This window comes from Roseomonas sp. OT10 (genome assembly GCF_020991085.1).
In the GTDB taxonomy this organism is placed as follows: Bacteria; Pseudomonadota; Alphaproteobacteria; order Acetobacterales; family Acetobacteraceae; genus Roseomonas; species Roseomonas cutis.
The window spans coordinates 4,570,724-4,626,646 of record NZ_CP087719.1 but is presented as its reverse complement, the minus strand read 5'-3'; the positions used below and the strand labels follow the sequence as shown (position 1 = coordinate 4,626,646).

Below are 55,923 nucleotides of genomic sequence, written 5' to 3'. Positions count from 1 at the left end.
CGCCGAGGAGGCGCAGCGCATCGCCGGCTGCCCCGTCTGCGTCCTGATGCCGCTCTCGGGCGAGGATCTGCCGGGCCTCGGCCTGCCGCGCGGGCGCCGGCCGGACGACGCCGACCTCCTCCCCCGCGCCAGCGCCCCGGCCGGCGCGGAGCCGGACGACGCCGCCATGGCCGCGGCGCGCTGGGCCTACGCGAAGGGCCGCGTGACCGGCTGGAGCACGGATACGTTGCCCAACATCGCCTGGCAGTTCCAGCCGCTGCTCACGCAGGGCGGTGTCGCGGGCCTCGTCGCCCTGCGCTTTGCCGACCGCGTCGAGCCGCTGGACGCGGAGCGGGAGCGCGCGCTGGACGCGCTGCTGGACCAAGCCGCCGTCGCGCTGGAGCGCGCCGAGCTGATGGAGGAGCGGGCGCGCGGCGCGGCACGGGCGGAGGCGGATACGCTGCGCACGACCCTGCTCACCTCCCTCGGCCACGACCTGCGCACCCCGCTGACCGGCATCCGCGGCTCGCTGGAGACGCTGCGGACGATGGGGGATTCCCTGCCGCCTGAGGCGCGTGCCGACCTCCTGCTGGCCGCCGAGGAGGAGACCGCGCGCCTCGGCCGCTTCGCCACCAACATCCTCGACATGGTGCGCCTCGAGAGCGGGCATGTGGCGCTGCGGCGCGAGCCGCTGGACCTGCCCGCCGCCATCGACGCGGTGGCCGGACGCGCGGCGCAGGCGACCGGCCGGGCGGTGGAACGGCGGCTCGACCCCCACCTCCCCGCGCCCTCCCTGGACCCGGTGCTGTTCGACCAAATCCTCTCCAACCTGCTGGACAACGCGCTGAAGTTCTCCGGCCCGGCCGGGGCCGTCGCTGTGGCGGCGCGGCGCGAGGGCGCCAGCGTCGTCGTCTCGATCGAGGATGACGGGCCGGGCATCCCGCGGGAGGAGCTGGCGCACATCTTCGACCCGTTCTTCCGGGCCTCCCGCACCGACCGCGTCGCGGCGGGCAGCGGCCTGGGCCTCGCCATCGCCCGCGGCCTCGTCCGCGCCATGGGCGGGACGATCGCGGCGGAGAGCCCGATCCGCGACGGACAGGGGACGCGCATCGCCGTGCGCTTCCCCGCGTGAGCGGCGCATCCCCCGGCCCGGGGGTGCCGCGCATCCTCGTGGTCGACGACGAGCCCCAGATCCATCGCTTCCTCGCACCGGCGCTCACCGCCTCCGGCTACGAGCCGGTGCGGGCGGACGACGCCGCGGCGGGCCTGCGCCTCGCGACCACCCATTCCCCGGCCGCCGTGCTGCTCGATCTCGGGCTACCGGACCTCGACGGGCAGGCGGTCATCCCGCGCCTGCGGGCCTTCACCGCCGCACCCATCATCGTGCTTTCGGCGCGAGGCGGGGAGCGGGCCAAGGTGGCGGCGCTGGATGCCGGCGCCGACGACTATGTGGAGAAGCCCTTCGCGCTCTCCGAGCTGCTGGCGCGGCTGCGTGCCGCCCTGCGCCGCGCGGCGGCCGCGGCGGGGCAGGACCCGCCGGCGGTAGCGTTTCAGATCGGTCCGCTCGCCATGGATCTCGCGGCGCGGACGGCGACGCTGGACGGCTCGCCGCTGCGCCTGACGCCGCGCGAATGGGATCTCCTCGTCGCCCTGACGCGGGGAGGGGCAGGGCGCGTCGTTACCCAGCGCCAGCTCCTTGATGCGGTATGGGGGCCGGGACATGCGGAGGACGCCCAGTACCTGCGCGTCTACATCGGTCACCTGCGCCAGAAGCTGGGTTCGTCGGCGGGGCTGATCCGCACCGAGCCAGGCGTCGGCTACCGTCTGTCCCGGGAGTAACGTCGTCGCGCGCGGATGCGGGTGTCATACGCGGCCGCTCCGTTCGACATCGCCCTACCATGACAGCCGCGCCCTCTGCTGAGGCGCGGGGGGACGCAGGCCCGCTCTCACCCGATCCGCCGCCGCGCCGGCCCGGCTGCGAGGACGGCGTTCATCGACCCCGGCACATCCTGGGAACATGGCTCTGGGGAGAGCTTCGACGGCAGCCAGCGCGATGCGCGGCTGACACGACTGGACCGCCCGGCGCTGGTCCAGCTCCTCGATTGGATCGGCCTGACGCCGACGGGCAATCTCGGCGTGTCGCTGGTCAGCGGCGCCCCCGTCTGGGAGGAAATCGGCTACCAGCTTGGGGCGACGCTGATCCTGTCGCTGGGCGCGCTGGGCTTCGCGCTGGTGCTCGGGCCGCTGCTGGGCGCGCTGGCGGGGCTGTGGCCCGGCGGTGTCGCGGACCGCGCAGGCATGGTCGCGGCCGCCGCTCTGCGCGCGGTGCTGAGCTTCGTGCTCGGCCTGCTGCTGATGGTGGCCTTCGCGGCGACACTGAGCTGGCTGCCGGCGGCGGGCTTCGACGACTGGTCCAACCTGCTGCTGCCGGCCGCCTCGCTCGGGTTGGTGCTGGCGGCCGCCTCCGCGCATCGCGCGCGACGGCGTGGTCGCCGCCACCCGCTCCCCCTTCTTCGCCTTCGCGCGCCTGAAGGGCCTGACCCAGGCCCAGGCGACGAGCGGCACGTGCCGCGCAACGCGGCCGTGCCGCTCGTCGCCTATCTCGCGGTGAACTTCGCTCTGCTGGTGGAGGGCGCGGTGGTGATCGAGGAGCTGTTCGCCTGGGCGTGGCGCGCACGCGCTACCAGAAGCTCTACCAGGACCCGGTCGCAACCTTCGCGCCGCGCCGGACGCTGCGCGAGGTTTCCGCCGAGCGCGGCAGCGCCGTGCTGCTCGTCATGCATGGCAGGGCCATGGCCGACAAGGCGGCGGCGCGGCAGGTCGCGCTGGGCGCCGCCTGATACGGGCGGCCGGACCCGTCGACCGATGTCGACCTATTGTGCCAAGCTTTCTCGCGCTGGCCCGGGAGGAAGAGCTGTTCTCTCCCGGAGCGCGCCAACCCGGCTCTGGCGTCGCGTCTACCGCCGGGACGGACGGACGTCCTGCCGCTCGTCGGCCCGCAGGACGGAGACGCCCGCCGCGACATGCGGCAGCGGCGTGCCGTGCGCGGCGCGGTGGGCCGCGTCGAAGGCCGCCCGCTCCAGCGCCTCGCAGCGCTCCAGGTGGCGCAGCAGCCGCCGCTCCGCCCTGGCCGAGGAGGCGAGCCGCTGACGGAACTCCCGCCAGAGCAGCCGCGCGTTCACCGCCCAGGGATCATAGGCGTGGTCCTGCATCCGCTGTCGCACCGCGGGCGGCAAGTCGTCATAGGCGGCCCATTCGTCCCCGACCCAACGGCGCCAGACGGCGTCGCGCGCGGTGGTGTCGTTGCCGCTCACGCCGCCCCCTGGCCCCAGGCGGGGAAGGGGTCCGGCAGGCGAAGCCATGGTTGACGATGACGGCGACGCGCCGGCCCTCACAGTTGGCGAGGATGTGGTTCAGCAGCATCGTCCGTATCAGCGCCTCAGCGCCTCAGCGCCTCAGCGCCGCAGCTGTGCGGGTGGCAACGGACGGACGGCATCGTCCGAGGTCATGACGGGTGCCTCGGCCAGGGTGCGGAAGGCCTCGCCGGTCTCGCAGGCATGGACGCCGAGGTCGAACAGGTCCCGCAGCATGGCAGGCCGGAAGTCGAGGCTGTCCGGCCCGAGGGAATCCGGGATGGCGGCATAGCGGAAGCTTGCGCCGTTGCGTTCAGCGAAGGCGGCGGAGGCGTTCAGATGCGCCCGCGTCGTCGCTTTGCTCATCGTGTCGTAGGAACGCCAGAGGATCGCGAAGAAGGCCCCCTCGGTGGTCGCATAGGTCGGGCCGACCGTGCCGTTGACGATGGCGTAGAGTTCCCCGGGCTGCATGGCCATGCTCGTCGGCCGCCAGAGGATCAGCGCCTCCGGGGCCAGGAAGAAGGGGGCGGTGACGGCGCCGTCCACATGCATCTCCTCCTGCGGCTCCGATGCGGGGCTCGGCGGCGTGATGATGACCGGCGGGAAGACTCCCGGGATGGAGGCGGAGGCGACCAGCACCTGCCGGAACAGCCGCCGGCACTCGTCGCCATAGGATGCTGTCACGGCGGAATGGGCGATGGCGCCCATGTCCCAGATCACCGTCTCCTGCGTGTCGAGGTTGGTCGTGGCGACCATCAGGCGCCGACCCCTGGCATGGGCCTGGGCGACCGCGCGCAGCAGCGGCATGTCCACATGCCTGGCGACGAGCTCGGCAAGCGGCTCGCCGCTGTAGAGGCTGGGCAGCACCAGCGCAGGAAGGTTGGAGGCGAGGAGGCCGGAGACGGTCCCGTCCGTATAGGCCGCCTCCAGCCGCGCGTCCCAGTCGGAGCCGAGGAAGGCGAAGGGCGCGGTCAGCGCCCCGGTGCTGACGCCGGTGACGAGGTCGAAGACGGGACGCTGGCCGGACCGGGTCCAGCCGACCAGCAGGCCGGCGCCGTAGGCCCCGCTGGCGCCTCCGCCGGAAAGGGCGAGGGCGTTGATCTTCCCCAGCCCCAGCCGGGTGCGTGCGTCGGCGGTACGGTCGATGAAGGCGAGGGTGGTGTCGCGGTCATGGGCGTTGAAGCGGAAGGAGGCGAAGCCGTCGGCCTGGCGCGACACGGGGACCCGGCCCGGATCGGGCAGCCGGCTGATCGAGCCGCAGGCCGCCGGCCCCGCCAGCAGCACCGTGCCCGCCCCTCGCAGGAGCGCCCGGCGCGACAGGGGCTCCGCCGGCGCCGCCACCCGCGCGGGGCCGCTCACGGCGCCGTCCGGTGGCCGGTCGCGGCCGCCGGAGCGGGCGAGGTGGCGACGGCCTCGTGCAGGCGGACCAAGTCGGGCAGGTTGCGGACCGCCAGCTTGCGCATCGCGTTGCCGCGATGGACCTTCACCGTGATCTCGCTCAACCCCATGGCATCCGCGATCTGCTTGTTCAGGAGGCCCGCCGCGACATGACCCACCACCTGCCGCTCGCGGGGGGACAGGGTGGCGAAGCGCTCCCGCACCGCATCCAGGGAGCGCCCGCGCGACCGCCGCTCGCCATCGCGCTCCAGGGCGGCACGCACCGCGGCCAGCATGGCGTCGGCGTCGAACGGCTTGGTCAGGAAGTCCACCGCGCCGGCCTTCATGGCCCGCACGGACATGGGGATGTCGCCGCGCCCAGTCATGAAGACGATGGGGATCGCCACCTCCCATGCCGCGAAGCGCCGCTGCACCTCCAGCCCATCCAGGCCGGGCAGGTCGACATCCAGCACCAGGCAGCCGGCGGCCCCCAGCTCCGGGCTGTCCATGAGGCCCGCCGCGGAGGTGAACAGCCGCACCTGCATGTCCAGGGAACGGAAGAGGCTGCCCAGGCCCTCCAGCACGGCGGTGTCGTCGTCGACGACCAGGATCAGCGGCGGCGCGGCCTCTGTCACGCCGCCGCCTCGGCCGCAGGCAGGGTGAAGCGGACCTCCGCCCCGGGGCCGGCGCGGCGCAGCAGCCTGATGCGCCCGCCATGCGCCTCCACCGTGCCGCGGCAGACCGTCAGCCCCATGCCCATCCCCGCCGTCCTCGTGGTGTAGAAGGGGTCGAAGAGGCGCTCCGTGCTCTGCTCCGCCGCGACGCCCAGGCCGTTGTCCTCCACCTGCACGAGGATGTCCGCGCCGTGTCGCCCGGCCCGCAGCAGAAGCCGGCGCGGCCGGTCCTCGACGGCGGCGAGGGACTGGATGCCGTTGACCAGCAGGTTCACGAGGACATGCTCGATCTGCAGCCGGTCGCCGAGGACCGCCGGCAGGCCCGGCTCGATCTCGACCTGCAGCAGCACCCCGTGGCGGCGTATCTCGCCCTCCACCAGGTGCAGCGCCTCCGTGGCCAGGTCCCGCAGGTCCAGGCGGGTCCAGGCGGCGTCCCCCTTGCCCAGGAAGCCCCGGATCCGGGCCACCACCTCCCCGGCCCGCCTGGCGTCGCGGACCACGCGCTGCGCCGCCTGCCGCGCCTCCCCCAGGTCGGGGTCCGGGCGGGAGAGCCACCGCACGCAGGCGGCGCCGTTGGCGGCGATGGCCGCGACCGGCTGGCTCACCTCGTGCGTGATGGCCGCGGTCAGCTCGCCCAGGGTCGCCACGCGCCCGGCATGGGCCAGGTCCTCGCGCGCCTGGCGCAACGCCTCCTCCGTCCGGCGCCGCTCGGTGATGTCCATGATGCTGACCAGCACGCGTCCGTCCTCCTGCAGCGCCGCCGGCAGCGTGACGGACATGAGGATCGTGCGGCGCTCGCCGCGTAGGGTTCGCACGGTGGTCTCTGCCTCGCAGGAGGGATGGCCCTCCGCCAGGCTCGCGAGGATCCGCGCGAAGGAGTCGAGGGTTTCCGGCAGGAAGACCTGCCACAGCGACGCCAGCAGCTCCCCCCGGTCGCGCGCCTGGAACATCCGCACCGCCGTCTCGTTGACGTCCGTGACCCGCACGCGGGACACGGCCTCGCGCAGCGCCTCGGGATGGGTCGCCAGATGCGCGGCGACGTCGCCGATGCCGGCGGCACGCCATTGCGCCAGCATCGGCAGCAGGGCGGAGTAGTCCTCCTCCCAGATGGCCACGCCCGCGCCCTGCACGATCGTGCGGAAGCGGTGCTCGCTGTGCCGCAGGGCGCGGAGGGCCTCGTGCCGCTCCGTGATGTCGTTGTTCGTCTCCATCACCGTGAGCGGCCGGCCGGCATGGTCGCGCCGGACCGCCCAGCGGCTCGCGACGATCACCTGCCGGCCGCCGCGCGTCGTATGCGCCACCTCGCCCTCCCAGTGGCCGACATGCAGGGCTTCGGCGAGGGCCGCCTCCATCCCGCCCTCCACCGCGGGCTGCAGCAGCCCGCCGGCCTGGCGGCCCAGCGCCTCCGCCGCCGACCAGCCGTAGAGCGCCTCGGCGCCCCGGCTCCAGAACAGGATGGTGTCGTCCATGTCGCGGACGAAGATGGCGTCATGCGTCAGGTCGAGCAGCCGGGCCTGGGCGCGCACCGCACGATAGGTCTCCTGCATGCGCAGGGTCAGGACCATCACGCCGGCCAGGGCCATGAGACTGAAGCAGAGCCGCAGGAGGGGGCCGCCGACCAGGGCGCAGCCCTGCGAGGCGAGGTAGCTGACGACCATCAGGCCGGCGCAGCCCAGGCCCACGGCGATGACGCCGCGCCGGTGGACCATGGTGGCGCAGAGCATCAGCACCACGGAATAGAGCCCCGCGACGGCGCTGCCGAGGGGCATCAGCGTGTCCGCCGCGAAGATCGCCACCGTCAGCAGCACCGCGGCGACCGGTCCTGTCGGGCGTTGCGGGCGGGGCAGCCGGCGGCGCTCGCGGGCCGCCGCCATCGCCACCTCTCCGCCGGGCTGCAGCCAGCCCTGGACGACGTTCATGACCATGCGCTCCCAGGCGGCGAGGCCGGCAAGTCCCGCTCCGCCAGGGAGGCAGCATAGCAGCGCGGCCGCCGCGCTGAAGCGCGGCGCCTCCTATCCTTTCGTATAATTCCCTGCCTGTGTCCCCGTGTCCTATCGCTGTGGATACGGCAGCGAGCCTGCACGACGGCCGCCGGCGGAGCGGCACCGGCGGTGCTGGGCGCAGTCGGCCTGCCACCCGGCTGCGGGCGCCCGCCGCATCCGGATGCGGGCCCGCGGAGAACACGAGCCAGATGCCCTTCGTCACCCCCACCGACGGCACGCGCCTTCACTACAGGGATTGGGGCCGCGGCAGGCCCGTCGTCTTCAGCCATGCCTGGCCGCTGAACGCCGACGCCTGGGAGGCGCAGATGATGCACCTCTCCGGCCATGGCTTCCGCTGCGTGGCGCACGACCGTCGCGGGCATGGGCGTTCCGACCAGCCCTGGGACGGCAACGACATGGATACCTATGCCGACGACCTGGCCGCCGTGATGGAGGCGCTGGACCTGAGGGATGCCACGCTGGTCGGCCATTGTTCCGGCGGCGGGGAGGTGGTGCGCTACCTGGGCCGCCATGGCAGCGCGCGCGTCGTCCGGGTGGTCCTGGCCGGCGCCGTGACACCGCTCCTGCTGCGCACCGCCGCCAATCCGGACGGCGTGCCGATGGCGGTCTACGACGGCCGGCGCGCCGGCATCCTGGCCGACCGCGCGCAGTTCCTCCGGGGCTTCGCGACCCTTTTCTTCGGCGCCGGGCGGTGCGGCACGGCGGCGTCGGAGGGGATGCGGGACGCCTTCTGCGCCCGGGGCCTGATGTCGGGCCTGAAGGCGATCCACGACGGCGTCGCGGCCTCCTCCGAGACGGACTTCACCGAGGATCTGAGGCGCCTCGCCGTTCCGACCCTGATCATCCATGGCGACGACGACCAGGTCGTCCCCATCGGAGCCTCGGCCCAGAGATCGGCGGTGCTGATCAGGGGGGCGCTGCTGAAGGTCTATCCCGGCGGGGCCCATGCCCTGGCCGACACGTCCCGCGCGCAGCTCAACGCCGACCTGCTCGCCTTTGCCCGGTCCTGATCGCAGAAGGAGCGAACCACATGCCAGACGCCACGCCCGCGCCCGGTCGGATGCTGCTGAGCCCCGGCGACCATGCGCTCGTCATGATCGACTTCCAGTCGCAGATGTCCTTCGCCACCCGGTCGATCGACGCGGTCATGCTGCGCAACAACGCGGCGCTGGTCGCCGAGGCGGCGGCGGGCTTCGGCGTGCCAACCATCCTGACCACCGTGGCGGAGAAGTCCTTCTCGGGCCCGATGTTCGAGGAGATCGTGCGCGCCTTCCCGGGCCAGGCCCTGCTCGACCGCACCTCCATGAACACCTGGGAGGACGCGGCGGTGATCCGGGAGGTCAACCGCATCGGCAAGCCGCGCATCGTGCTGGCCGGGCTCTGGACCTCGGTCTGCATCGTGGGCCCCGCCCTCTCGGCGATCGACCAGGGCTTCGAGGTCTACGTCATCGCCGACGCCTGCGGCGATGTCTCCGCCGAGGCGCATGAGCGCGCCATGGAGCGTATGGTGCAGGCGGGGGCACGGCCGATGACGTCCCTGCAGTACCTGCTGGAGCTGCAACGCGACTGGGCGCGCACCGCCAGCTACGAGATGACGACCGGCATCGCGAAGCGGCTCGGCGGCGCCTACGGCCTGGGCATCGTCTACGCCAAGTCCATGTTCGGCGCCCACGAGGGCTGAATGCGGCTCTACCTGCTCTCCCTGGGAGCCGGGCTGCTGGTCGGCGTGATCTACGGGCTGCTGCAGATCCGCTCGCCGGCGCCGCCCGTGGTGGCCCTGGTGGGACTGCTCGGCATCCTCCTGGGGGAGCAGGTGGTCCCGCTCGCGCGGCGCCTGCTGGCCGGGGAGGCGCCCTCCCTCTCGATGCTGCGCGAGGAGTGTGCCGGCCATCTGCTCGGGCCCCTGCCCGGGCGGGGCACCCCCCCGGCCGGCAAGCCCACGGAGCCCGCCTGATGACCGGCCCCCGCCGTCGTGACCTCGCCGCGGGCCTCGGTGCCCTCGGCCTTGCCCTCCCGATCAGGAATGCCGCCATGGCCGCCGACGCCGCCCCCGAGATGATCCTGCACAACGGCCGCATCACCACCCTCGACCGCGCCAACCCGTCGCCGGAAGCCGTGGCCATCGCCGGCGGCCGCTTCTCCGCCGTGGGCGAGGCGCGCGACATCCTGCCCACCGCCGGGCCGGGGACGCGGGTGATCGACCTCGGCGGCCGCCGGCTGATCCCCGGGCTGATCGACAACCACCTGCACGTCATCCGCGGCGGGCTGAACCACAACATGGAGCTGCGCTGGGACGGCGTGCGTTCCCTGGCCGATGCCATGGCGATGCTGAAGGCGCAGGTCGCCGCCACCCCGCCGCCGCAATGGGTGCGCGTGGTCGGCGGCTTCACCGAACACCAGTTCGCCGAGAGGCGCCTGCCGACGCTCGACGAGATCAATGCCGCCGCCCCGGAGACGCCGGTCTTCCTGCTGCACCTCTATGACCGGGCGCTGCTCAACGGCGCGGCGCTGCGGGCGGTGGGGTACACGACGGACACGCCCGATCCGCCGGGCGGCGAGATCCAGCGCGCCCCGGACGGCACGCCGACCGGACTGCTGCTGGCGCGGCCCAATGCCGGCATCCTCTATGCCACGCTGGCCAGGGGGCCGAAGCTGCCCTTCGACTACCAGATCAACTCCACCCGGCACTTCCTGCGCGACCTGAACCGGCTGGGCGTCACCGGCGCGATCGACGCGGGCGGCGGCTTCCAGAACTACCCCGAGGACTACGCCGTCATCGAGAAGCTGGCCGCGGATGGCGAGCTGACCGTGCGCATCGCCTACAACCTCTTCACCCAGAAGCCGAAGCAGGAGAGGGACGACTTCCTGCGCTGGACGCAGGCGGCGAAGTACCAGCAGGGCGACGACTACTTCCGCCTCAACGGCGCGGGCGAGATGCTGGTCTTCTCCGCCGCCGACTTCGAGGACTTCCGGGTCGAGCGTCCGGAGATGCCGCCGGAGATGGAGCCGGAGCTGGAGGCGGTGGTGCGCCTCCTGGTGCAGAACCGCTGGCCCTGGCGGCTGCATGCCACCTACGACCAGACCATCTCCCGCGCGCTCGACGTCTTCGAGAAGGTCGATGCGGAGATGCCGATCGGCGACCTGCACTGGCTCTTCGACCATGCGGAGACGGTGAGCGAGCGGTCGCTGGAGCGGATCGCCCGCCTCGGCGGCGGCATCGCCGTGCAGCACCGCATGGCCTACCAGGGCGAATACTTCGTCGAACGCTACGGTGCGAAGGCCGCCGAGGCGACCCCGCCCGTGGCGCGGATGCTGGAGATGGGGATCAAGGTCTCCGCCGGCACGGACGCCACCCGCGTCGCCTCCTACAACCCCTGGGTCGCGCTCTCCTGGCTGACCACGGGCAGGACCGTCGGCGGGCTGCGCATCACGCCGGAGCGCAACACGCTGGATCGCGAGACGGCGCTGCGGATGCTGACCGAGAAGGTCACCTGGTTCTCCAACGAGGAGGGGAAGAAGGGGCAGGTCGTGGTGGGCCAGCTGGCGGACCTCGCCGTGCTGGACCGCGACTACTTCGATATCCCCGGCGAGGAGATCCGGGACGTCACCTCCGTCCTGACCGTGGTCGGCGGCCGCATCGTGCACGGCGCAGGGGGCTACGCGCCCCTGGCTCCCGCCCTGCCGCCGCCCATGCCCGACTGGTCCCCGGTGCGCCGCTTCGGCGGCTACCAGGACCGGCACGCGGCGGCGGGCGCGCCGGGCGCCTTCGCCCGGGCCACGGCGCGCTGCTGCGACGCCGCCTGCGGCCTCCATGGCCACGCGCATGCCCGTGCCTGGGCGGCCGCCTCCCCGGCGGAGAGCGACCGCGGCTTCTGGGGGGCGCTCGGCTGCTCCTGCTGGGCCTTCTGAGATGCGCCGGGCACTGGGGGCGCTGGGCCTGCTCGGCCTCTGTGCCGCCTATATCCAGGGCGGACTGAACAAGCTGTTCGACCTCCCCGGCGCGGTGGCGGAGGCGGAGCATTTCGGCCTGCCGCTGCCGGCCGCCGCCGCGGCGGCCGCGATCGTCCTGGAGCTGGGCGCGAGCGCCATGATCCTCTCCGGCCGTGGCCGCTGGCTGGGCGCCCTGGCCCTCTGCGCCTTCACCCTTGTCGCCACGGCCATCGCCAACCGGTACTGGGCCCTGCCCGCCGGACCGGAGCGCCTCATGACCGCCAATGCCTTCTTCGAGCATCTCGGCCTCGCCGGGGCCTTCCTGCTCCTTGCCCTGCACGACACGGCCCGGCCCGAACGGTCCCGGCCCGAACGGTCCCGGCCATGAGCGGCGCCAGGGAGCCCGCCGTCGCGGATGCCGCGCCGGCGGCCGCGACGGGCCGCGGGGAGGCATCCGCCTTCCTGCCCTTCCACACCCGGGCCTTCGCGGTGCTGTGGGCGGCGACGGTGATCGGCAATGTCGGCGGCTGGGTGCGCGACACCGCCTCGGCCTGGATGATGACGGAGCTGGCGCCGACCCCCGCCATGGTGGCGCTGGTCCAGGCCGCGGGCAGCCTGCCGGTCTTCCTGCTGTCCCTGCCGGCCGGGGCGTTGTCGGACATCCTCGATCGCCGGCGGCTGATGGTGGGCATCCAGGCCGGGCTGGCGCTGGTCAGCCTCGCCCTGGCCACGCTGACGGCGCTGGGCCTGCTGGGCCCCGGGGCGCTGCTGGGGCTGACGCTCCTGGCCGGCATCGGCGCCGCGCTGGCCGGGCCGGTCTGGCAGGCCATCGTGCCGGAGCTGGTGCCGCGTGCCGCCCTGCGTCCGGCGGTGGCGCTGAACAGCCTGGGGATCAACATCAGTCGCGCCATCGGGCCTGCCCTGGCGGCGCTGGTGATCCTCTCGGCCGGGGTGCCCGCCGCCTATCTGCTCGACGTCTCCTCCTACCTGGTGATCATCGCGGCGCTCCTCTGGTGGCAGCGCCGGCAGGAGATCCCGGAGGTTCCGGAACAGTTCGCCGGCGCGGTGCGGGCGGGCTTCCGCTATGCCCTCGCCAGCCTGCCGCTGCGCCGCGTGCTGCTGCGTGCCGTGCTGTTCTTCGTGCCGGCGAGCTGCTGCTGGGCGCTGCTGCCGCTGGTGGCGCGGCAGAGCCTGGGGGGCGGGGCGGGGGATTACGGGCTGATGCTGGCGGCGGTCGGGGCCGGGGCGGTCGGCGGGGCGCTGCTGCTGCCCCGGCTGCGCCGGTCGCTGTCGGGCGAGGGCGTCGCCCTCCTCGCCGGACTGCTGATGGCGGGGGCCACGGCGGCGCTGGCGCTGGTCGGCAGCGTCCCGCTCGCCTGCCTGGTGCTGGCCCTGGTCGGCGCAGCGTGGATCGCGGCGCTCAGCACCCTCAACACCGCCGCGCAGTCCGTCCTGCCAGGCTGGGTGCGCGGGCGCGGGCTGGCGGTGTACCTGACGGTCTTCTCCGGGGCGATGACCGGCGGCAGCCTGCTGTGGGGCGCCCTGGCGGGGCGCAGCTCGATCGGTCTCGCGCTGCTCGTGGCAGGCGGGGCCTGCGCCGCGCTGGCGTTGCTCGCCCGCCTGCTGCCGCTGCCGGCGGGGGAGGAGGACCTGACCCCCTCGCACCACTGGCCAGCCCCCGCCCTGGCCGGAACGGCCGAGCCGGAGAGCGGCCCGGTGATGGTGACCATCGAATACCGCGTCCCGCTTGCGGACCAGCCCGCCTTCAGCGCGGCCGCCGCGCCGCTGGGCGCGATCCGCCGGCGCGACGGCGCCTTCGCCTGGGGGCTGATGGCCGATGCCGCGGAGCCGGAACGGGTGACGGAGTGGTTCCTCGTCGCCTCCTGGAGCGAGCACCTGCGCCAGCACGGCCGCGTCTCCGTCGCCGACAAGGCGGTGCAGGAGCGCGTGCTGGCCTGCCACCAGGGCGAGGCGCCGCCGGTCGTGCGGCACCTCCTCACGCTGGGGGTGTCGGGCGGGGGCGCCTGAGCGGCGCGGCGCTTGCCTCCCCCGGGGGAGAAGGCGCCGCCCTGGGCCTGTCCTAATCCGGGCGTATGTCGTGCTGCCGCACCACGCGCGTCCAGGTGTCGATCTGGTCGTCCAGGAACTGCCCGAAGGCGGCGGGTGTCGAGGCGGCGCTGTCGACGCCCAGGGTCTCCGACAGTCGCGTGGCCACCGGTGGCCTGGCCAGGGTGCGGCCCAGGGCGGCCTGGAAGCGGTCCACGATGCCGGGGGGCGTCCGCGATGGGGCCAGCACCCCCCACCAGCCGCGCGCATCGATGCCGCCGACGCCGGCCTCGCCGAGCGTCGGCAGAGCGGGGAAGAGCGGCGAGCGGCGTGCGCCGGTCTGCGCCAGCGGCCGCAGCGTCTGGCCGACCTGCCCGCCCAGGCCGGCATTGGTCGCGACGACCAGATCGACCTCGCCGCTGGCGGCTGCCGTGCTCAGCGGGCCGCCACCGCGATAGGGCACGTGGACCAGCCGGACCCCCGCACGCTCCTGCAGCAGCGTCATGGCGAGGTGGGCCAGGCTGCCGCTGCCGATGGTGCCGTAGGTCAGCGTGTCCGGCTTCGCCCTGGCGGCGGCCAGCAGCTCGGGCAGCCCCTGCCAGGGCCGGGCCTTCGGCGTGGCCACCAGCATCGGCGCCGAACCCAGCAGCATGACGGGGACGAAGTCGCGCCGCGCGTCGTAGCCGGGATTGGGCATCAGCGCGGGGTTGACGGCATGGCTGTCGAAGACGAGCAGGAAGGTCTGTCCGTCCGGCGCCGCGCGGGCGGCGGCCGCGGTCCCGATCGCGCCCCCCGCGCCACCCCGGTTCTCGATGACGATCGGCACGCCGAGTTCCTCCTGCAGGCCCGGCTGGAGGATGCGGGCCAGGGTGTCGACGCTGCCGCCCGGCGGAAAAGGCACGATCAGGCGGACCGGCCCCTTCGGCCAGTCGGCGGGCTGCGCTCCCGCCATCCTGGACAGGGCCGGCAGCGTGGCGGCGGCGAGCAAAGTGCGACGCCTGGAAATGGGCATGCTGCGCTTCCTGCTCGTGGTTCCCGACGGCGATCCGCGGATGGCGGATCAGCGGCGCGCCCCCGGCCGCCGGCCTTGCCAGGCGTCGTCCAGCAGGTCGCGGATGGCGCGGGACGTGACGGGGCGCGGGTTCGGGACGGGCTTCTCGGTCGCGAGGGCGGCCGCCCGGTCGAGCCCGTCCTCCGGCATGCCGATGTCGCGCAGGGCGCTGGGCACGCCCAGGCGCGCGGCCAGGTCGAACAGACCGCCGGGGGCGTCCGGACTTCCCAGGGCCCGCGCCACCCTGGCCATTGCGCCCCTCGCCTCCCGCGCGTTGAAGGCGGCCACGTGCGGCAGGATGATGGCGTGCGTCGCCGCATGCGGCAGGCCGAAGCTGCCGCCGAGGACATGGCAGAGCCGGTGGTGCAGCCCCATGCTGACCGTCCCCAGGCAGGTGCCGCAGGCCCAGGCGCCGAACAGGGCATCGGACCGCGCCTCCCGGTCGCCCGGGTCGGCGACGATGGGCGGCAGCGCCTGGGCGAGGGCCGCGATGCCCTGCTCGGCCAGGCTGGCCGTGACGGGATTGCCGTCCGGCGCATAGAGCGCCTCCACCGCATGGGCGATGGCATTCAGGCCGGAGGTGGCGGACATCGGCGCTGGCAGGGTGAGGGTCAGGTCGACGTCGTAGAGGATGACCTCCGGGAGGACCTTCCGCGTCCGCTGCGTCGTCTTCCGCTCGCCCTCGGTCTGGCCGAGCACGGGGGTCGCCTCGGAACCGGCATAGGTGGTCGGGATCGCGATCTGCGGCAGGTCCGTGCGCAGGGCGATGGCCTTGCCCAGGCCGATCGCGGACCCGCCGCCGAGCGCCACCAGACCATCGGCGCCCGCCTCTCCCACGGCGGCCAGGGCCCGCTCCGTCACCGCGACGGGCGTGTGCATCGCCGCCTCGGCGAAAAGCCCGGCCCCGGCATCGCCAAGCTGCGCGAGCAGGGCGTTCCCTCGTCCGCGCTGCTCCATGCCGGTGAGGACCATGACCCGGCGGCAGCCCAGCATGCGGACCTCCTCCGCGACACGTCCCAGCGTGCCGCTGCCGAACACCACGCGCGTGGGCAGGGCGTCGTAGACGAAGGGCTGCATCGTGGGTGCTCCCTGGAGTGATGGGGCCCGTGGCCGTTCGCCCTGGCGGCGGGCGGGGAGCTACCCCCCGGAGGCCATGGCGGCCTCGCGGATGACGTCGGCGACGGCCCGGGGCTGCGAGAGCAACGACATGTGGCTGGCCGCCACCTCCGTTGTCCGTGCCTTCAGGCGTGCGGCGAGCTCCCGCTGCAACCCGACGCTGACCGCGCGGTCGTCGCGGGAGACGATGTACCAGCTCGGGCGATTCGACCAGGCGGCCGTGCCGATCCTGTCGCCGAAGGTGCCGGCTCCCAGAGGCGTCTGGACCGCGGCGAGAATGCGTGCCTCCTCCTCCGGCAGGTCGGGCGCGACGTTGGCGATCCAGCTTTCGACGCTCATCTTCAGGTAGCCCTTGCCATGGGGCACGACGCCGCTCAGCCCGGGCGGCGCGGGATGCGCCGCCACCTGATCGCCGGTCGACTGTCCCGCATCGGGGGCGAAGGCCGCAACGAAAACCAGCGCCTTGACCTTCGGCTCGTTCCCGGCCTCGGTAATCACCGTGCCGCCCCAGCTATGCCCGGCCAGGACGACCGGGCCGTCGATGGCGTCGAGCGTGAGCCGCGTGGCCGCGACGTCGTCGGCCAGGGATGTCGTCGGGTTTTGCACGGCGACCACCGGGATGCCCTCGCGCTGGAGGAGGGGGATGACCCTCCGCCAGCTGGAGGCGTCGGCCCAGGCGCCGTGCACCAGGACGACCGTGGCGCCGCGGGGAGGCGAAGCGGTCATGGATGGTTCCCTCCCACGGGATGCCTCGTCACCGTTCCTGTGGCGCGCCGGCGCCCAGGCGCTCAGCCCTTCACGAAGGCGAGGAGGTCCGGGTTGATCACGTCGGCATGGGTGGTGAGCATCCCGTGCGGATAGCCGGGGTAGGCCTTCAAGGTGCCGTTCCGCAGAAGCTTGATCGACTTCAACGCGGCGTCGGCGATCGGGACGATCTGGTCGTCGTCGCCGTGCAGCACCAGCGTCGGCACGGTGATCGCCTTGAGGTCCTCGGTCTGGTCGGTCTCGGAGAAGGCCTTGATGCCGTCGTAATGCGCCTTGGCGCCGCCCATCATGCCCTGGCGCCACCAGTTGTCGATGACGCCCTGGTAGACCGTCGCGCCGGGACGGTTGAAGCCATAGAACGGGCCTGCCGCAACATCGCGGAAGAGCTGCGCGCGGTTCTCGGCGACGCCCTTGCGGAAGCCGTCGAACACCTCGATCGGCAGGCCCTCGGGGTTGCCCGCGGTCTTCAGCATCAGCGGCGGAACGGCGGAAACCAGCACGGCCTTGGCGACGCGGCCGCCCGGCTGGCCATGCTTCGCGACGTAGCGCGCCACCTCGCCGCCGCCGGTCGAATGCCCGATATGCACCGCGTTGCGCAGGTCCAGATGCTCGGCCACCGTGGCGGCGTCGGCGGCGTAATGGTCCATGTCGTGACCCTCGCTCACCTGGGCCGAACGGCCATGGCCTCGCCGGTCATGGGCGATGACGCGGTAGCCGTTCATCACGAAGAACAGCATCTGCGTGTCCCAGTCATCGGACGACAGCGGCCAGCCATGATGGAACATGATCGGCTGGGCGTCCTTCGGACCCCAGTCCTTGTAGAAAATCTCGACGCCGTCTCTGGTTGTCACGCTGGACATGGCAGGAGCTCCTTGGGTAATCGCAGCGCCGGCGATGGCACGGGGCGCGGTGGCGCCCACCAATGCGGTGATGCCAAGCCCCATGACCGTGCGCCGGGAACAGGGATCGGTGAGACTCCCACATGGATGGAGAGGACCAGCCGGCATCACCAGATCCTTGCAGGGCTATCGCAGGAGGGTCTCTATCGAAGGCTTGTGCAGCGACGCAATTATACGAAGGTGTAGGAGCCGCGCCCGCCTTCCCGAAGGTCCTGGTTCCGACTTCGTCCGTTTGCACCGAGGGAAGGCGGCAGAGCGAAAACGGCGGCCTGGGCGTGACGGCACCTCTGCCGCACCCGCAATCATATCGGCAGTGCGATGCCCTGACCCATGGCGGCGCGGGGGGGGGGGCGCCCGTGGCCCGGGGGCAAGGCTCTGCCTCGCCCCCGTACCCCCACTCCGCCAGGACCCTGCGGGCCCTGGACCCGATCAGCGCTGCCGCGGGACAGCCGGACACGGGGTCGAGGCGCCGAGGAGCATGGCTCCTCGGCGGGTACGGCTGCAGCCCTCGCGGACGCCCTCTGAAGCTTCTTCAGAGTCCCGCCTGTCCGCGCTCCGTCAGGGTACAGCCCGCAGGCTGACGCCCACCGCGTAGAGCTAACTCCCAGCGGGGACCGGGGCCCGCTTGTGGCCCCGGCAGGGGAGGGTCTGGGACGGGGATCGACGCACGGCGTCGATGCCGCAGGCCGGCGTCCCCTCCCAGTCCGACGCCCGAACACCACAGCACGACGGACCAGGTCATTCCGCCGTTGGCATTACACCCTGCTGCGTTCCTTTAGGCCACCAACGGGTCCTGGGCCTGGGTGCTGGGATACCTGGCGCAGTGCGGTCAGCTCCGCAGAAACTCCTCAAAATACTCCTCAACCGCAACAGGGCGCTGGATCAGGCCGATTGCCAGGGCTTGGTCGATGAAAACCTGCATCGCGTTGCGGTTCGCCTCGGACAGGCCATGGGCATAAGGCTCGGGGCCGAGCAGCTTCGTCACCGGCTCGAACTCCGCTTCCATCCAGGGAAAGGCATCAGGGAAGCCGCGCTGGGAGGCGTCGAACTCGCGGCTGGCCTGCTGGAAGGCGTCGGTCAGGCTTCGGGCGATCCAGGGCGCGGCCTCCCAGGCGTCGCGGCGCAGCAGGATGACATGCATCGGCGGGAAGATTCCGGTGTGCCGGTAGTATTCCGTCTCGACGGGCCGGAAGTCGGGAAAGAGGCGGGTGAGGGGGCCGTTATCCGCGTGGTAGAGGGTCGGGCGGGGTGGGCTCCACAGCGCGTCGATCTCGCCCTTGGCCAGCATCTCGGCCAGGAAGCGCCCGGGCGGGGCTGCCCGGACGCCGGGGGGCAGGTCAGGCGCGGGCGGGGTTTCGCCGACCCCCTCGATGTCGCCGACCCACCATTCCACCGCATCCAGCGGTACGCCGAGACCGGCCTGGAAGTGCCGGTACCAGACGGAGCCGCTGGCCACCCAGCTGTACAGCCCCACCCGCCGGCCGATCAGCTCGTCGGGGCGGCGCACCGGCCCGTCCTTGCGGACATAGAGGTCGTGCGCCGCGAAGCCGCGCAGCACGAAGACGGGCAGGGCGACGAAGGAACGATCGCCGGCGGCCACGCGCCGCAGGTGCTGCGCCATGGAGCCTTCGCCGCCTGCAAGGGCAGGATCGGCGAGGACCTGCCGCATCAGTGCCGCGCGCATCGGCCAGGAGCCACTGCGGCCGAGCGCGAGGGTGAGGTCGATCCCTTCCGGCGTCACCGCCCCCGTGGCCAGGGGCAGCACGCGTCCGTAATCGGCGCAGGCCAGGGTGAGGGGCAGCGGGGCCATGGTCATGCTCATCTCGCCTCCTGAACCTCGTAGAAGCGCAGCATCCACTGGGCGCGGGCCAGCCTGTAGCCGGTGCGGTTGGACCGCCACGCCACGGTCTGCACCTGGTTGTAGATCGGCATCCAGATCGCCGCGTCCATGATGCGCTTCTGCACGTCCTGGTAGATTGCCGTGCGCTTCCGCTGGTCCACCTCGCCGGCACCGCTGGCCAGGAGCTCGTCCAGCACCGGGTCGGCCGTGCGCGAGAGATTGAAGCGGTAGCGGCCGGGCTGCGGGATGTTGCGGCTGTTGAAGGGGATCTCCAGCAGGCTGGGATCGGCGTTGATCCAGCGCAGCGGCAGCATGTCGTAGGTGTTGGCGGTGGCCAGTTCGATCTGCCGGGCGAAGGTGATGTTCTCCACCTTCAGGTCGATGCCGACCCGCTTCGCCTCCGCCTGCATCTGCACCGCGACGTCCTGGCCCATCGGCGGCGGGACGAAGTAGGTGATGCTCAGCGGCTGGCCGTCCTTGACACGGATGCCGCCCGGTCCGGGCTTCCAGCCCGCCTCCTCCAGCAGCGCCACGGCCCTGGCGCGGTCGAAGCGGTAGTACTCCTCCACGCCTGGCCAGTACCCGGGTGTGGTCTTGGACAGCGGGCCGAAGGCCGGCTCGATCAGGCCGAAGAACATGCCCTGGACCAGCTGCGGCCGGTTGATCGACAGGATCAACGCCTGCCGCACCTTGATGTCGGCCAGCGGCCCGTGGCTGGTGTTGAGGAAGGCGCCGGTGGGCAGGCCGGCGGCGTTGCCCACGCGCGTCTGGAAGGCGCGGTTCTGCGACAGGCGCTGCATGTCGAGCACCGGGACGGCGTCCGCCGCGTCGATCTCGCCACGTTCCAGCGCCGCGACGCGGGTGGCGGCATCGGGGATGAAGCGGTGGACCAGCCGCTGCACCCGGCTCGGCCCCTGGTGCTGCGAGAAGCCGGGCGCCCAGTTGTAGGCGTCGTAGCGCTCCATCACCACCTGCCGCCCCCGCTCCCAGGAGACGAAGCGGAAGGGGCCGGTGCCCACGGGATTGGCAGCGAAGCCGTCATTACCCAGGCGCTGCACGGCGGAAGGGGAGACGGGGGAGAGCTCGTTCTGGCTGAAGCTCGCGATCGCGGCGCCGTAGGGGCGGGTGTAGCGGATGCGCACCGTGTACTCGTCCAGGACGTCTGTGCCGGCATAGGGGCCGAGCAGGTCGATCGCCGCCTGGCTGCCCAGCTTCGGGTCGACGATGCTGTCGAAGTTGAACTTCACCGCCTCGGCGTTGAACTTCGTGCCGTCGTGGAAGGTGACGTCGTCGCGCAGGTGCAGGACGATCGAGAGCCCGTCCGGCGCCATCTCCCAGCTCTTCGCGAGGCCGGGAAAGTAGGCTGCGTTCTCGTCGGATCCGATCAGCGTGTCGAAGACCTGCACGATCAGCTGGCTCTCGTGCCGCGACTGGGTCACGCGCGGGTCGAAGAGGCGCGTCGCGCTGTCGTCCTCGCCCCAGGTGATGGTCAGGCCGGTGCCCTGTGCGAGGGCAGGAAGCGCGGTGCCGACGCACAGCAAAGCGGCAAGGGTGACGGTCAGGCGACGGCGCATGAGGCTCTCCGGCGAGGTGACGCGGGCGATGGCGCAGGCCTGCCCTGGACCCGCCCTAGCACGATACTTGCCAAGGTCCCTGGCCGAGGTCCGGACGGCTGCCGGCGGCGGGGCGCACGACAGGGTCCCGTGCCGCACGGCGGAAGGCGCGGTGCCATGAGGGATGGTCCGCGGGCTTCCGATGCCGGCCGGCGCCGCCAGGAATGCGAGGACGCCGAATGCATGCATTGACCGGGTACTGCGACCGCTGGAGCCTTCGTGCCGGCGAGCGTATCCGCTTCATGGTGGGCAGCCTGGGCGACGCGCCCTACAGCCTGCGCTTCGTCCGCCTTCTCTGCGCCGATCCCAACCCGCGCGGCCCCGGCTATCGCGAGGTCGCCATGCCGACGCCGCTGGATGGCGAGCGGCCGGGGCGGGAGCAGTTGGCCTGGACCGGCTCCTGCGCCGTGGCGCCAGCCCTGGCCCTGCCCCGGGGCGGCTGGCTGCTGGCGGCGACGGTCTTCCCGACCGCGCCGGGCCGCGGCCGCCAGGTGGTGCTGAGCCTTGCGGCCGAGGCCCTGGCCCTGGAGCTGGCCCTGGCCGAGGACGGCTCGGCCGAGGCCCGGTGCAACGGCGTCACGGTCAGCACGGGCAAGCCGCTGGCGGAGCGGCAGTGGTGCGACATGCTGCTGCGGCTGCGGGACGGGCGGCTGGAGATCCGCCAGCACCCGCGCGGCGGTGCCGCGCCCGCCATCGCGGCGACGGACTGCCCCGTGCCGGAGGCCACGGTGGCGCGCGCGGTCATCGCGGCCGTGCCAGGACCAGGTCCGGCCCCCTTCGCGGCACATTTCAACGGCAAGATCGAGCGGCCGACCGTCTGGGGCGCGCTGGAGCCGGAGGCCGCGCTGGTGGCGCAGCGTGCCCCGCTGCCGCCGCCCGGGGATGCCGTGGGGCTGGTGGCGTGCTGGGATCTCGCACAGGGCATCCCGACCCAGCGCGCGGCCGAGATCGGGCCGCAATCGGCCTATGCCACGCTGCGGAACCTGCCGACCCGCGCGGTGACGGGCGCCACCTGGACCGGCGCGGTGCACGACTGGAAGCAGGCGCCGGAGCAGTACGCCGCCATCCACTTCCACGACGACGACCAGGGCGACCTGGGCTGGGCCGAATCCTTCGCGCTGGACGTGCCGGCGGACTGGCCTTCCGGCGTCTACGCCGCGCACCTGCGCAACGCGGAGGGGGAGGACATGATCCCCTTCTACGTCCGCCCCGCCGCGGGGGCGCCGACCGCGAAGGTCGCGCTGCTGGTGCCGACCTTCACCTACCAGGTCTACTCCTGCTACGTGCGCCCGGGCCGCGGTGCCGAGATCCGCGAGCGCGCCGCCGGCTGGGGCGCGCTGCTGGAAACGCCGGACATGAACCCGCAATTCGGGCTGTCCACCTACAACTACCATTCCGACGGATCGGGGGTGGCGATCACCTCCATGCTGCGGCCGCAGCTCGATACCCGGCCCAGGCAGATGAGCCTGATGGACCCCTCCCCGGACGGCTCCGGCACCGGGCGCGTCAACTGCGACAGCTACATCACCGAATGGCTCGACCGGCTGGGGATCGATTGCGACATCGTCACCGACCATGACCTGCACGCCGAGGGCGTCGCTGCGCTCTCGCCCTACAGGGTGGTGATCGCGGCGCAGCACCCGGAATACCATTCCTGGCGGATGCTGGACGGGCTGGACGGCTTTCTCGCCGGCGGTGGGCGGCTGATGTACCTGGGTGGCAACGGCTTCTACTGGCGCGCCGAGCCCAGCGAGGACGCGCCGCACGCGCTGGAGCTGCGGCGCGCCGAGGGCGGCATCCGCGTCTGGCCCACCATGCCGGGCGAGAGCTACCATGCCTTCGGCGGCGGCTATGGCGGGCTGTGGCGGCGCATCGGGCGGCCGGCGCACCGGCTGGTGGGCAACGGCTTCTCCGTCCAGGGGCGGCATCTCGGCTTTCCCTACCGCTTCGCGCCCGACTTCCTGGACCCGCGCGTGGCCTTCCTGCGCGAGGGCATCGAGGCGGGGCCGGGCGATGCGTTCGGCGATCGCGGCTACATGGGCGGCGGGGCGGCGGGGTTCGAGCTGGACAGCTTCGACGTCGGCTACGGCTCTCCCGTGCATGGGCTGATCGTCGCCAAGGGCGTGGTGATCCACGATGACTACGGCCCGGTGAACGAGGACATGCTGATCCACCGCCACCCCCGCGCCCGGGAGGACTGGTCCTGCGCCGACCTGGTCTTCTTCGAGACGCCGGCCGGGGGTGCGGTCTTCTCCGTCGGGTCGATGACCTATGTCGGGTCGCTGCTGGTCGACGGCGGCGACAACACGCTCGCGAAGCTGACGGCCAACGCGCTGCGTCGTTTCCTCGACCCCGCGCCCTTCGCCCTGCCGCCGGAGGTCGCGTGAACGTCCGCTTCCTGCTGCGTCGCCTGCTGGCGGCGATCCCCACCGTGGTCCTGACCTGGGCCGTGGTCTGGGGGGTGATGCAGCTGATCCCGGGCGATCCGGTGACGCTGATGCTCAACGGTGCCCCGGCCTCGGAGGAGGTGATCGCCAACGAACGCGCGCGCCTCGGCCTGGACAAGCCGGCCTGGCAGCAGTTCGGCGACTTCCTGCTGCACGCCGCGACCGGCGACCTCGGCACCAGCTACCGCACGCGGCAGCCGGTCTCGGAGATGATCCTGGAGCAGCTTCCCGCCTCGCTGGAGCTGGCCGCCGGCGGGCTGCTGGTGGGGTTGGGGCTGGGCGTGGTGCTGGGGGTCCTGGCCGGGCTGCGACCGAACGGGATCTTCGACACCGCCTGCATGGCCCTCGCCCTGATGGGTGTCTCGCTGCCCTCCTTCTGGATCGGGATGGTGCTGCTGCACGTCTTCGGCACGGTGCTGGGCTGGGTGCCGATCCTGGGCAGCGGCCTCGACGCGCTGATCCTGCCCTCGATCACGCTCGGCCTGTTCCTGGCCGGCGGCCTCGCGCGGCTGATCCGGGCGAGCGTGGTGGAGGTGATGACCCAGGACTACATCCGCACCGGCCGCGCCAAGGGCCTGCCGCCGCGGGTGCTGGTCCCCGTCCACGTCCTGCGCAATGCGATGATCGCGCCGCTCACCCTGCTCGGCGTGCAGTTCGCCCTGCTGATCGGCGGCGCGGTGGTGACGGAGCGTGTCTTCGCCCGCCCCGGCCTCGGCTCCATGCTGGTGGAATCCGTGCTGACCAAGGACATCCCCGTGGTGCAGGCGCTGATCGCCTATACCACCATGGCCTATATCCTGGTGAACCTGTTGGTCGACCTGCTCTACGGGCTCATCGACCCGCGCGTGCGGCAGGGGTCGGCATGAGCGCGCCCAAGACGGTGCCCGAGACGGTCCTGGTGGGGGAGGATGCCGTCGCCGTCGCGCGCCGGCGGTCCTGGATGGCGCCCTTCGCCGGGCTGGGCCGGCTGCTGGGGGGCTTCGGCGGGATGGTGGGGGCGGTCCTGCTGGGGACGCTGGTGGCCTCTGCCCTGCTGGCCCCCTGGATTGCGCCCTTCGATTGGAACGAGACGGGCGTGGGCATGCGCCTGGCCGCCCCGGACGGGACCCACTGGATGGGCACCGACCTCTATGGCCGCGACCTGTTCAGCCGCATCGTGTATGGCGGCCGCTACTCGCTGAGCATCGGCGTTGCCACGGTGGCGATCTCGCTGGTCTTCGGCGCCAGCTTCGGCGCCATGATGGGCTTCTTCGGCGGGCGGCTGGATTCCATCGGCGGACGAGTGGTGGACGTGCTGCTGGGCTTCCCGCCCCTGGTCCTGGCCATCCTCGTCGTCGCGGTGCTGGGCGTGGGGCTCTGGACGGCCGGGCTGGCCGTGGGCATCGCCGGCATCCCGCGCTTCGCCCGCGTGGTGCGCGGCGCCACGCTGTCCATCACGGCACAGCCCTATATCGACGGCGCCCGCGCCGCCGGCACCAGCGTGCCGATGATCCTGCTGCGCCACGTGCTGCCGAACCTGATGCCGACGCTGATCGTGCTCTCCACCCTGGAGCTTGGCGGGGCGATCCTGGCCACCGCGACACTGAGCTTCCTGGGCCTGGGCGCGCAGCCCCCCACGCCCGAATGGGGGGCGATGCTGAACGCCGGGCGGGAGTACGTGCGCTATGCCCCGGGAACCATGATCTTTCCCGGCCTTGCCCTGTTCCTGACCGTGATGGGCGTGAACCTGATCGGCGACCGCCTGGCGGAGATCCTGGATCCTCGCCTGCGCAGCCGTCACTGATCCCGCGCGGGGCCTCGAACGGCGTGCCGCGCCCGTGGCCCGGGGGCAAGGCTCTGCCTCGCCCCCGATACCCCCACTCCGCCAGGACCCTGCGGGCCCTGGACCCGATCGACGCTGCCGTGGGACAGCCTGCGACGGGGTCACGGCGCCGAGGAGCTTGGCTCCTCGGCGAGCACGGCCGCAGCACTTGCTGAAGCCCTCTGAAGCTTTTTCGGAGTCCCGCCTGTCCGCGCTCCGTCAGGGTGCAGCCCGAAGGCTGACACCCACCGGAAGCACCAGACTCCCAGCGGGGGCCGGGGCCCGCTTGTGGCCCCGGCAGGGGAGGGTCTGGGAGGGGACGGCGTCCCCTCCCGGTCCGCCGCCGCAACACCACAGCCTGACGGGCCAGGTCATCCTGCCGCCGGTATGCAGAAAGGCGTGGCTTCTGTTGCCCTGATCTATGGCCACACCTCCCTCCCTCACCACTGCCGCAGATGCAGGCCCCATGCCGGCTGGGCCGCTTCGCCATGGCGGCCAGATGCCCACAGCCGACATGGACGTCCCGCTGAACCAGCGGCGCGACGACGACGTGGGTCGCCTCTCAGAGAAGGCGGCAACCTGTCATGCGATATCCGGGGGCGCTGCGAGCATCTCGCTTGGAAGCCGGATGGGTGAGGCATCCAGCCTGAACACGGTGCCGGCCTGCAGGGCCGGAAAGCATCGCGTCACCAGGGGATCGTGACCGGGGATGATCAGCGTGGGCCCCGACGCCAGGCGGTGCAAGGTGCGAAACGCCTCATACATATCGCCGAGATGACAGATCAGGGGGAAGGGATTCTCCTCGAGGAGGTTCTGGTAGAGGTGCATCGCATCGGAGGCGAGCACCATCCAGCCCCGCCGCGTCAGCACCCGCACCACCTGCAGCCCCGCGCTGTGGCCGCCGACGCGATGGACCGTCACGTTGGGCGCGATGACGTCCTCGCCGTCGTGGAACGTCACGCGGCCCGCATAGACGGCGCGGACCATGTCGCACGTCACCTCCACCCCGAAGGGATGGGCGACGTGCCGGTGCGCCATGTAGCGACCGGTGGCAAAGGCCATTTCGGCGTCCTGAAGGTGGAAGGTGGCGTTGGGAAACTGCGTGATGCCGCCGGCATGGTCGAAATGCATGTGTGTCACGATCACGTCGCGCACCGTCGCGGCATCGATCCCGGCGGCGGCGAGCGCGTCGCGGGGCTCCAGCAGCACCTCCCGGTTGCGCCGTGCGGCCTCCCGCGTATCGAAGCCGGTATCGACGACGATCACCCGCTCCGCGTTGCGAAGAACCCAGATGAAGAAGTCCAGCGGATAGGGCGCATCGGCATGCAGGTCGACCCGCAGGAGGTTGTCCCGCCGGCGACGGCCCGCGAAGGTGGCATAGCGAAGCGCCAGGACTTCGTAGGTATCCTCGGTCATCGGTCATGCCTCCACGGGCGATCGGCGAGGCCGGCGTGCCGAAGGCCGATCCCCGGCACGGCGGTCATGCCGGCCAGGTGCGGTAGCGGGACAGGGCATCCAGGTCCGGCACCGCGCCGAGGCCGGGGCCGGCCGGCACCGGGACCTGTCCGTCTCGCACCGGCAGCAGCGTGCCGACCACCAGATCCCGGGCGGCGTTCGGATGGCAGTCGAATTCCAGCGTCCCGTCCCCGCCCGCGGCGGCGAGGAGGTGGAGCGCGGCCAGCAGCGCGACACCCCCGCCGAAGACATGCGGGCAGAAGGACTTGCCGCGCGCGACCGCTTCCGTGGCGACCGGCGCGTTGCCGGTGATGCCGCCCCACTTGGTGATGTCGGGCTGGACCACCCGCAGCACATGGCCCTTCGCCGCTGCGAGAAGGTCCGTGCCGCGCAGGTTCTCTCCCCCGGCCAGGCTCACGGGAGACAGCCGGGCGAGCTGCGCCCATTCCTCCGCGGAGCGATCCACCCGCAGCGGCTCCTCCAGCCAGCGCAAGGCGAAGGGCGCAAGCGCTTCGGCCATCCGCAGCGCAGCCGGCAAGTCGAGAGCCTGGTTGGCATCCACCATCAGCTCCGCCTCCGGGCCGAGCGTCTCCCGCAGGGCGTGGACGTTGCGCAGGTCCAACGCCTCGCCGAAGCCGATCTTCAGCTTGAAGGCCCTGTGGCCCTCGGCCTGGCGGGCCAGGGCGAAGCGCTCCGGTTCGTCCGGGTTGATGCCCGTCGCATAGACGGGGACATCCGCCACGGGGGTGTCGCGCAGCAGGCGGTAGAGGGGCACGCCTTGCTTCCGGGCGAACAGGTCCCAGACGGCGATGTCGAGGCCGGCCAGCGCCTGCGCGATCGGGCCCACCTCCGCCGTTTGCAGCACCAGCACGTCCAGCTCCGCCTCCAGCCGGTGGAACACCTCGGCGGGCGTGGCGAAGGCACAGCCTGCGATCCGCTCGCCGATATCGGCGACGAGACGGGCGCGGTGCTCCGCGCCCACGGCGGGCCAGTTGCACCACGCTTCGCCCCAGCCCTGCGCCCCGTCCTCGTCCGTGACGCGCACATAGACGGCCGGCCGGTCGCGGAAGGTGCCGAAGGCGACCTTGATCGGCTGCACGATCGGGACCCGGAAGCTGAAGGCCTCGACCCGGGCGATGCGGATCATGCCGCGGGCTTCCAGAGGGGTTCGGGCAGGCCGGGGACGCCGGGCTCGAAGGCCAGCAGCGCGCCGGCCAGGGGATGTTCGCGCAACTCCGTCTCGCTCATGGCCTGGCTGGTGGTGGTAACGTAGAGGGTCTGGAGCGCCGGCCCGCCGAAGCCGCAGCTCGTCGGCCTGTCGACCGGCGTGGGCACAACGCGGTCGATGCGCCCGTCCGGCGCGTAGCGGACCAGGCGGGCCGAATGGAACTCGGCGTTCCACAGGAAGCCTTCCGCATCCACCGTCGAGCCGTCCGGAAAGCCCGGCGGGCTGGTTCGCGCGATGTCGCGCCCCGGCTGCGGAACCCCCGTCCGCGGATCGAAGGGATGTGCCTCGATGGCACGCCGCAGCGAGTCCGCGAAGTACATGGTGCGTCCGTCCGGGCTCCAGGCCAGGCTGTTCGGAATGCAGATGCCGTCGCGCACGGGAGTGAGCCGCGTGCCGTCGAGGCGGAACAGCGTGCCCTCCGGTGCGCGGGTGTCGTTGTGCATGGTGCCGACCCAGAAGCGGCCCTGCCGGTCGCAGCGCCCGTCGTTGAAGCGGTGACCGGGCGGCCGGTCGGGGAGCACGGCCACCGTCTCCGTGCGGGAGGCGGCCCAGTCGTACAGCGCCACCTCCCCCGCAAAGGCGACGAGCAGGCGCCCCTTTCCCGCCAGCGCCAGGGAGCCCACGAGGTCGGGCATGACGCGGGTTTCGACCTGGCCGTCCCGATCGAGCCGGCGCAGCGCCGGGCGGCGGATATCGACCCAGAAGAGCGACTGGGCCTCCGCATCCCAGACCGGGCTCTCGCCCAGGATGTCCCGCTGCGACCCGATCCGGCGGAAGGTCACACCGTCCGCCCCCCATCCACGGGGAAGTCGACCCCGGTGATGAACTCCGCCTCGTCGGAGGCAAGGTAGAGCGCCGCATTGGCGATGTCGGACGGGCGCGACATGCGGCCGAGGGGGATGGTGCCGATGAACTTTGCCCGGTTCTCCGGCGTGTCCGGCACGCCCATGAAGGTTTCGAGCAGCCCCGTCTCCCCCATCACGGGCGAGATGCAGTTGACCCGGATCCTCCAGGGCGCCAGCTCGACCGCCAGCGACTTGGAGACGAGGTTCACCGCCCCCTTGGTGGCATTGTACCAGGTGAGGCCGGGGCGTGGCCGGATGCCGGCGGTGGAACCCACGTTGAGGATCACGCCACCGCCCGCGTCGCGCAGGATGGGCGCGATCTCGTTCACGAAGAGGAAGATCGACTTCACGTTCACCCGGAACATGCGGTCGAACTCCTCCTCCGTCACCTCCAGGAGCGGCTTGTTGCGATGGGCGATGCCCGCGTTGTTGACGAGGATCCCCGGCGTGCCGAGCCTTTCCCGGGCTTCGGCCACCACCCGCGCCACGTCCTGGGGCGAGCCCACATCCGCCTGGAGCGCGATCGCCGCCCCGCCCAGCGAGGCCGCCACACGCTCCGCGGCCTCCCCGCGCAGATCCACCACGGCGACCCTGGCGCCCTCGGCCACGAAGCGACGGGCGATGCCCTCGCCGAAGCCCCCGCCCGCGCCGGTGACGATCGCGACCTTGTCGGCGAGCCGCGTGCCGCCTCTCTCCACCTCGCTCATGGCCACAGCATCTGCGTCTCGACCGAGATGATCGGGTCGATGCGGGAGGTGAAGTTGGGCAGGTCGGCGAGGAGCGTCCGGCCCTCCGCGCTGGCGAAGGCGGCGTGCAGGTCCTCCTCGGAATCGAACCACAGCTCGGAGAAGCCGTCATAGCCGAAGGCCGCGAAGCGCTCCCGGTCCACCAGGTTCACGGAATAGCGCCGCAGGCCTGGCAGCTTCTTGCACAGGGTCGCGTGCGTCCCCATCCAGTGGGCGACGAACTGCTCATGCGTCATGTCGTCGCGCCGCTTCAGGATGCCAAGGCGCTTGACGTAGGTCCGGCTCATGTCGGGTTCCCTGCGGGGGTGGCGGGCGGCGCGGCGCCCTCGACCACGACGATGTTGGAGCGGGACGCACGCAGCCGGACCTGCTTGGCCGGCGCGTATTCCGCCGAGTTGGCCCAGGCCTCCGCCTGCGCCCGGTCCGGGAACTCCAGGATCACCAGCCGCTTGGGCTGCCAGTCGCCCTCCAGGACGCCGTGCGGGCCGCCGCGCGCGAGGAAGCGGCCGCCGAACTTGGCCACGGTCGCCGGCGAGAGCTTCTTGTACTCCTCCAGCAGTTCGGGGTTGGTGACTTCCATGTCGTTGATGACATAGGCAGGCATGGCATCGTCCTTTGCTATGCGGAATCGGCCAGCGCCGGCTGCGCGTCGATCATGCGCAGGCGGGCATTCTCGAGATGGGCGCGCATCGCGCGGCGGGCTTCCTCCGGCCGCTTCTGCCGGATGGCGACGAGGATGCGGGTGTGGTCGGCTAGCACGCTGCGGCTTCGCTCCAGATGCGCGAAATGCGACAGGAAGCGCGACAGGTTGACCCCGTGCGAGATGTCCTGCTCGACGGAGCAGATCGCGTCGACGAAGCGGCGGTTGTGCGAGGCCGTGGCGACGGCCAGGTGGAAGCGGAAGTCCAGATGCGCCGCGGGGCTGCCCTCGAGGGCGGCACGCGCGTAGCGATCGATCGCCTCCTGGATCGCGGCAAGGTCGGAGTCGAGCCGGCGCTCGGCCGCGAGGGCCGCCGCCTGGGGCTCTATGGCGTGGCGGAACTCCAGGTTCTCCAGCATCTCCTGACGCTTGCGGACCACCTGGGTGGACGACACCTCCTCCGGCAGCGCCTTCTGCACGAAGGACCCGGCCCCGCGTCGCGAGGTGATCACGCCCTGCTCCCGCAGTCGCTGCAGCGCCTCGCGCACGACGGGGCGCGAGATCTCGAACAGGGCGCACAGCTCCTTCTCCGAAGGAAGCGGATCGCCTTCCCGGAACTCGCCAGTGACGATCTTGTGCAGCAGCACGTTGTAGGCGTGGTCGGCCAGCCGGCCGCGCGCCGCCGTCGGGAACTCGCCGCCCTTCACGACGCCCCTCCCGCCCGCGCGCTGCGGAGGTTGTGCACGTGGACGTGCCGCCCCGCCTCCACGGGTGCCGAGGCCAACCCGATGGCCTGCCCGTACTTGACCACCGCCTGCCCCTGCGCGATCGGCAGGAGGCTGATCTTGTGGCACATGGGGATCGCGTCGATGGCCGGGAGGAGCCGCACGTCGGCGCCACAGGCCACGCGGATGGACTCGCCCGCGGCCACGGGCCGCAGCACGGTGGCGACGTTGTCCGCCGCCTCAAGGCGGATGGCATCCGTGTCCATCACAGGGCCTGCCCGAAGCGGCTGAGCACCTCGTCCCCCTCCCGCGTGATCTCCCCCCAGGTCGCCTCGCCCGAGGCGATGTCGAGCAGGCGGCGGCGCAGGGAGAGCGCCGCTTCCGCCAGGCTCTCCCGGCCAATGAAGGCCGGGCTCGCGTCGTAGTCGAGCTGCTCGCCCAGGGCGGCGCAGGTCTCGGGATTGGCGCTGAGCTTGATCGTCGGGGAGAGCGCGCTCGCGTAGGGATTCCCGACCCCCGTGGTGAAGAGCATCACCTGGGCACCGGACAGCACGAAGCCGGTCAGCGACTTCGGTGCGTAGGCGGAGGCGTCCATGGTCCACAGGCCGCGCCGCGGCGGCGCATCGCCATAACCGAGCAGGCCCTCGATCGGGCGCGACCCGCTCTTGGCGACGTTGCCCAGGGACTTCTCCTCGATGGTGGAAAGGCCGGCGGCGATGTTGGTCGGCCCCGGATTGCTGCCGAGCAGGTCGAGGCCCGCCGCCACCGCGATGCGCTCCCGCTCCAGCACGGCGCCGGTGATCGCGGCCGCCGCGTCCGCCGTACGGGCGCGGGCCGCCAGCAACTGCTCCGCACCCAGCCATTCCAGCGTCTCGCCCAGCACCGCCCAGCCGCCCGCATCCACCAGCCAGTCGGCCAGCAGCCCGAGCAGGGGGTTCGCGACCAGGCCGGAGCTCGGGTCGGAGCGCCCGCACTCCAGCCCGATGCCGAGGGCCGCGGCGGGTTCGGCAGTGCGCCGGTCCCGCGAGATCAGCCGGGCGAGCCCCGCCCCCGCCCGCAGCGCGCGGTCGGTCAGCGCCAGCCCGTCATGGCCGCAATCGTCCAGCGTGAGGCCCACATGCGGCCGCCCGCTGGGCGCGATATCGGACAGCGCCTGGCGCATCACCACCGGGTTGTCGCCCACCAGCACGCAGGCGCCCACGTTCGGATGCGTCGCGAGCGCCGCGATGGCCCGGCGGTGCAGGAGGAGGTCCCGCCCGACCAGCCCGGCGCTGTGCGGCAGCACGACGACCACGGCGCCCGCCAGAGCGGCGGCAACGCGTCGCGCCGTCCGGCCCGTCAACCCGCCCGTGGACAGGACCAGCAGGTGGTTGCGGACCCCCACCTGCCCGTCCGCCCGGCGGAAGCCGAGGAAGGTCGCCATGTCGCCGCTGCCGGGCAAGGCTTCAGGCCACCCGCATCAGCTGCGGATCGGCCGGCCGCACCTTGATGCCGAGCTGGTCCTCGCGGATGCGCATCAGCGCCGCGGTGTCGCGGCTGGCGAAGCCCTTCTCCATCGCCTCCTCCAGCGTGCGCTGGCAGGCGGCGCCGACATGCGGCTCGAAGCCCTGGCTGCGCGCAAGCTCGACCGCCTGGCGCACGTCCTTGCAGGCCAGCTTGACCATGAAGCCCGGTGAGTCGTCGCCCTTGAAGGCCTTCTTGGGCATGGCGACGTAGAGCTGGGCGTTGTTCGCCATGGTGGTCTTCATGACCTCCATCATCAGCTCCAGCGTCAGCCCGCACTTGACGCCGATCGCCAGCGCCTCCGTGTTCGCCGCCATGATCGTGGTGGCGAGCAGGTTGTTCACCGTCTTCATCGCATGCCCGGCACCGACGCCGCCGCAGAGGTAGGTCTCGTTGCCCATGCAGTCGAGCACGGGCTTCACCCGCTCGATCACCTCCGGCTTGCCGCCGACCATCAGAGTCAGCGTGCCGGTGGCGGCATGCTCGGAGGTCTTGCCCACCGGGCTGTCCACCATCTCGATGCCAAGCGCCGCCAGCTCGTCGGCGATGGCGCGGGAGGACACCGGGTCGATCGTGCTCATGTCGATCACCACGCCGCCCGGCCGCATGCCCCGCGCCGCACCGTCCGGTCCCAGCAGCGCCTCCCGCACGTGCCGCGGCTCCGGCAGCATCGTGACCACCACCTCGCTCGCCGCGCCGACCTCGCGGGCCGAACTCGCCCCCGTCGCGCCCGCCTCCACCAGCCGCCGCACCGCGTCGCCGTCCAGGTCGAAGACGGTCAGGTCATGGCCGCCCTTCAGCACGTTCGATGCCATGGGCCCGCCCATCACGCCGACCCCGATGAATCCCACCTTCATGTCACGCCCTCCGTTCCTGTCCGATCAGCTCTGCTCGGCCCACTGGTCGATCTCCCAGACCGGCCGCCCGCGCAGGTCGCCGACATCCGTGCGGGTGAACTCGCTCGCCGCCGGCTTGCCGCCGAGCCGGTCGAACGCCTCCTTCACGATCGGGGCGGTGCGCCGGAACGATTCCTTGACCTGGCTCCAGGTCAGCGGCGCCGGGATCATCTTGGAGTCGACGAGATACTTGGATGTCTCCAGAACCGCGCGCGCATCCGCCTCGGTCGGCCAGATCCAGCCGCGCCGCGCGATCACGTCGTCGTTGACCACCTTGGCGCCCTGCGTCGGGTCCAGCTTCCAGAACTCCTTCACCAGCTGCGAGACAGCCCCCGCCTCCATGGCCGTGAGCGCGTTCACCGCATCCTGCTGCGCCATCAGGAAGGCGAGGGCCACCTTGGGATTGCGGTCCAGCAGGGCGTTGTTCACCAGCCAGAAGGAGCGGTGCAGGTAGTAGCCGTCCGGGAAGAAGGGGGAGCGCCGCACCGAAGGCAGCATGATCCCGCCGCCCTCGCCCTCCGGGCCCTTGTAGTAGTCCTCCGTGTAGCCGAAGGAGTTCATGATCCCGGCGGTGCCCGTGCTCTCCGCCGCAAGGAAGGCGGGGTAGACGGTGATGGCCGCATCCATCCCGCTCGGCACCTGGGCCGCCTGGGCAAGGGTCGGCGTGTTGACGACCCGGATGCCGTGGTCCCGCGGATTGGCGCTGCCCAGTTCCCAGCGCATCATCTGCGTCAGGGCGTTGTACGGGTCGCCGCCCAGCAGCGCGCCGACCGTCTTGCCCTTGATGTCCTGGATGGTGCGGATCGGCGAACCCCGGCGCGTCGCCAGCACCAGGCGCAGGTGCCCCTCGCCGACGACCATCAGGCTGATCGGCAGCTTGGCCGAGATCGCGCGGATGATCGGCGTGTTGCCCCACATCCCCATGTCGAGGTTGTTGCCGACGATGGCCTCCACCATCGGCAGCGCCGTCGGATAGTCCCGCCAGTCGACGGTCAGGTCGACGCCCAGCTCCGCCGCCCGCCGCTCGAACAGCTTGTTCTCGATCATGTACTGGGTCATGGGCGAGTTGTAGGCGGCCCAGGGAATGCGCCCGACGGACACCTTCGCCGCCTCCCGCCCGCCCTGCGCCCGGGCCAGCCACGGCATGGCGAGCGCCGCGCCCCCGACTCCTCCGAGCAGAAGCCGCCGCCCGATCGTCAGATCCCTCATGAACGTCTTCCCATCGTCTTTTGTTGTCGTTTCCGGTTCAGGCAATCGCCTCGTAGGCCTCGGTCCGGATCAGGTTCCAGATCTCCTCCGAAAGCTGCCCGAAACGCGGGTTGGCACGCGCATGCTCGCCGCGTGGCCGCGGCAGGTCCACGGGGATGACGGCCCGCACCCGCCCCGGATGACGGCTCATCACCACCACGCGGTCGGCGAGGAACACCGCCTCCTCGATGTCGTGCGTGATGAAGACCGCCGTCCTGCGCTCGCCCCGCGGCGCCGTCTCGCCCCAGATGCGCAGCAGCTCCGCCTGCAGGATCAGGCGCGTCTGCGCGTCCAGCGCGCCCAGGGGCTCGTCCATCAGCAGGACCTCCGGGCCGTTGGCGAGGAGGCGCGCCAGCGCCACGCGCTGCCGCATCCCGCCCGAGAGCTGGTGCGGGAACTTGGCTTCCGATCCCGAGAGGCGCACCAGCTCCACATGCTCGCGGATCCGCGCCTGCACCGCCTCCCGGCTCATGCCGTTGCCCGGCGTGCCGTTGCGCAGGCCGAAGCCGATGTTGTCCTCGACCGTGAGCCAGGGGAAAAGCGCATAGTCCTGGAACATCACGCCACGGTCCGCACCCGGCCCGGTGACGGGGCGGCCATCGATCTCGATGCTGCCGGAACTGGGCATGTCGAGCCCGGCGATCATGTTCATCACCGTGGACTTGCCGCAGCCGGACGGGCCCACGATGCAGATGAACTCGCCTGCCTGGATGTCCAGGTTCACCTCCGCCACGGCCAGGGTGCGCGTGAGGGTTCGGGGAGAGGTGAAGGCCTTGGTGACGTTGCGCAGGCGCAGCTTGGGTCCGGTCATGTCACTGCCTCCAGGGCACGAGGTGACGCTCGGCCACGCGGAACAGCCGGTCGATGGCCAGCGCCACGACGCCGATCACCACCATGCAGACCACGATGCCGTTGAGGTCGATGCTGTAGGCGTAGAAGACGAACATCATCGCGCCGATGCCGCCCGAGCTGCCGCCGCCGGACTTGGACCCCACAGCGAGCTCCGCCGCGATGATGGCCGTCCAGGCGACGCCGAGCGCCAGGCGGGCGCCGAGCAGGATGCCCGGCAAGGCCGCCGGCAGCACCACCTTCAGCAGGATGCGGTGCCGGGGCACCCCCATGGTGCGCGCCGCCTGCAGCAGCTTGCGGTCCACCTGGGCCACGCCGTGCACGGTGTTGAGCAGGAGCGGGAAGAAGGCGGCGTAGCTGACGATCGACAGCGACGCCGGCGTCCCGGTGCCGAACCACATGATGGCGATGGGCAGCATCGCCATCGGCGCCACCGGGCGGAAGCCTTCCACGATCGGCTCCAGGGCCGCGCGGATCGTGCGGTTGCTGCCCATGGCGATGCCGAGCGCGATGCCCAGCACCAGCGCGATGGCGAAGCCGCTGATCACCCGGCCCAAGCTCTGTGACAGCGAGGAAGGCAGGTCGCCGCTGCCGACGAGTTGCAGGAAGGTCGTGGCCACGCGGGCCGGGGACGGCGCCCGCGTCTCCTCCGGCAGGGTCATCGCCCAGGCCTGCCAGCCGGCCAGCAGGAGCAGCGGCAGCGTCGCGCCGCGGATCAGGGGCGTCCAGCGCGAGCCAGGGCGGGGCGTCGCGGCATCGAGGAGGGAGGCGCTCATCAGGCCAGCTCCGTCCCGGTCGCCCAGGGCGTCAGGCGGCGCCGCAGGCCCTGGATCAGGAGGTCACAGGCATAGCCCACGATCGAGACGACGATGATGTAGGCGAAGACGTTGGGGCTCATCAGCAGCTGCCGGTACCATTCGATGGCGAAGCCCAGCCCGCTCGGCGAGCCGATCAGCTCGGCGGCGATGATCGCGGCCCAGGCGCCGGCGAAGGCGATGCGCACGCCGACCATCATGGTGGGCAACGCGCCCGGCAGCACGACCAGGCGGATGATCCGCGCCTGGCTCACCCCCATGGTGCGCGCGGCGGCCACGAGCTTGCGGTCCGTGCCGCGCACCCCCGCCACGGTGTTCAGCAGCATGGGGAAGAAGGCCACGTAGGTCATGATGAAGACGGGAAGCGTGCCGCCGACGCCGAAGATGAACAGGCCGAGCGGGATCCAGGCGATGCCCGAGATCGGGCGGAGCATCTCCACCAGGGGGTCGACGTAGCCGTTCACCCGTTCGCTGAGGCCCATGGCGAAGCCGAGCGGCAGGGCCAGGGCGGAGGCGACCGCCATGCTGAGCAGCAGGCGCAGGAAGCTGACCGAGACGTTCTCGTACACCTCCCCGTCCAGCACCAGCTCGACCAGGGCGGCGAAGACGGCGGCCGGGGTGGGAAGCTGGATCGGGCTGGCGACCCAGGCGGCCACCCCCCACCACAGCAGGACGAAGCAGGCAACGGACAGGATGGAGGTGAGGGCCGGCAGGCGGAGGAGGTCACGCCACGCCGCCGACGGCTCTCCCGGGACCGGGACGGTGCCGACCGGGGCCTCCGGCGCTACGGCCGGCACGTCCTTTCCGGTGCCGGCCATTCGGCCCGGCACTGCTTCCGCGATGCTTTGCATCCTGCAGCTTCCTCCCCAGGAAGTCTGTTTCGATCACTAACCTTGAGGGCCATAAGTTGTCAACATAATTTGCATGTTGTCAGCGTGTCACGGCGAGGAATCCGCCATCGACATAGATCACCTGGCCGTTGATGTAGGCGCCGGCCTCCGAGGCCAGCAGCAGCGCCGCCCCGCACAGATCCTCGGGGCGCCCCCAGCGCCGGGCCGGGGTCCAGTCGCGCACGAAGTCGTGGAATTCCGGGATGTTGGCCTGGCTGAACTCCGTTGCGGTGTAGCCTGGTGCCAGCGCGTTCACCGTGACCCCGGTGCCGGCCAGGTCGGCCGCCATGGCGCGGGTCAGGCCATGGATGGCGTTCTTCGCCGTGACGTAGGGGGCGAGCAGCGGGCGCGACACGTGCCCCATGATGGAGCCGAGGTGGATGATGCGGCCGCTCCCCTGCTCCACCATCACCCGCGCCGCCTGCTGCGCCACGCTGAAGCCGGCGGTCACGTCCACCTCCAGGACGCGCCGCCACTCCTCCAGCGAGAGATCCAGCATGTGCTTGCGCACGATCACGGCGGCGTTGTTCACCACGACGTCGAGGCGGCCGAGATCGCGCCTGGTGCGCGCGATGGCATCGGCCAGCGCCGCCTCGTCCAGGATGTCGAAGACCTGCGCGGTGGCGTCGGCACCGGCGGAGCGGAGCTGCTCCGCCCGTGTCACCACCGCCTCGTTGCGGTCCACCAGCACCAGCCGGGCCCCGGCGGCGGCAAAGCCCTGTGCCAGCCCGGCGGCGATGCCGCCGGCGCCGCCCGTCATGAACACGACGCGGCCTTCGAGGGAGAACAGCGCGCCGGGCGCGAGGTGCTGGAACATGGCAGACGGGCTCCTGAGGGTTCAGGCCAGGCGGTTCGCGACGGCTTCGCCGGCGCGGAGGCGGAGGATGCTGTCCAGCAGGAGGGCTCCCATCCGCAGCCGCGTCTCGATGGTGGAACTGCCCTGATGCGGCTGGAGAAAGACGTTCGGCAGGGCGAGGTAGCCCGGGTGGATGTCCGGCTCGCCGCGGAACACGTCGAGGCCCGCCGCCATCACCCGGCCGCCGGCCAGCGCCGCGATCAGCGCCTCGTCGTCCACGAGGTCGCCGCGCGACACGTTGGCGACGACCGCCCCCGCGGGAAGCAGCCCGATGGCGCGGGCATCCAGCATGCCGCGCGTCTCCGGCGTGACGGGCGCCGCCAGCATCAGGAAGTCGCTGACCGCCAGCAGGTCGTCGAGGCGGGGGTGGAAGGCCGCGCCATCCTCGGCCTCGGGGGAGAGGCGGGAGCGATTGTGATAGTGCACGGCCATCCCGAAGCCGTTCCGGGCCCGGCGCGCGATCGCCCGCCCGATCCGGCCCATGCCGACGATCCCGAGCCGGCCGCCGGACAGGTCCCGTCCGATCAGCTGCGTGGGGGACCATCCGGTCCAGGCGCCGTCGTAGAGCATCTGCATGCCCTCGCGGGCGCGTCGGGCGGCGCCGAGGAGCAGCAGGATCCCCAGATCCGCCACCGCGTCGCTGAGCACGTCGGGGGTGGACAGCACGGCGAGCCCGCGACTCCGCGCCGCCTCCAGGTCGATGTGGTCATGGCCGACGGAGTAGGTCGCGATCACGCGGACCGAAGCGGGCAGGCCCTCGATCAGACCGGCATCGATCCGGTCCATCGCCATCACGACCAGTGCCTCGGCAGCATGGGCATGCGCATGGCGCAGGATCTCGTCCCGGTCCCAGCCGCGGTCCTCGGGATTGGCGGCACAGGTGGCGGCGCGGTGGAACAGGTCCATCACCGGGGCGGGTAAGGCGCGCGTCAGGAGAATGCGGCATGCCTTGCCGTCCGTCATGTCCGACTCCTCCCCCCTCGCGGCGCATGGGCACGCTTTGGGCCGCATCACGGGGACCGACGCCCGTCTTGTCAATATGAATTACATCTGCCGCCGCCGCTTGCGTCCTGACAGCGTGGCGGCGGTCGAGGGACGGCGGCGGAGAGACGGGGCGGCCCGCCTCCCGCCACCGATGGCCTGCGAGCGGCCCTTCCGTCCTTGGTTATTCCGCCGCCACGGCGGCGGCGAACTCCTGCCGGATGGCCAGCGAGTGCTCACCCACCGCCGGCACCGGGCCGAGTTCCGGCTGGCGGCCGTCGCGCAGGGCCGGTGGCGCGACGATCGAGGCAGGCCCCGCCTCCGTCTCCACCGTCACGCGGCGCAGGGCGGGGTGGCGCGAGAGCTCCTCCACCCGGTTCACCATGCCATAGGCGATGCCGGCCTCGCGCAGCCGCGCCGCTGCAGCCTCGCGGGCAAGGCCGGCAAAGGCGGCCGCCACCCGCGCGTCCACCGCGGCGCGGTGGGCCACGCGCGCCGTGTTGCTGCCATACCCTTCCCGCCCCGGCAGATCCGGCTCGCGCAGGAAGACGTCGCAGAAGCGTTGTCACTCCCGCTCGTTCTGGATGGAGACCAGCACCAGGCCGCCATCGGCCGTCGGGAAGGCGCCATAGGGGCAGATGGAGGGATGGGCCAGGCCGACCCGCTCCGGCGACCGGCCGGTGCCCTCGGCGTAGAGCAGCGGCACGTTCATCCAGTCGGCCATGCCGTCGAACAGGCTGACCTCCAGCCGCGCGCCGAGGCCGGTGGTCGCGCGCGCGATCAGCGCCTCCAGCACGGCCGCGTGGGCGGACATGCCGCAGGCGATGTCGCAGACGGAGACGCCGACGCGCCCGGGCCCGGCCGGGTGGCCCGTGATCGAGGCCAGCCCGCTCTCGGCCTGCACCAGCAGGTTTCGGAAAGCGGATAGCGCCGGTTCGGTGACCGTAGGAAACAGTCGCCGTCTCGCGCCAAGCCGTGACGCTTCCCTCGGAGAGCCCGCCTTGACCTCACGACGTTTGCTGCTGGCCACCTGCGCTGCCCTGGCGCTCGGCACCGGCTTTGGCAGCTTGGCCCGGTCGGTCGCCCAGGCGGCCGAGCCGGCCGTGGTCGAAGACCGTGTCACGCTCCTCGCCACTGTGGAGACGATCGACATGGCTACGCGCACCGTATTGCTGCGCTCCCTGACCGGTGGCCTGCTTACCGTGAAAGCGGGCCCCGAAGTCCGGAACTTGGCGCAGGTCCGCCCCGGGGATCGCGTGACGGTCGATTACTACCAAGCCGTGGCGGTGCAGATGGGCGCGCCGGGCTCAGCACCGCCACCCACGGTGGACTCCGGGGAATATCGCGCCGCGCTCGGGGAGCGACCGGCCGCCGGTGCCTATGAGGCGACGAGCGTGCGCGTCACCGTGGTCAGCATCGATCGTGCCACCTACAGGGTCAGCTTCCTGGATCCAGGCAACAATCTGCACACGGTGGCGGTGCGCGCGGAACCGATGCGGAACTTCGTGCGGGCGCTGAGGCCGGGTGATCAGGTGGATATCCACTACGTCGAGGAGCTCGCCGTCAGCATCGAGCCGGCGGCACGCTGAATCCCGCCGAGTTCGCCATGCTCGCTACCGAACGAAAGAACGCCACCGTGCCCACACGGATCTGCCTCGTCGCTGCGTCCTGCGTGGTCGCCCTGCCCCTGCTGATCGGCACGGCGGCCGTTGCCGAGGAGACAGTATCGACGACAGGTACGGCGCCGACGGGCATGGCGCCGCAGAATGGCCTGAGCTTCACCGTGACGCCGTACCTCTGGATCGCCGGGATCAGCGGCACCGTGTCGACGCCGTTCAGCCGCGTACCCGAGCGCAGCGTGGAGGCGAACTTCGGCGACACGCTCTCCAACATCAGCGGCTTCGCCTTCATGGGCTCGGCCGAGATGCGCTACGGCCGCTTCGGCCTGCTCGTGGACGTCCTGACACTGACGGTCGAGAGCGACGTCTCGACGCCACGAGACCGGCTCTTCTCGGGCGGCAAGGGCCGTTTCAGCACGACCATGGGTACGGTGCTGGGGGCATACCGGGTATGGGAGGACGGCACCAACGCGCTTGATCTTGGTGCCGGCTTCCGCCCATGGTCCGTGAGTACGCGGCTCAGCCTCAACGAGGGCCTACTCGCCGCCCGAACACTGAAGCCCTCGGCGAGCTGGATCGATCCCGTGTTGGCGCTGCGCTACACGCGCCGGCTGGGCACCAGCTGGAGCGCTTCGGTGTACGGCGATGCCGGTGGCTTCGGTGCCGGCTCCGATCTGACTTGGCAGCTGCTCGGCACGATCAACTATCAGGTCTCCGACTCGGTCAGCCTGCGTGCTGGCTACCGCCACATGCAGCTGGAGCATAGCAGGCGGGGTACGGACCTCGATGTGGGCCTCAGCGGCCCGCTCGTGGCCGTGTCCTTCCGGTTCTGAGGCGGAATCCCGGGGACAGGTGATGCGTGTCGCCGTCGCCATTCGCAGGCCCGACCCGGCGCATGCCGATGGCAGCCAGGCGTCGTCCAGGTCGGCCCTGTCATGCCGGCGATCGGGCGGCAGCCATCCGCGAAGGCGAGCCGCACCGGCTGTCGGAAAGGCGTGGCGCCACGCCGTGCTCCAACCGGGCCTGGCGCAGGGTCTCCGAGGGAAGCTGGTGGAACAGCTCGCGATACTCCATGGCGAAGCGCGCGAAATGGAAGAAGCCGAGGTCGGCGGCGATCTCTGTGACGGTTCCCTCGCAACGCCGGAGCTTCCGTCGTGCGACGTTGAGCCGCAGGATGCGCAGGTATCGCTTGGGCGACACCCCATGGACGTGCTGGAAGGCAAGCTGCAGCACGCGCTCGCTCGCCGCCGTCAAGCCGCACAATTCGCTGAGCGAGGGGGGGTCGTTCAATCGGGCACGCAGCACCTCCTCCGCCAGGCGCACGATGCGCGAGCGCTGTCTGTTCGAAACCAGCCCCTGCTGCGGCTCGATCTGCAAGCCGCCCAGCAGGATCTGCATGGCGGCTTCCTCGAGATGGTGGCGTGCAGCCTCGCTGCTGGCGGCGCCATTGGCCAGCACCGCGCGCAGCAGATCCAGCGCCCTGCCACGTTCAAGAACCCCGGCAGTGCCGTGCGGAATACGCCACAGGAGTTCGCTGCCGAGCGTCATGCCGTCGATGCCGAAGAGCGCCCCGAGATGCCGGTCAAGCAGGGTGTGACTCATCGAGACGGCCATGATCTCCATCTCGCCGAGGCTTCGGAATTCCACTTCGTGCCCTTGGCTGCCACCGAAGACGCTGGCATGCGGATCGAGATCCAGTCCCTTCCAGCGTGCTCCGCCGCTGGCCGACAGCGTCATGGCGATGGAGGCCATGTTGCGCGGCTGTTCGCCCTCCACCATGAGCGGCGCAGACCAGTTCTGCACGACGATCTGCAGGGCGGGAGTCGCCGCCATCCGGATGGAGCCGCTGAAGGCGCCGCCCGCTGCTTGGGTGTAGACAAGGTTCCAACCCGAGGTCGCCTGTGCCAGGTCATTGAAATCTTTGAATTCGGCCTCCAGCGCGGGAGCCTCCGGAAATGCGGCCAAGCGATCGCCCTCCACCGGCCAGGGACGATCCGTTTTTCTAGCGGAACTGCCTTGTGATGGGAAGCGATGCGCAACCGGTGGTTTGGCTCCCGGGCGGACGCTTCGCCATGGGTTCCGACCGGCACTATCCCGAGGAAGGGCCGGTACGTGACGTGGTTGTGGACGGTTTCTGGATCGACCGCCATCCGGTTACCAACCGCGACTTCGCCCGCTTCGTCGCGGCCACGGGCCACGTGACCCTGGCTGAGCGGGCGCCGCGCGCCCAAGACTATCCGATGGCACCGCCGGAGACGCTGGTGTCCGGCTCGATGGTCTTCACCCCACCGACGGCGCCGTGCGAGCCGAGGGACTGGTCCAGCTGGTGGCGCTTCGTGCCAGGCGTGGACTGGCGCCGCCCTCGCGGCCTGGGCAGTTGCTGGCAGGAATTGCCGGAGCACCCGGTCGTCCATGTCGCGCATGCCGATGCGGAGGCTTACGCGGCCTGGATCGGCAAGGCCCTGCCCACCGAGGCCGAGTGGGAATTCGCCGCACGGGGGGGGCTGCAGGGCGCTACCTATGCCTGGGGCGAGGAGCTGATGGCGGATGGCGTGCACCGCGCCAACACCTGGCAGGGGCACTTCCCGACCGAGAACACCGCGTTGGACGGTTTTGTCGGAACCTCGCCGGTCACGGCTTTCCCGCCGAACGGCTACGGGCTGCACGACATGATCGGGAATGTCTGGGAATGGACCGCGGACTGGTACCGGGAGCGACATCCGACGCCGGCAGCCGGCAAGTGCTGCGTACCGCGCAACCCCGTGGGTGGCACGGCGGCGGAAAGCCTGGATCCCGAATTCGCATTCCCACGCAAGGTCTTGAAGGGCGGCTCGCATCTCTGCGCCCCCAACTACTGCCAGCGCTACCGACCCGCGGCGCGGCAGGGACAGGCCATCGACAGCACCACGGGACATATCGGCTTCCGCTGTGTCCAGCGCCCACAGAAGGCATGATGCAATGAGCTCCTCCGCGAACCAGATCGAGCTTTCGCTGCCCGTTCGGCGTGACATCCTGGCCGGCGCGGCCGGATTCATGGCGGCGATCGCCGGCCTTTCCGCCATGTCGCCGCGGGCGCGCGCCCAGGCGGCGCCGCGACCGCACATCCTCTACATCCTGGCTGATGACCTCGGATACGCCGATGTCGGCTTCCACGGCTCCGACATCCAGACCCCGAACATCGACGCGCTGGCGCGCGACGGGGCACGGCTGCGGCAATTCTACGCCCAACCCATGTGCACGCCGACGCGCGCGGCGCTGATGACGGGCCGCTATCCGCTGCGATACGGGCTGCAGACCGGGGTCATCCCGTCCGGCGCGAGTTACGGGCTGGCAACGGACGAGTTCCTCCTGCCGCAGGCACTCAAGGAGGTGGGCTACAGGACCGCGTTGGTCGGCAAGTGGCATCTCGGCCATGCCCGGCAGGAGTTCTGGCCGCGGCAGCGGGGGTTCGACCATTTCTACGGTCCGCTGGTGGGCGAGATCGACCACTTCAAGCACGAGGCCCATGGCGTGGTCGACTGGTACCGCGACAACGAGCTGCTGCGGGAGGATGGCTACGACACGGAGCTCCTCGGCGCCGAGGCCAGCCGCCTCATCGGTGCGCATGACCCACGGACGCCGCTTTTCCTCTATCTGTGCTTTACCGCGCCGCACACGCCCTTCCAGGCGCCGCAGCGCTACATCGACCGCTACTCCGGTATCGCCGATCCTTCGCGGCGCCTGTATGCGGCGATGATCACGGCCATGGACGAGCAGATCGGCAAGGTTGTCGATGCGTTCGAGAGGCGGGGCATGCGCGAGAACACGCTGATCGTGTTCCACAGCGACAATGGCGGCACCCGCTCCAAGATGTTCGTGGGAGAGGGCGCGTTCTCGGGCGAGCTGCCGGCGAGCAACGTGCCCTTCCGCGATGGCAAGGGCACGCTCTACGAGGGCGGCACACGCGTCGCCGCCTTGGCGAATTGGCCCGGCCGCGTCCGCGCCGGCGAGCTGGATGGCGTCATGCATGTCGTCGACATGATGCCCACCCTCGCGCATCTCGCCGGCGCGAGCCTGGAAAAGGCCAGGCCGATGGATGGGCAGAATCTCTGGCAGCAGCTCTCCAGCCTCGGCGGCATGGCGCGGAACGACGTGGTCTACAACGTGGAGCCGACGCAGGGCGCGGTGCGCGAGGGGCCGTGGAAGCTGTACTGGTCGGCCGCGCTGCCCCCGAAGATCGAACTGTACAACCTTGATCGGGACCCCGGTGAAACCAGCGACGTCTCCGCGCAGAATTCGGAAATCGTGACCCGTCTGCAGCAGCGCGTGGTGGAGCTGGCGCGTTCCATGGCGCCGCCCCTGTTCTACGCGGCGGCCCTGCAGGCGACCCTCGCTGCACCGCTCTCCACGCCCAGCGAAGCGCTTTCCCGCCTCGGATCACAAGACGACTGAACACGCCGGGGGGGCGGTCAAGCAGGCGGCCGGCCCCGGCGAAGCGGTGGGACGGCGCAGGCAGGGGTTGCCAAGGGACATCACACGACACGTTTCGCAAGACTTGCCCGATCGGCTTCGGGCGTATGCACCCCGGCCGCTGTCCGAGCAAACCCGGCCCAGCAGGGCTGGGGCAGGAGCGGCGCAACCATCGCGCGGTCTCAGGCGGCCACCCGCCCGACCGGACCGCCGGGCAGGGGCATGCGGGAGAGGACGTCGCCGACGCCGTGCAGCGAGCGCTTCGGCGGCTCGTAGAGGAATGGCTTCACCTTGGCGGTGTGGCGGGCCACCAGCAGGAAGCGGCGGCGCGACTGCGCCAGACCGCCCAGCTCGCCGCAGTCATGCGTCGTCTCGGCCACGGCGTAGCCGTAGGCCCGTAGCAGGCCGCCGATCTGGTCCAGGAGCGGTCGGCCGCGCGAGGCGATCCTGGGCACATTCTCCAGCAGGATCAGCTCCACCGTATCGTCCCGGTAGGCCTCCAGCGCCAGCCAGATGCCGCGGAGCGTCAGGCGGTTCAGGGCCTGGTACTTCCGGGTCCGGCTCTTGGTCTCGCTGAGCAGGCCGGAGAAGCCCTTGCAGGGGGGGGCGAGGTGAACAGGACGTTCGGGCGCTCGTGGCCGAAGGCCGCGCGCACGTCGTCCACGGTGGCCTCGCGCCACCCGGCCGGCGGCTCCTGGCCGTGGAAGTCGCGATACTGCTCGCGGTCGAACAGGTCCATGCAGGTGCCGGGCACGCCGGCTAGCCGTTCCTGAGCGGGCGGTCACCGCGGTGGTTTTCGGTAGGGTTGGGTTGCTGAGACCGACAACCGAACCTCGGACCTCCGCGCCGGGAGGATGCCCGGCCGCTGGTAGCCGGGTCACAGCCTCCTGCTTCTCTTTTCGCGCGCCTGGACGTGCAGGGGCGGCCAGCCGGGCGGCAGCGTCCTTCGCGATTGACATATAGAATGCATTTTGCACAATGCCCGGGGAGGAACCTCAGGCGCATGAAACCAGCCTTCATTTCCGCGGGCTGCCGTATGTCATCCCGGCCCCTGCGCCCGATCCGGGAAGCGGGGCACGGCTGGCGATGATGCCTTCCTTCCGGGACCAGGCTGCGGAGGCCGCATCGGCGGCGGAGGCCCTGGAACAGGTCCAGATGGCGTCCCGGCGTCGGGAGACCCCCTGCGGGGCCGGCACGATGGTCTGGCACCTGTGGGGCGAGGGGCCGCCGATCGTGCTGCTGCATGGCGGTGCCGGCTCCTGGCGGCACTGGGTCCGCAACATTCCTGCCTTGTCCCGGTCCCGGACCGTGCTGGCTGCCGACCTGCCGGGACTTGGCGAGTCCGCGATGCCCCCGGAGCCCTACGGGCCTGACAGCCTGGGCGGGATCGTCGCCGCCGGGCTGACGGAGCTGCTGCCGCCCGGGGCCGCATGCGATCTGGTGGGCTTCTCATTCGGCGCACTGATTGCCGGCCACGTGGCCGCCGCCGCTGCGTCGTCCGTGCGATCGCTGGTCCTGGTTGGTGCCGGAGCCCTGGGCGTGCCGCGCGGACCGATCCGCCTGGAGCGTGTGCGCGACAAGACCGGCGCGGAACGCCGCGCCGCGCACCGCGCCAATCTGGAGCGGCTGATGCTGGCCGATCCGGTCCATGTCGACGACCTGGCTTTGGAGATCCAGGAGTGGAACAGCTCCCGCGCGCGCGTGGCGAGCGTCCCCTTCGCCACGAGCGCCTCACTCAGCGGGGTGCTGCCGCGGGTGCCCGCACCGGTCGCGGCCATCTGGGGCGAACGTGACGCGCCAGCCGCGCCCGACCTGCCCGGCCGCATCGCGGCGCTGCGCCAGGCCCGGCCCGATGCGTCGGTGCGGATCATCCCCGGCGCCGGTCACTGGGTTGCCTATGAGGCTCCCGCCGCCTTCCACGCGACCCTGGAAGCGGTCCTGCCCAGGGCGTGAAACGTCCTGGGCGCCACAACGAACGAGAGGGGGAACCCCGTGCCGAACGCTACGCAGCGTCCCTATGATGGTTTGCGCATCATCGATCTGACCCGTGAGCTGAGCGCCTATGCCACGCGGCTCTTCGCCGATCTCGGCGCGGAGGTCATCCGCGTCGAGCCGCCAGGAGGGCGGACGGATCGCGGCGAGGCAGGACTGCCGGGGCTGGGGGGCGACGTGCGCTTCTCCTTCCTCAATGCCAACAAGAAGAGCGTGGCCGTCGACCTGGAACTGGAGGACGGCCGGGCGGTCCTGGCGGACCTCGTGGCCGGGGCGGGCATCGTCGTGCTCGAGGGACCGGAAGCCGAGCTGCTGCCCCTGGTGCTCTCCGTGCCGGGGCGCCGGGTCGTCGCCGTGGTCTCGCATTTCGGGCTCGACGGACCCTATGCCGGATATCTGGGATCCGATCTCGTGACCCAGGCCCTGGGCGGGATCGCCTGGATGTCGGGCACGCCGGATGCGCCGCCGCTGCGCATCGCGGGAGAGCAGACGAGCTTCGTCGCCTCGCTGTACACGGCCGCGGCCCTGGCTCTCGCGCTCTACGACGTCGAGAACAACGACGGGGGCCCCCACCTCATCGACGTCTCGGCGCAGGAGTGCATCGCGCACTCGCTGCAGAACGCCCTTCAGGTCTGGGACCTGGAGCAGCGCATTCCCGTGCGGGGCGGCGAGGGAACGCGCGACGCCACGGAGCAGGTGCTCGCCTGCCGGGACGGGCATGTGTTCCTGGCAAGCTCGCCCTCCATCCCCGCCTCCTGGAAGGCGCTGGTGGACTGGATGCGGGAGGAGGGGCATCCGGGCGCCGACCGGCTGAGCGAGCCCGACTGGTCCGACCGGCGCAAGCGCACGACGCGCGCCATGCGGGACGAGTTCCGGGCGCTGTTCGAATCCTTCGCGGCCGACAAGACGAAGGCGCAGATGCGCGAGCAGGCGCTGCGGCGGCGCCTCATCATGGCCCCGGTCAGCCGGGTGGCGGACCTGCCGGCCGATCCGCAGCTTCTGTTCCGCCGCTACTTCCGCGAACTGCCGCATCCGGCGGCGGGCCGCAGCTTTCGCTTTCCCGGCGCGCCCTACCGCCTGTCCGAGCCGGTCTGGCAGGTCGACCGCGCCGCGCCGCTGCCGGGCGAGCACACCGCGGAGATGCTGGGCGGCGCCTCGTCGCGCTCGGCGGCGGGCTGAGGGAGGAACACGGCATGCAGGCTCGCTTCCTGCGGGGCATCCGCTTCGCCGACCTGACCTGGGCCGGGGCCGGCCCCTTCGCCACGAAGATCTTCGCCGATTTCGGCGCGGAGGTCATCAAGTTCGAAAGCGCGACGCGCGCCGATCCGGTCCGGCTCGGCGGGCCGTTCCGCGACGGCGTGGCCGGGCTGAACCGCAGCGGATACTTCGCCTCCCGCAACACCGGCAAGCGCAGCGTGGCGCTGAACCTGAAGTCCCCGGAAGGCCAGGCCATCGTGCTCGACCTGATCCGCCAGGCCGACGTGGTGAGCAACAATTTCGGGCCGGGCGCGATGGACCGCCTGGGCCTCAGCTACGAGGAGGTCCGCAAGGTCCGCCCGGACATCATCTACCTGTCCATGCCGATGTATGGCGAGGACGGGCCGCTGTCGAACCTGCTGGGCGTCGGCATGACGATCAGCGCGGTGACCGGGATGATGTCGCTGACGGGCTATGCGGGCGGACCGCCGGTGGGGCCGGGGACGCATTTCCCGGACCACGCCGCCAATCCCTATCACGCCGCCTTCGCGGTGCTGGCGGCGCTGCGGCACCGCCGGCGCACGGGCCGCGGCATGAAGATCGACCTCGCGCAGGTGGAGTCGACCATCAACTGCCTCGGGCCGGCCGTGCTGGAGCAGGCGATCACGGGGAAGGAGCCGGAGCGCGTCGGCAACCGCTCCGCCCGGCACGCGCCGCACAACGTCTTCCGCTGCCGCGGCGAGGATCGCTGGTGCGCCATCACGGTGCTGACCGACGCGCAGTGGGGTGCGCTGGCGACGCTCATCGGCACGGAGGCCCTGGCGGCCGATCCGGGCCTGGCCACCGCCGCGGGGCGCCTCGCCCGGGTGGACGAGGTCGAGGCGGCCGTCTCGCGATGGACGGAAGGGCGCGAGGCCGCGGAGGTCATGGCCCGGCTTCAGGCGGCTGGCATCCCGGCCGGGGTGGTCGCCGATCCGCGCAGCCTGATGGAGGACGACCCGCAGCTGCGGCATCGCCGCTACTGGCAGCGCCTGGACCACCCGGAGCTGAAGGAGGCGACCTACACCTCGCCGCCCTTCCGGATGGATGGCGAGCGCGTGGAGCTGCGCCGGCCGCCGCTGATCGGGGAGCACACCGACGAGGTGCTCGGCGGCCTGCTGGGCTACGACGCGGCACGGCTCGCCGCATTGCGGGCATCCGGCACGATCGAGGTCTAGAGGCGGCGATCCGCCCGCCCCTGGAGGGGCGGGCGGCACCGCAACGGCGCAGCCGGCGATCAACGCATGGCGCGCGCAAGAGGGGACGTTGAAGGCCATGGAAGGCGGAACGGTCGCACCGCGAGGCACGCGCAAGGGAGACGACCCTTGAGCGAAGCCCAGATCCTCATCGAGAACATCCTGAACGCCCTGGTGGCGGGCGTGATGATCGGCTGCATCTACGGGCTGATGTGCGTTGGGCTCGGGCTGATCTTCGGCATCATGCGGGTGGTGAACTTCGCGCAGGGCGACTTTCTGATGCTGGGGATGTTCGCCGCCTACTACCTCTTCACCGGCTGGGGGCTGCTGGCCTTCCTCGGGCCCTATGCCGGGCCATTGCTGGCCGCCGTGCTGGCGGGGCCCATCGTCTTCGCGGGCGGCGTCCTGCTGCACCGCTTCCTCATCTCCCGCGTCTCGGGCCTGCGCAGCTCCGCCAGCCTCGACGAGGGACATTTCGGGCAGCTGATCGTGACGCTGGGGGTGTCGCTGGTGCTGCAGAATGGCGGGCTGATCGTGTTCGGCTCCTCGCCGCGCACGGTGCGCACGCCGCTCTCCTCCTCCGCCTGGGTGCTGGAGGTGCCGTTCACGGATGCGGTCATCTTCCTGAACCAGGCCAGGCTGGTGTCCAGCCTGGTGGCGATCGCCGTGGCGGTCGCGCTCTACGTGCTGCTGGAGCGGACGCGGCTCGGCCGCTCCCTGCGGGCGGCGGCCGACAACCCCACGGCCGCGACCTATGCGGGCGTGGACGTGGACCGCGCGCACCGCATCGCCTTCGGCCTGGGCAGCGGCATCACCGCGGTCGCCGGCGGGCTGATCGCCACCTTCCTGTCCTATTCACCCTTCGTGGGGCTCGACTTCGTGATCATCATGTATGCCGGCGTCGTGCTCGGCGGCATGGGCAGCATCCTCGGCGCCTTCTGGGGCGGGCTCACGGTCGGGTTCGTGCAGCAGTTCTCCGCCCTGGCGCTCCCACCGCAGCTGCAGAACTCCGCGATCTTCGTGGTCTTCCTGCTGATCCTGATGCTCCGGCCACAGGGCTTCTTCGGCCGATCGGCGGAACGCGCATGAGGCCCGGCGCTTCCTCTCGGCTGCGGCGCCACGGCCTGGTCCTGGCCCTGCTGCTCGCCGCCTACCTCGCCGTCAGCGGCATGGTGACCAACAGCTACTACCAGCTGATGCTCACCCTCGTGCCGATCTGGGCCGTGCTCGGCCTCAGCTGGAACGTCTTCTCCGGCTATGTCGGCCTGACCTCCTTCGGCCATGCGGCGTTCTTCGGCCTCGGCGCCTACACGGTGGCGCTGGGGACGGCCCTGCTCGACGTGACGCCGTGGATCAGCATCCCCGTCGCCGTGCTGCTCGGGGCGCTGGCCGCGCTGCTGATCGGGCTGCCGACCTTCCGGCTGCGCGGCCACTACTTCGCGCTGGCCATGCTGGCCTATCCCCTGCTCATCTCCTACCTGCTGCAGTATCTCGGCTACCAGGAGGTCTCCCTGCCCATGCGGCGGGATGCGCCCGCCGCGTGGCTGCAGTTCTCCGACCCCCGCTCCTACACCGCCATCGCCGTGGGTCTGCTCGCCATCGCGATGGCGGTCAGCATGGTGGTGGAGAACTCCCGCTTCGGCCTCTCGCTGATGGCGATCCGCCAGAACGAGCTGGCGGCCGAGGCGGCGGGCATCAACGTGCGCCTGTGGAAGATGCGCGCCCTGATGGTCAGCGGCGCGCTCGCCTCGGCGGCGGGGGGGCTTTACGCCTGCGTGCTGCTCGTGGTGACGCCGGAGGCGGTGTTCGGGATGCTGGTCTCCGCCCAGGCCCTGGTGGTGGTGCTGTTCGGCGGCGTCGGGACCTACTGGGGGCCGCTGATCGGGGCCGCCATCCTGATCCCGCTGTCGGAGACCCTGCATGCGGAGCTTGGGGAACTCGTCCCGGGCATCCAGGGCGTGGTCTACGGCATCGCCATCATCCTGATCATGCTGCTGGCGCCGGAGGGGCTGTACTGGACCATCCGGGACCGCTGGACCCGGCGGGGCGCGAAAGCCGCGGTGGCCGCCCCTCCCGCCCCCATGCCCCCGCCACGCGCCCTGCCGGAGGCCGTGCGCCCCCGGGGCCGGACGCTGCTGGAGGTGCGTGGGCTGTCCAAGTCGTTCGGCGGCCTGAAGGCGGTGGAGGATGTCAGCTTCTCCGTGGCGGAGGGCAGCATCCTTGGGATCATCGGGCCCAACGGCGCCGGCAAGACCACCATGTTCAACGTCCTCAACGGCGTGTTGCCGGCCAATCGGGGAGAGGCGTTGCTGGACGGGCAGCAGATGGTGGGGCGCAAGCTGCACGAGATCTGCCGCATGGGCGTCGGCCGCACCTTCCAGGTGGTGCGGTCCTTCCCGCGGCTGCCGCTCCTCGACAACGTGCTGGTCGGTGCCTACGGCGCCGGCCTGACGGACGAGGAGGCTGTGGCGGCGGCGCGCGACGCGATGGCGCGCACGGGGCTGTCCCATCTTGCCGCGGTGCCGGCCGGCGGGCTGACCAACAAGGATCTGCGGCTGATGGAGCTGGCGCGCGCGCTGGCCGGGCGGCCGCGGCTGCTGTTGCTCGACGAGACGCTGGCGGGCCTGGGCCGCGAGGAGTGCGATGCGGTGCTGGACGTGCTCCACGGCCTGCGGGACGAGGGCATGACCACGATCATCATCGAGCACACGATGCACGCCATGCTGCGCGTCGCCGACGAGCTGCTGGTGATCGACCATGGCCGCGTGCTGTCGCAGGGCATGCCGCGCAAGGTGGTGGAGGACAGGACGGTGATCGAGGCCTATCTCGGCCGCAAGTGGCTGGCCAAATGCTCGACGTAACGGGGCTCTCCGTCGCCTATGGCGGGCTGCGCGCGCTCACGGACGTGTCGCTCGTGGTGGAGGCGGGGCAGTTCGTCACGGTGGTCGGCCCGAACGGCGCGGGGAAGTCCACGCTGTTCAAGACCATCAGCGGCATCGTCCCGCCGGTGGCGGGCGCGATCCGCTTCCAGGGCGAGGACCTCCTGGCCATGCCGGCGGCGCGGCGCGCGCATCTCGGCATCGCCCATGTCCCCGAGGGCCGCCAAGTCTTCAAGGCCATGACGGTGCGCGAGAACCTGGAGATGGGCGCCTATCCGCTGGCGGGGCGGGAGTCCTGGGCGCGGACGCTGGAGCGCATCCACAGCCTGTTCCCGATCCTGTCGGAGCGCGCCGGCCAGCTCGCCGGCACGCTGTCGGGCGGCGAGCAGCAGATGCTGGCCATCGGCCGCGGCCTGGCCTGCGCGCCGAAGCTGCTGATGCTGGACGAGCCTTCCATGGGGCTGGCCCCCGCCATCGCCGACATGATCTTCGACCGCGTCTCGCAGATCCATCGCGAGGACGGCCTGACCATCCTGCTTGTCGAGCAGCGCGTGGCCGAGGCGCTGGAGCTCTGCGACCGCGGCTACGTGCTGGAGACGGGCCGCATCGTGCTGGATGGCCCCTACGAGACCCTGGCCGGGGATGACCGGGTCCGCCGGTCCTATCTCGGCCTCGGCGACGCGTGACGGACGAACACGAACAAGGAGGGACGGACGATGGATCAGGGTAACCGCACGAGGGTTGCGTTCGGGCCGGCGGTGCCGCGCCGCACGGCCCTGGCGCTCGGGCTGGGCGCGGGGGCGGCGGCACTGGGCAGCCGCCCGGCGACGGCCCAGGGACAGACCGTGAAGGTGGCGCTGCTGGCGCCGATGTCAGGTCCCTGGGCACGCCAGGGCCTGCTCATGCGCCTCGGCGCGGACATGGCGATCGACGAGATCAACGCCGGCGGCGGCATCAAGGCGCTCGGCGGCGCCAAGATGGAGCTGGTGGTGTTCGACGCCGGCGACTCCGCCGAGAAGGCCAAGAATGCCGCGCAGCGCATGGTGGCGCAGCATCCCGACCTGGTGGGTGGCACGGGGGCGTGGTTCAGCAGCTTCACCCTCGCGGTGACGGAGGTGACGGAGCGGGCGGAGCTCCCCTGGCTGACCCTGTCCTATTCCGACCTGATCACCAACCGCGGCTTCCGCTACGTCTTCCAGATGGCGCCGACGGCCGACGAGCAGGCGGCCAAGGTGCTGCCGACCATCCTGGAGCTGGCGCAGCGCGCCACCGGCTCCCGGCCGACGACGGTGGGGCTGATCGGCGGCAACGACGCCTCCGCCACCAGCTTCATGCGCCCGCTCCGCGCCACGGAACTGGAGCGGAACAAGCTCCGCGCGGTGGTGGACGAGACCTACACACCGCCGTTGTCCGACGCGACCTCGATTGTGCAGCGCGTGCGCAGCGCCCGGCCGCAGTTCCTGCTCACGCTGATGAGCAACGTACCCGATATCAAGCTGCTGATGGACAAGTTCGCCGAGTACCGCCTCGCCGGAGACCGGCTGCCCAAGGTGAGCAACGGCGGCGCGATCGGCGCCCCGGAGCTGGGGCAGGTGATCGGCCGCGACGTCATCGAGGGGCTGATGGGCGTGGTCGCCAACTGGGGCGGCAAGGGGCAGGAGGAGCTGTCCAAGCGCTTCACCGACCGCACCGGGGAGCCCTGGCTGAACCAGGATTCCATCATGACCTACACCGACATCATGATCCTGCGCGAGGCCACGGAGCGGGCCGGCACGGCGGACCGCCGCAAGGTGGCCGATGCCATGCGCGCCTTCGACCTGACCGATGGCGTCGCGAAGCTGTCGCCCGGCGGGCGGCTGAAGTTCGACGAGAAGGGGCGGCGGATCGGTGCGGAGCTGGTGATCATCCAGTGGCAGGGGGGGCGTGCCGTGCCCGTCTATCCGGCCTCCCTCGCCACGGCAGAGCCGATCTGGCCCCGTGTCTGAGGAGCGGCGGAGGGGCGGCGTCCTCGTCGTCACCGGCGCCAGCCGGGGCATCGGCGCCGCCACGGCGCGCCTGGCCGCTGCCCGCGGCTGGCGCGTCGTCGGCAGCTATCTGGAGCGGCGGGAGCCCGCGGAGGCGGTGGCCGACGCGATCCGGGCGGCGGGCGGCGAGGCCTTGATGGTGCAGGCCGACACGGCGGCCGAAGCCGACGTGGCGCGGCTGTTCGATGCGGCGGAGGCCCGCTTCGGCAGGGTGACCGGCCTCGTCAACAATGCCGGGCTGAACGGCGGCCCGACCACGGTGGCCGACCTGCCGGTCGCGGAGCTGCGGCGCCTGATCGACACCAACGTGATCGGCGCCTTCCTCTGCGCGCGTGAAGCGGTGCGGCGGATGGCGACGGATCGCGGCGGGCCGGGCGGGGCGATCGTGAACCTCGCCTCCGTCGCCGCGGTGCGCGGCAGCGCCGGCGAGCGGGTGCACTACGCCGCCTCGAAGGGCGCGGTGGTCAGCATGACCATCGGGCTGGCCCAGGAGGTGGCGCGCAGCGGCATCCGCGTGAACGCCGTCAGCCCCGGGCTGACGGAGACGGAGATGAACCCGGCCGACCGGCTGGCGCGGCTCGTGCCCACCGTCCCGATCGGCCGCGTCGCCGATCCGGAGGAGGTGGCGCGGGTGATCCTGTTCCTGTTGTCGGAGGAGGCCTCCTACGTGCTGGGCACCAACGTCACCGTGTCGGGCGGGCGCTGAGGATGCAGGGGCGGCCGTCGCGCTGCGTCCTGATCGACCGTCCCGGCGGGCCGGAGGTGCTGCGGCTGGAGAGCCGGCCGGTCGGGGCGCCGGGGCCGGGCGAGGTGCTGTTGCGCCACACCGCGATCGGCGTGAACTTCATCGACATCCAGCACCGCACCGGCCGCTATCCCTTGCCATCCTACCCGGCACCCCTGGGGATCGAGGCGGCGGGGGTGGTGCTGGAGGCCGGCCCCGGGGTGGACACGGTGCGGCCGGGCGAGCGGGTCGTGTACTCCTTTCCGCCGGTCGGCTCCTACGCCGACCTGCGCGTGGTGCGCGCGGCGCATCTCGTGGCCGTGCCGGACGGGGTGGGCGACGAGCTGGCGGCCGCCGCCTTCAACAAGGGGATCACCGCCCACTACCTGCTGCACACCACCTACCCGGTGCGCGAGGGCGAGACGATCCTGGTGCACGCTGCCGCGGGCGGGGTCGGCTCGCTGCTGTGCCAATGGGCCTCCGCCCGCTCCGCCACCGTCATCGGGGTGGTGGGCAGCGAGGAGAAGGTGCCGATCGCCCTGGCGAACGGCTGCCGCCATGTCGTCGTGCATCCGCGCGACGACCTGCCCGGACGCGTGCGGGAGCTGACCGGGGGCCAGGGCGTGCCCGTGGTCTTCGACTCGGTGGGACGCGAGACCTTCGAGGCCTCGCTGCTCTGCCTGCGGCCGCGTGGATTGCTGGTCAGCTTCGGATCGGCTTCCGGCCCCGTCCCGCCCTTCGACCTGTTCCGGCTCAACACGCTCGGCTCGCTCTACGTCACCAGCCCGGCCTACGTGACGCATACGGCGGATCGCGCGGAGCTGCTCGCACGGGCACGGGACGTGTTCGCGGCGCTCGCGGCGGGAACGCTGCGCGTGGCTGTCGGGAGGCGCTACGACCTGGCCGACGCGGCCCAGGCGCATCGCGACCTCCAGGCCCGGCGCACGACCGGCGCGAGCATCCTGCTGCCGGCGCCCGGATGAGGGCATCCGGGCGGGAGGCGCTTGCGCTGCCGGGTTTTGAGGTATTTTATATGATGTAAGAAAAGACGGGGAGGAACGGCTATCGTGATCGGTACGCTGCCGATGCTCGACGAGGCTCCGGGTGCGAGCCTGCAGGCGCCCGTGGCACCGATCCTCGCCGTGGAAGGGCTGACCGTCGAGTTCGCGACCAGTGCCGGGCCGGTCAGGGCGGTGGACGGCGTGAGCTGGTCGGTGCAGCCGGGCGAGACGC

At 71.6% G+C, this 55,923-nt stretch carries 54 protein-coding genes and 1 pseudogene (2 of these 55 only partly in view); 26 read left to right on the top strand and 29 right to left on the bottom strand.

Annotated elements, in window-relative coordinates:
* The 3 genes from LPC08_RS21090 to LPC08_RS21080 form a co-directional block, all read left to right on the top strand.
* Window positions 1-1,111, top strand: partial view of an ATP-binding protein gene (locus LPC08_RS21090; protein WP_230450200.1) — the end only. 1,592 nt of this gene lie to the left of the window's left edge; only the last 1,111 of its 2,703 coding nucleotides appear in the window; its start codon lies beyond the left edge, outside the window; its stop codon occupies window positions 1,109-1,111.
* Window positions 1,108-1,818, top strand: coding sequence for a response regulator (locus LPC08_RS21085; protein ID WP_230450199.1), 711 nt, complete (start codon window positions 1,108-1,110; stop codon window positions 1,816-1,818). Before LPC08_RS21090 ends, LPC08_RS21085 begins: the two co-directional genes overlap by 4 nt.
* 827 nt (window positions 1,819-2,645) lie before the next feature.
* Window positions 2,646-2,819, top strand: a complete 174-nt coding sequence (locus LPC08_RS21080) for a hypothetical protein (protein WP_230450198.1) — start codon at window positions 2,646-2,648, stop codon at window positions 2,817-2,819.
* Window positions 2,820-2,936: 117 nt separating this feature from the next.
* On the opposite strand, the gene LPC08_RS21075 is transcribed toward LPC08_RS21080, so the two are convergent.
* From LPC08_RS21075 to LPC08_RS21060, 4 genes are all read right to left on the bottom strand, one after another.
* Complete coding sequence (locus LPC08_RS21075) at window positions 2,937-3,293, bottom strand: DUF6525 family protein (protein WP_230450197.1); 357 nt, start codon at window positions 3,291-3,293, stop codon at window positions 2,937-2,939.
* 141 nt (window positions 3,294-3,434) lie between these two features.
* The gene (locus LPC08_RS21070; protein WP_230450196.1) at window positions 3,435-4,691 is read right to left on the bottom strand and encodes a patatin-like phospholipase family protein; all 1,257 of its coding nucleotides are present in this window, start codon (window positions 4,689-4,691) and stop codon (window positions 3,435-3,437) included.
* Window positions 4,688-5,344, bottom strand: a complete 657-nt coding sequence (locus tag LPC08_RS21065) for a response regulator transcription factor (protein WP_230450195.1) — start codon at window positions 5,342-5,344, stop codon at window positions 4,688-4,690. The genes LPC08_RS21070 and LPC08_RS21065 overlap by 4 nt, the downstream gene beginning before the upstream one ends.
* Window positions 5,341-7,302: a PAS domain-containing sensor histidine kinase gene (locus LPC08_RS21060; RefSeq protein WP_230450194.1), complete on the bottom strand. Its 1,962-nt coding sequence runs from the start codon at window positions 7,300-7,302 to the stop codon at window positions 5,341-5,343. Before LPC08_RS21060 ends, LPC08_RS21065 begins: the two co-directional genes overlap by 4 nt.
* Window positions 7,303-7,574: 272 nt before the next feature.
* Between LPC08_RS21060 and LPC08_RS21055 the strand changes: the two genes are divergently transcribed.
* The 6 genes from LPC08_RS21055 to LPC08_RS21030 all read left to right on the top strand — a co-directional run bounded on the left by LPC08_RS21055 (window position 7,575) and on the right by LPC08_RS21030 (window position 13,344).
* Window positions 7,575-8,396: an alpha/beta fold hydrolase gene (locus LPC08_RS21055; RefSeq protein ID WP_230450193.1), complete on the top strand. Its 822-nt coding sequence runs from the start codon at window positions 7,575-7,577 to the stop codon at window positions 8,394-8,396.
* 20 nt (window positions 8,397-8,416) lie between these two features.
* Window positions 8,417-9,067 (top strand): hydrolase, encoded by a 651-nt coding sequence (locus LPC08_RS21050; RefSeq protein ID WP_230450192.1) that lies wholly within the window; start codon window positions 8,417-8,419, stop codon window positions 9,065-9,067.
* The gene (locus LPC08_RS21045) at window positions 9,068-9,340 is read left to right on the top strand and encodes a DUF1427 family protein (RefSeq protein ID WP_230450191.1); all 273 of its coding nucleotides are present in this window, start codon (window positions 9,068-9,070) and stop codon (window positions 9,338-9,340) included.
* Window positions 9,341-9,417: 77 nt separating this feature from the next.
* Entirely contained in the window at window positions 9,418-11,295 is a 1,878-nt protein-coding gene (locus LPC08_RS21040) for an amidohydrolase (protein ID WP_230450190.1), read from the top strand.
* Between the two features lies 1 nt (window position 11,296).
* Window positions 11,297-11,704: a DoxX family protein gene (locus tag LPC08_RS21035; RefSeq protein WP_230450189.1), complete on the top strand. Its 408-nt coding sequence runs from the start codon at window positions 11,297-11,299 to the stop codon at window positions 11,702-11,704.
* Entirely contained in the window at window positions 11,701-13,344 is a 1,644-nt protein-coding gene (locus tag LPC08_RS21030) for an MFS transporter (RefSeq protein WP_230450188.1), read from the top strand. Before LPC08_RS21035 ends, LPC08_RS21030 begins: the two co-directional genes overlap by 4 nt.
* 52 nt (window positions 13,345-13,396) lie before the next feature.
* Here the strand turns inward: LPC08_RS21030 and LPC08_RS21025 are convergent, their stop codons facing one another.
* The 6 genes from LPC08_RS21025 to LPC08_RS21000 form a co-directional block, all read right to left on the bottom strand.
* Window positions 13,397-14,374, bottom strand: a complete 978-nt coding sequence (locus LPC08_RS21025) for a tripartite tricarboxylate transporter substrate-binding protein (RefSeq protein WP_230450187.1) — start codon at window positions 14,372-14,374, stop codon at window positions 13,397-13,399.
* A 48-nt stretch (window positions 14,375-14,422) separates the two neighbouring features.
* Window positions 14,423-15,490 (bottom strand): maleylacetate reductase, encoded by a 1,068-nt coding sequence (locus LPC08_RS21020; protein WP_230450186.1) that lies wholly within the window; start codon window positions 15,488-15,490, stop codon window positions 14,423-14,425.
* A gap of 60 nt (window positions 15,491-15,550) precedes the next feature.
* Window positions 15,551-16,255, bottom strand: coding sequence for an alpha/beta fold hydrolase (locus LPC08_RS21015; protein WP_230450185.1), 705 nt, complete (start codon window positions 16,253-16,255; stop codon window positions 15,551-15,553).
* Window positions 16,256-16,317: 62 nt separating this feature from the next.
* Window positions 16,318-17,154, bottom strand: a complete 837-nt coding sequence (locus LPC08_RS21010; RefSeq protein WP_230453127.1) for an alpha/beta fold hydrolase — start codon at window positions 17,152-17,154, stop codon at window positions 16,318-16,320.
* Between the two features lie 868 nt (window positions 17,155-18,022).
* On the bottom strand, window positions 18,023-19,015 hold the full coding sequence (locus tag LPC08_RS21005) for a substrate-binding domain-containing protein (RefSeq protein ID WP_230450184.1): 993 nt from the start codon (window positions 19,013-19,015) through the stop codon (window positions 18,023-18,025).
* On the bottom strand, window positions 19,012-20,607 hold the full coding sequence (locus LPC08_RS21000) for an ABC transporter substrate-binding protein (protein WP_230450183.1): 1,596 nt from the start codon (window positions 20,605-20,607) through the stop codon (window positions 19,012-19,014). Before LPC08_RS21000 ends, LPC08_RS21005 begins: the two co-directional genes overlap by 4 nt.
* Before the next feature lie 218 nt (window positions 20,608-20,825).
* Here LPC08_RS21000 and LPC08_RS20995 point away from each other — a divergent pair, with 218 nt between their 5' ends.
* Genes LPC08_RS20995 through LPC08_RS20985 form a run of 3 tightly spaced genes read left to right on the top strand, consistent with a single transcriptional unit; the run spans window position 20,826 to window position 24,876 of the window.
* Complete coding sequence (locus LPC08_RS20995; protein ID WP_230450182.1) at window positions 20,826-23,033, top strand: N,N-dimethylformamidase beta subunit family domain-containing protein; 2,208 nt, start codon at window positions 20,826-20,828, stop codon at window positions 23,031-23,033.
* Window positions 23,030-23,959, top strand: coding sequence for an ABC transporter permease (locus LPC08_RS20990; protein ID WP_230450181.1), 930 nt, complete (start codon window positions 23,030-23,032; stop codon window positions 23,957-23,959). Before LPC08_RS20995 ends, LPC08_RS20990 begins: the two co-directional genes overlap by 4 nt.
* Entirely contained in the window at window positions 23,956-24,876 is a 921-nt protein-coding gene (locus tag LPC08_RS20985) for an ABC transporter permease (protein ID WP_230450180.1), read from the top strand. The genes LPC08_RS20990 and LPC08_RS20985 overlap by 4 nt, the downstream gene beginning before the upstream one ends.
* A gap of 600 nt (window positions 24,877-25,476) precedes the next feature.
* On the opposite strand, the gene LPC08_RS20980 is transcribed toward LPC08_RS20985, so the two are convergent.
* The 17 genes and pseudogenes from LPC08_RS20980 to LPC08_RS20900 form a co-directional block, all read right to left on the bottom strand.
* A complete protein-coding gene (locus LPC08_RS20980) occupies window positions 25,477-26,310 on the bottom strand; it encodes an N-acyl homoserine lactonase family protein (protein WP_230450179.1) in 834 nt (277 codons plus the stop codon).
* A 64-nt stretch (window positions 26,311-26,374) separates the two neighbouring features.
* Window positions 26,375-27,496, bottom strand: a complete 1,122-nt coding sequence (locus LPC08_RS20975) for a mandelate racemase/muconate lactonizing enzyme family protein (protein ID WP_230450178.1) — start codon at window positions 27,494-27,496, stop codon at window positions 26,375-26,377.
* Window positions 27,493-28,359 carry an SMP-30/gluconolactonase/LRE family protein gene (locus LPC08_RS20970; RefSeq protein ID WP_230450177.1) on the bottom strand — a complete coding sequence of 289 codons (867 nt, stop codon included), beginning with the start codon at window positions 28,357-28,359 and terminating at the stop codon, window positions 27,493-27,495. Before LPC08_RS20970 ends, LPC08_RS20975 begins: the two co-directional genes overlap by 4 nt.
* Window positions 28,356-29,129, bottom strand: coding sequence for a glucose 1-dehydrogenase (locus LPC08_RS20965; RefSeq protein ID WP_230450176.1), 774 nt, complete (start codon window positions 29,127-29,129; stop codon window positions 28,356-28,358). The genes LPC08_RS20970 and LPC08_RS20965 overlap by 4 nt, the downstream gene beginning before the upstream one ends.
* Window positions 29,126-29,455 carry an EthD family reductase gene (locus LPC08_RS20960; RefSeq protein WP_230450175.1) on the bottom strand — a complete coding sequence of 110 codons (330 nt, stop codon included), beginning with the start codon at window positions 29,453-29,455 and terminating at the stop codon, window positions 29,126-29,128. The genes LPC08_RS20965 and LPC08_RS20960 overlap by 4 nt, the downstream gene beginning before the upstream one ends.
* Window positions 29,452-29,772, bottom strand: a complete 321-nt coding sequence (locus tag LPC08_RS20955) for a DUF1330 domain-containing protein (protein WP_230450174.1) — start codon at window positions 29,770-29,772, stop codon at window positions 29,452-29,454. The genes LPC08_RS20960 and LPC08_RS20955 overlap by 4 nt, the downstream gene beginning before the upstream one ends.
* A 14-nt stretch (window positions 29,773-29,786) precedes the next feature.
* Entirely contained in the window at window positions 29,787-30,515 is a 729-nt protein-coding gene (locus tag LPC08_RS20950) for a FadR/GntR family transcriptional regulator (protein ID WP_230450173.1), read from the bottom strand.
* Window positions 30,512-30,799, bottom strand: coding sequence for a UxaA family hydrolase (locus tag LPC08_RS20945; RefSeq protein WP_230450172.1), 288 nt, complete (start codon window positions 30,797-30,799; stop codon window positions 30,512-30,514). The genes LPC08_RS20950 and LPC08_RS20945 overlap by 4 nt, the downstream gene beginning before the upstream one ends.
* On the bottom strand, window positions 30,799-31,956 hold the full coding sequence (locus LPC08_RS20940; protein ID WP_230450171.1) for a UxaA family hydrolase: 1,158 nt from the start codon (window positions 31,954-31,956) through the stop codon (window positions 30,799-30,801). The genes LPC08_RS20945 and LPC08_RS20940 overlap by 1 nt, the downstream gene beginning before the upstream one ends.
* Before the next feature lie 22 nt (window positions 31,957-31,978).
* Window positions 31,979-32,893: an NAD(P)-dependent oxidoreductase gene (locus LPC08_RS20935; RefSeq protein WP_230450170.1), complete on the bottom strand. Its 915-nt coding sequence runs from the start codon at window positions 32,891-32,893 to the stop codon at window positions 31,979-31,981.
* A 24-nt stretch (window positions 32,894-32,917) separates the two neighbouring features.
* On the bottom strand, window positions 32,918-34,141 hold the full coding sequence (locus LPC08_RS20930) for an ABC transporter substrate-binding protein (RefSeq protein ID WP_230450169.1): 1,224 nt from the start codon (window positions 34,139-34,141) through the stop codon (window positions 32,918-32,920).
* A 37-nt stretch (window positions 34,142-34,178) separates the two neighbouring features.
* On the bottom strand, window positions 34,179-34,991 hold the full coding sequence (locus tag LPC08_RS20925) for an ABC transporter ATP-binding protein (RefSeq protein ID WP_230450168.1): 813 nt from the start codon (window positions 34,989-34,991) through the stop codon (window positions 34,179-34,181).
* A gap of 1 nt (window position 34,992) precedes the next feature.
* A complete protein-coding gene (locus LPC08_RS20920) occupies window positions 34,993-35,805 on the bottom strand; it encodes an ABC transporter permease (RefSeq protein ID WP_230450167.1) in 813 nt (270 codons plus the stop codon).
* On the bottom strand, window positions 35,805-36,662 hold the full coding sequence (locus LPC08_RS20915; protein WP_230450166.1) for an ABC transporter permease: 858 nt from the start codon (window positions 36,660-36,662) through the stop codon (window positions 35,805-35,807). Before LPC08_RS20915 ends, LPC08_RS20920 begins: the two co-directional genes overlap by 1 nt.
* A 112-nt stretch (window positions 36,663-36,774) precedes the next feature.
* A complete protein-coding gene (locus LPC08_RS20910) occupies window positions 36,775-37,551 on the bottom strand; it encodes an SDR family oxidoreductase (RefSeq protein WP_230450165.1) in 777 nt (258 codons plus the stop codon).
* Window positions 37,552-37,572: 21 nt separating this feature from the next.
* The gene (locus LPC08_RS20905) at window positions 37,573-38,553 is read right to left on the bottom strand and encodes a 2-hydroxyacid dehydrogenase (RefSeq protein ID WP_230450164.1); all 981 of its coding nucleotides are present in this window, start codon (window positions 38,551-38,553) and stop codon (window positions 37,573-37,575) included.
* A gap of 202 nt (window positions 38,554-38,755) precedes the next feature.
* Window positions 38,756-39,475 (bottom strand): annotated as a pseudogene (locus LPC08_RS20900) (CoA transferase).
* Between the two features lie 97 nt (window positions 39,476-39,572).
* Here LPC08_RS20900 and LPC08_RS20895 point away from each other — a divergent pair.
* On the top strand, window positions 39,573-40,160 hold the full coding sequence (locus LPC08_RS20895; RefSeq protein WP_230450163.1) for a hypothetical protein: 588 nt from the start codon (window positions 39,573-39,575) through the stop codon (window positions 40,158-40,160).
* A 17-nt stretch (window positions 40,161-40,177) separates the two neighbouring features.
* A complete protein-coding gene (locus LPC08_RS20890) occupies window positions 40,178-41,023 on the top strand; it encodes a porin family protein (protein ID WP_230450162.1) in 846 nt (281 codons plus the stop codon).
* Window positions 41,024-41,123: 100 nt separating this feature from the next.
* On the opposite strand, the gene LPC08_RS20885 is transcribed toward LPC08_RS20890, so the two are convergent.
* On the bottom strand, window positions 41,124-42,155 hold the full coding sequence (locus LPC08_RS20885; RefSeq protein WP_230450161.1) for an AraC family transcriptional regulator: 1,032 nt from the start codon (window positions 42,153-42,155) through the stop codon (window positions 41,124-41,126).
* 56 nt (window positions 42,156-42,211) lie between these two features.
* On the opposite strand from LPC08_RS20885, the gene LPC08_RS20880 reads away from it, so the two are divergent.
* A complete protein-coding gene (locus LPC08_RS20880; RefSeq protein WP_230450160.1) occupies window positions 42,212-43,144 on the top strand; it encodes a formylglycine-generating enzyme family protein in 933 nt (310 codons plus the stop codon).
* 4 nt (window positions 43,145-43,148) lie between these two features.
* A complete protein-coding gene (locus LPC08_RS20875; RefSeq protein ID WP_230450159.1) occupies window positions 43,149-44,621 on the top strand; it encodes an arylsulfatase B in 1,473 nt (490 codons plus the stop codon).
* A 200-nt stretch (window positions 44,622-44,821) separates the two neighbouring features.
* On the opposite strand, the gene LPC08_RS20870 is transcribed toward LPC08_RS20875, so the two are convergent.
* Entirely contained in the window at window positions 44,822-45,319 is a 498-nt protein-coding gene (locus LPC08_RS20870; protein ID WP_230450158.1) for a DNA cytosine methyltransferase, read from the bottom strand.
* Between the two features lie 298 nt (window positions 45,320-45,617).
* On the opposite strand from LPC08_RS20870, the gene LPC08_RS20865 reads away from it, so the two are divergent.
* From LPC08_RS20865 to LPC08_RS20820, 10 genes are all read left to right on the top strand, one after another.
* The gene (locus tag LPC08_RS20865; RefSeq protein ID WP_230450157.1) at window positions 45,618-46,592 is read left to right on the top strand and encodes an alpha/beta fold hydrolase; all 975 of its coding nucleotides are present in this window, start codon (window positions 45,618-45,620) and stop codon (window positions 46,590-46,592) included.
* Window positions 46,593-46,631: 39 nt separating this feature from the next.
* Window positions 46,632-47,810, top strand: a complete 1,179-nt coding sequence (locus tag LPC08_RS20860; protein WP_230450156.1) for a CoA transferase — start codon at window positions 46,632-46,634, stop codon at window positions 47,808-47,810.
* A 14-nt stretch (window positions 47,811-47,824) separates the two neighbouring features.
* On the top strand, window positions 47,825-49,045 hold the full coding sequence (locus LPC08_RS20855) for a CaiB/BaiF CoA transferase family protein (protein ID WP_230450155.1): 1,221 nt from the start codon (window positions 47,825-47,827) through the stop codon (window positions 49,043-49,045).
* A 147-nt stretch (window positions 49,046-49,192) separates the two neighbouring features.
* Window positions 49,193-50,152: a branched-chain amino acid ABC transporter permease gene (locus LPC08_RS20850; RefSeq protein ID WP_230450154.1), complete on the top strand. Its 960-nt coding sequence runs from the start codon at window positions 49,193-49,195 to the stop codon at window positions 50,150-50,152.
* The gene (locus LPC08_RS20845; RefSeq protein WP_230450153.1) at window positions 50,149-51,924 is read left to right on the top strand and encodes a branched-chain amino acid ABC transporter ATP-binding protein/permease; all 1,776 of its coding nucleotides are present in this window, start codon (window positions 50,149-50,151) and stop codon (window positions 51,922-51,924) included. The genes LPC08_RS20850 and LPC08_RS20845 overlap by 4 nt, the downstream gene beginning before the upstream one ends.
* Window positions 51,912-52,628 carry an ABC transporter ATP-binding protein gene (locus LPC08_RS20840; RefSeq protein WP_230450152.1) on the top strand — a complete coding sequence of 239 codons (717 nt, stop codon included), beginning with the start codon at window positions 51,912-51,914 and terminating at the stop codon, window positions 52,626-52,628. Before LPC08_RS20845 ends, LPC08_RS20840 begins: the two co-directional genes overlap by 13 nt.
* A 30-nt stretch (window positions 52,629-52,658) precedes the next feature.
* Window positions 52,659-53,927, top strand: a complete 1,269-nt coding sequence (locus tag LPC08_RS20835; RefSeq protein WP_230450151.1) for an ABC transporter substrate-binding protein — start codon at window positions 52,659-52,661, stop codon at window positions 53,925-53,927.
* Window positions 53,920-54,672 carry an SDR family oxidoreductase gene (locus tag LPC08_RS20830; protein WP_230450150.1) on the top strand — a complete coding sequence of 251 codons (753 nt, stop codon included), beginning with the start codon at window positions 53,920-53,922 and terminating at the stop codon, window positions 54,670-54,672. The genes LPC08_RS20835 and LPC08_RS20830 overlap by 8 nt, the downstream gene beginning before the upstream one ends.
* Before the next feature lie 2 nt (window positions 54,673-54,674).
* Complete coding sequence (locus LPC08_RS20825) at window positions 54,675-55,673, top strand: quinone oxidoreductase family protein (RefSeq protein WP_230450149.1); 999 nt, start codon at window positions 54,675-54,677, stop codon at window positions 55,671-55,673.
* Window positions 55,674-55,757: 84 nt separating this feature from the next.
* Window positions 55,758-55,923 carry the start of an ABC transporter ATP-binding protein gene (locus tag LPC08_RS20820; RefSeq protein ID WP_230450148.1) on the top strand. Its footprint extends 1,892 nt past the window's final position, so 166 of the gene's 2,058 nt are visible here — the first part of the coding sequence; the start codon lies at window positions 55,758-55,760; the stop codon falls past the right edge of the window.

Excerpts from the sequence above, each read along its gene's own strand:
- LPC08_RS21005 (WP_230450184.1), bottom strand. The coding sequence starts at position 19,015 with ATGAGCATGACCATGGCCCCGCTGCCCCTCACCCTGGCCTGCGCCGAT.
- LPC08_RS20890 (WP_230450162.1), top strand. The coding sequence starts at position 40,178 with ATGCTCGCTACCGAACGAAAGAACGCCACCGTGCCCACACGGATCTGC.
- LPC08_RS20975 (WP_230450178.1), bottom strand. The coding sequence starts at position 27,496 with ATGATCCGCATCGCCCGGGTCGAGGCCTTCAGCTTCCGGGTCCCGATC.
- LPC08_RS21030 (WP_230450188.1), top strand. The coding sequence starts at position 11,701 with ATGAGCGGCGCCAGGGAGCCCGCCGTCGCGGATGCCGCGCCGGCGGCC.
- LPC08_RS20955 (WP_230450174.1), bottom strand. The coding sequence starts at position 29,772 with ATGCCTGCCTATGTCATCAACGACATGGAAGTCACCAACCCCGAACTG.
- LPC08_RS20880 (WP_230450160.1), top strand. The coding sequence starts at position 42,212 with ATGGGAAGCGATGCGCAACCGGTGGTTTGGCTCCCGGGCGGACGCTTC.
- LPC08_RS21010 (WP_230453127.1), bottom strand. The coding sequence starts at position 17,154 with ATGTCCAGCGTGACAACCAGAGACGGCGTCGAGATTTTCTACAAGGAC.
- LPC08_RS21055 (WP_230450193.1), top strand. The coding sequence starts at position 7,575 with ATGCCCTTCGTCACCCCCACCGACGGCACGCGCCTTCACTACAGGGAT.
- LPC08_RS20865 (WP_230450157.1), top strand. The coding sequence starts at position 45,618 with ATGCCCGGGGAGGAACCTCAGGCGCATGAAACCAGCCTTCATTTCCGC.
- LPC08_RS21050 (WP_230450192.1), top strand. The coding sequence starts at position 8,417 with ATGCCAGACGCCACGCCCGCGCCCGGTCGGATGCTGCTGAGCCCCGGC.
- LPC08_RS20875 (WP_230450159.1), top strand. The coding sequence starts at position 43,149 with ATGAGCTCCTCCGCGAACCAGATCGAGCTTTCGCTGCCCGTTCGGCGT.
- LPC08_RS20980 (WP_230450179.1), bottom strand. The coding sequence starts at position 26,310 with ATGACCGAGGATACCTACGAAGTCCTGGCGCTTCGCTATGCCACCTTC.
- LPC08_RS21025 (WP_230450187.1), bottom strand. The coding sequence starts at position 14,374 with ATGCCCATTTCCAGGCGTCGCACTTTGCTCGCCGCCGCCACGCTGCCG.
- LPC08_RS20940 (WP_230450171.1), bottom strand. The coding sequence starts at position 31,956 with ATGGCGACCTTCCTCGGCTTCCGCCGGGCGGACGGGCAGGTGGGGGTC.
- LPC08_RS21060 (WP_230450194.1), bottom strand. The coding sequence starts at position 7,302 with ATGAACGTCGTCCAGGGCTGGCTGCAGCCCGGCGGAGAGGTGGCGATG.
- LPC08_RS20835 (WP_230450151.1), top strand. The coding sequence starts at position 52,659 with ATGGATCAGGGTAACCGCACGAGGGTTGCGTTCGGGCCGGCGGTGCCG.
- LPC08_RS21020 (WP_230450186.1), bottom strand. The coding sequence starts at position 15,490 with ATGCAGCCCTTCGTCTACGACGCCCTGCCCACGCGCGTGGTGTTCGGC.
- LPC08_RS20910 (WP_230450165.1), bottom strand. The coding sequence starts at position 37,551 with ATGTTCCAGCACCTCGCGCCCGGCGCGCTGTTCTCCCTCGAAGGCCGC.
- LPC08_RS20855 (WP_230450155.1), top strand. The coding sequence starts at position 47,825 with ATGCAGGCTCGCTTCCTGCGGGGCATCCGCTTCGCCGACCTGACCTGG.
- LPC08_RS21035 (WP_230450189.1), top strand. The coding sequence starts at position 11,297 with ATGCGCCGGGCACTGGGGGCGCTGGGCCTGCTCGGCCTCTGTGCCGCC.
- LPC08_RS20945 (WP_230450172.1), bottom strand. The coding sequence starts at position 30,799 with ATGGACACGGATGCCATCCGCCTTGAGGCGGCGGACAACGTCGCCACC.
- LPC08_RS20915 (WP_230450166.1), bottom strand. The coding sequence starts at position 36,662 with ATGGCCGGCACCGGAAAGGACGTGCCGGCCGTAGCGCCGGAGGCCCCG.
- LPC08_RS20960 (WP_230450175.1), bottom strand. The coding sequence starts at position 29,455 with ATGAGCCGGACCTACGTCAAGCGCCTTGGCATCCTGAAGCGGCGCGAC.
- LPC08_RS20845 (WP_230450153.1), top strand. The coding sequence starts at position 50,149 with ATGAGGCCCGGCGCTTCCTCTCGGCTGCGGCGCCACGGCCTGGTCCTG.
- LPC08_RS20925 (WP_230450168.1), bottom strand. The coding sequence starts at position 34,991 with ATGACCGGACCCAAGCTGCGCCTGCGCAACGTCACCAAGGCCTTCACC.
- LPC08_RS20995 (WP_230450182.1), top strand. The coding sequence starts at position 20,826 with ATGCATGCATTGACCGGGTACTGCGACCGCTGGAGCCTTCGTGCCGGC.
- LPC08_RS21045 (WP_230450191.1), top strand. The coding sequence starts at position 9,068 with ATGCGGCTCTACCTGCTCTCCCTGGGAGCCGGGCTGCTGGTCGGCGTG.
- LPC08_RS20825 (WP_230450149.1), top strand. The coding sequence starts at position 54,675 with ATGCAGGGGCGGCCGTCGCGCTGCGTCCTGATCGACCGTCCCGGCGGG.
- LPC08_RS20935 (WP_230450170.1), bottom strand. The coding sequence starts at position 32,893 with ATGAAGGTGGGATTCATCGGGGTCGGCGTGATGGGCGGGCCCATGGCA.
- LPC08_RS20840 (WP_230450152.1), top strand. The coding sequence starts at position 51,912 with ATGCTCGACGTAACGGGGCTCTCCGTCGCCTATGGCGGGCTGCGCGCG.
- LPC08_RS20905 (WP_230450164.1), bottom strand. The coding sequence starts at position 38,553 with ATGACGGACGGCAAGGCATGCCGCATTCTCCTGACGCGCGCCTTACCC.
- LPC08_RS21015 (WP_230450185.1), bottom strand. The coding sequence starts at position 16,255 with ATGACCGCTTCGCCTCCCCGCGGCGCCACGGTCGTCCTGGTGCACGGC.
- LPC08_RS20965 (WP_230450176.1), bottom strand. The coding sequence starts at position 29,129 with ATGAGCGAGGTGGAGAGAGGCGGCACGCGGCTCGCCGACAAGGTCGCG.
- LPC08_RS21000 (WP_230450183.1), bottom strand. The coding sequence starts at position 20,607 with ATGCGCCGTCGCCTGACCGTCACCCTTGCCGCTTTGCTGTGCGTCGGC.
- LPC08_RS20930 (WP_230450169.1), bottom strand. The coding sequence starts at position 34,141 with ATGAGGGATCTGACGATCGGGCGGCGGCTTCTGCTCGGAGGAGTCGGG.
- LPC08_RS20985 (WP_230450180.1), top strand. The coding sequence starts at position 23,956 with ATGAGCGCGCCCAAGACGGTGCCCGAGACGGTCCTGGTGGGGGAGGAT.
- LPC08_RS21040 (WP_230450190.1), top strand. The coding sequence starts at position 9,418 with ATGGCCGCCGACGCCGCCCCCGAGATGATCCTGCACAACGGCCGCATC.
- LPC08_RS20920 (WP_230450167.1), bottom strand. The coding sequence starts at position 35,805 with ATGAGCGCCTCCCTCCTCGATGCCGCGACGCCCCGCCCTGGCTCGCGC.